Here is a 57,671-nt window from a genome sequence, read left to right on the forward strand (position 1 = left end):
AGAGAGGGATACCATAGGTCCCAGGGTGGTACACTTTTCATTCCCGCTTTTGGGCCATTATTGCATTACCAGTGACACCAGACAGTGCCGTACTCAAAAATGCCATCGGCAACAATGGTCTGGTCCGGATTCTGCGCAATCCTCCAACCGCCGTCGGCGCTGCCGGTCACGGCAACGATATCACCAACCTCCGCTTCAGCAGGCAGGGTGATCACAGCCGCTTCAACCGCGTTGAAGGCGATATATCCGGTGTTGGGAACGGCCTGCTGGGCAGTCCCGTCCACAACTACCCAAGGGATGTTGATCGGGCTGGCGCCCAGCAGCGGCGACTCGGTTTCGCTCTGGGGATCATTATCCTTATCCGTCCCGCAGCCGGACAACAGCAAGACAACCATCACGGCACCAATTCCCACCATACGCAACAGCAGTCGCATCAGCATGGTCTCTCTCCCTTTGTGGTTTTGGTAAACCAGCAGTGCCTGGCTGTGATAACCAGGATTCTTGGGGAATATAATCGACTTAAGAACTGCTAATTCAAATGCAAGAACTGGCCCAATCCCGTATACAAACTTAATGAGCTAACGGCTTGCAGGATATCGTTCATCGAGGTGAGCTGACTTATCGTTAAAAGGATTCGTCCCATATTCTCGGAAAACAGCAAAAGGCGGCCATTTGGCCGCCTTTTTTATCAAGTATGCCCCGGAATTGCCCATGTAGTTCCCGGCAGAAGAAATTGTAGTTGTATTTCTGATCTGGTTATATATTATCTAGAATTGTAAAGATGTTATAACGAATTTGTGTATTTAGCAAAAAGGTCTAGTGAAGATGACGCAACCCACTTTTGTAGATATTCCGCTCAAACTTCCGCTTTTGTCGTTCGACTCTCCGCTCACGGATGTGATCATGGAATTGGAGCATCTGCGGCGACTGACCTTGAGTGGCGACACGCCAGCACCCGTATTTTACCAGTTGAAGCAGATCTTCCACCTGCTGGAAAGCCTCGGATCTGCCAGAATTGAGGGGAATCACACCACTCTGGCGGATTACATCGAAGCCAAAATTGCTGCCGAAGCGCCGCACGGCGAGCAGATCCGTGAAATAGAGAACATCGAGCGGGCCATGTCGTTTCTCGAAGAAGCCGTTGCCAAGGGGAGCCCCATTACCCATCAGTTCATTCGCGAGTTGCACGTCCTTACCGTTCAGGGCTTGGACCGTGAAGGGGACCGGACTCCCGGCGCATACAGGACCGGGTCAGTTGCCATTACCGGCGCGACTCATCTGCCGCCCGACGCTGTACGGGTACCAGACTACATGGAAGAATTGGTGGCGTTCATCAACCGTGACGACCCGCCCAAATACGATCTGCTGAAAGCGGCCCTTGCACACCACCGGTTTGCCTGGATTCACCCTTTCAGCAACGGCAACGGCCGGGTCGTACGCCTGCTCACCTATGCGCTGTTGATCAAATACGGCTTCAACGTGCTTGCAGGCGGACGCGTGCTTAATCCAACGGCCGTGTTCTGCAACGACCGGGAACGGTATTACGCCATGCTGTCGCTGGCCGACGGCGGGACTGACGACGGGATAGCCCAATGGTGCCTGTATGTGCTGGCGGGGATCAGGGACGAACTGGCAAAGGTGGACCAGCTGACCCGCTATGCAGTTCTCAAGGAACGGATTCTCTTCCCGGCTCTTGACTATAGCCGGACGCGCGGCCTGATCACCCGGACAGAAGAGATGGTGCTGCGCCGTGCCGCCGGGCTCGGCATGTTCAAGGCAAGTGATTTTGCGGAACTGTTTCCAGACCTTACCGAACGGCAACGAACCTATCAAATGAAGAAACTCGTCGACGCCCAAATGCTCCAGCCGGTCCGGCCCAACGCCCGGGTCTATACGATCAACTTCGTCAACAACGCCCTGATCCGGGCGGTCATGCGGATACTTGTCAGAGAAGGATTTGTGCCGGAACTGGATTGATGGAAATTGTGAACTGAAACACAAACGGCGGTGTATAGCCGCTTGTTATAATTAGGTATGCTATCCCCGGAACGCCCCCCATGATCGTGGAACCGGAGATCGGCGACTACGTCGTCATCGGCGGCACCGGCGCCTACTCCGAGAGCATGTCGCCGGAAAACTACAACTCCCACCGCAAGCCGGGGGCCGTCATGAAGACCAAAAACGGCGAGCTGGTGCTGATCCGGAAGAAGCAGGTACGGGAGCAGCTGACCCAGAACGAGCTGGACGTGAAGCTATAGTCCACCACCACATACGCTCCGGTAACAGCAAAGGCGGCCATTTGGCCGCCTTTTGAATTAAGTGTGCCATCCCCGAATTTCGTCCCCATCGTGGAAGACTTCCCCCGACTATGCCTAACTACCAAGACGGGGTCACATGAAAAATATTACAAACGTGGCTATTAATTCCTTTATCAGTCTGGCGCACCAAGTGAGACAAGAAGGCCTCTACCTCTATTAAACCTTTTGAAGTCAATCTTATTTTCCCAGATGGAGATTGTGTCCAAGGAAAAGCAGGAATCGAAAAGCCATGTGCAAAGCTGTGTCTTACTTTGAGAATTTGATTTAATCTTTCTTGCACGTGTACCGTTGCCATCCCTTTCGAAGGCCAAACCCAATCATTGATGGGATCGTACCCAGTATGTATCACAAGAAAATTACGAGAATTTTCCCAATTAGGTGTATTGAATTTCTTTAGTGCAACATCTGTAAGGTTTAAGAGTAAATTATGAACATGGTGATACTTTGTTAAGAGCGGATCCGTAGTAACACTGAAAAATTCTTTCACCAAATTATTGATATAAGCATCCCATGCCGCAACACTAGCAGCTAATGAGGCATGATAAAACGTTTGAGCGTTTGACTTAGAAGTAGAAGGTGATTGCCTTAATAACCTTGCCAACCCAATCTGGTAATTATATTTTAAAGCGGCGGACGATGGCATTAGAGACTATCAACAAGCTTGCCCAAAGAGGTTCTGTATTTATCTAATGGTTCCTGATTAATCTGAATTCGCTCTCCTATTAGCTTGTGTGGACCAGCTTTAAGTTTATGCAAAGAAGTCCCAGTCAAAGCTGATACAATACAGGCACTATGATAATCAGGAACTTCAATAAATTTTTTACTAGGAGCTTCCTTGGGTGAAGAAAAGAAGCTTCTGTGTTTTTCATAGATATCTTCCATAGTTTGTTTTATTGCTTTACTAACCGCTTTAAAGGCTTTACTGGCAGAACCCTCATAAAAAGTTACTCTATTGTTAACAAAAGTATGGAACTTAGGTATATCAACACCATCTTCTTTTGCTCTTTTAGAAAAATTTATTCTTGCATAAGTAGCAGTATGCGGGTCTCCTACTCCATAGAGAAGTGCAACTACATTTTCAATAGCACGTCGTGAGCTGTCATCTGCAGTAAATGGCACAACAAGATAATCAGAAGCGGCTATTGCAAGTTGGGTATAAACTGCAAAGCTTGGATTACAATCCAAAATAAAAAGCGTGTCTCTCTCACCACTTACCGTTTTAAGAGAAACTGTCAAATCCTTTACCCATGAAATAACCTGCTTCCAAGCATCCAGAGGTACTGCAAGCTGCGATGTCTGCCGAATTGCTTCGGCTAATATTTCAAGTAGATTATCGCCACAAATAAGTTTTAGATTTGATGGAATATTCTGGTTAAAATCATTTGGTGTTGTTACAAATGGTGTTACATCATCAATCATCTTGAACGGAGAACTCAATCTCGCCTCAAGATATCCAGCTATTGTAGCCCTAGGTTTTTTTTGAATCATAGTATTTAGGGCATTTGGACTTGTGAGGTAACCTCCAAGCAGAGTTTCTGAGCAATTTGCCTGAGGACATAAGTCGACAACATAAACGTCTGTGTCAGGATGTTTATGCGCATACTCAGAAGCAGCAACAAAGCATAGATAACTTTTTCCGACCCCACCTTTGTTGTTCCAAAATGAATAAGAGGCCATACCCCCTCCCGCTGTTTCTGATAAACGTTCTCGTCAATCGCAAAAGGCGGTCCTTTCGACCGCCTTTTGTCCATGGGCTACTTCAGATTCTTCTTTATCCTCTCCACAGCCTCAATCACATTCTCGCGATGGCCGAAGGCCGACAATCTAAAGAACCCTTCGCCGCTGGGGCCGAAGCCCGACCCCGGCGTCCCGACCACGTTGCACTCTTTCAGCAGTTTGTCGAAGAAGTCCCAGGAGCTCATGCCGCCGGGGGTCTTGAGCCAGATGTAGGGGGCGTTGACGCCGCCGTAGCAGGTGACGCCAGCGGTAGCCAGGCCCTCGCGGATGATCCGGGCGTTCTCCATGTAGTAGTCGATGATCTCCTTGTTCTGCTTCCACCCCTCGTCGGAGTAAACGGCGGCGGCAGCCTTCTGCACCGGGTAGGAGGCGCCGTTGAACTTGGTGGTGGTGCGGCGCAGCCAGAGCTTGTTGAAGCTGTACCGCTCGCCCGTCGCGGTGGTCCCCATGACCTCTTCCGGCACGACCACGAGGCCGCAGCGGACGCCGGTGAAGCCGGCGGTCTTGGAGAAGGAGCGGAACTCGATGGCGCACTTCTTGGCCCCTTCGATCTCGTAGATGGAGTGGGGGATTGCGGGATCGGTGATGAAGGCCTCGTAGGCGGCGTCGAAGAAGATGACGGCGTCGTTGGCGTTGGCGTAGTCCACCCACTTCTTCAGCTCGGCCTTTGTGGCAACAGTGCCGGTGGGGTTATTGGGGAAGCAGAGGTAGATGATGTCCACCTTCTCCGTGGGGAGCGACGGGATGAAGCCGTTGGCCTCGTTGCAGGGCATGTAGACGATCCCTTTGTAGTACCCCTTCTCGTCGGCATCGCCGGTGCGGCCGATCATGACGTTGGTGTCGTTGTAGACCGGGTAGACCGGGTCGCCGATGGCAACGACGTTGTCCAGAGCGAAGATATCGAGGATGTTGGCGCAGTCGCACTTGGAGCCGTCGGAGATGAACATCTCCTCGGTTTTGAGGTCAACGCCCAGGGGCTTGTAGGACTTCTCGATGATGGCGTTGATGAGCCAGTCATACCCCTGCTCCGGACCGTAGCCGGCGAAGTTGTCGATGGTGGCCAGATCGTCCACGGCCTCGTGAAACGCCTTGATGATGGCCGGGGCCAGGGGGCGGGTCACGTCGCCGATGCCGAGGCGAATGACCTTGGCATCGGGGTTAGCGGCGGAGAACTCCCGCACGCGGCGGCCGATCTCGGGGAAGAGGTAGCCGGCCTTGAGTTTCCGGTAGTTGTCGTTGATTTTTGCCATCTTCAGTAATTCCTCCAGATTCGTTTTTGTATAAAGGAAATGCCGCATGGAGCGGCAAATCGGGTTCAGGATTTTCGGTTTAACCTGCGGGATGTCGATTTTTAGCCAAGGTCAAGGCGTCAAGGAAGAGCACGGAGACGTAGCCGCGTAACGTTGCACACGCGATGACGCAGACAACGCCGAGATTGGCAAAAAGCGGCATTCCTCCTACCGAAGGCCCAAGACGTCCTGCATGTCGTACAGCCCCGGCGCCTTGCCCACCACCCACTGGGCGGCGCGGACGGAGCCGCGGGAGAACATGTCGCGGGTCATGGCACGGTGGCTGATCTCGATCCGCTCCCCCATGCCAATGAAGTAGACGGTGTGCTCGCCGACGATGTCGCCGCCCCGCACGGTCTGCATGCCGATCTCTTCTTTCGTCCGTTCGCCGCAGATCCCCTCGCGGTGGTAGTTGGCCACCTTGTTGTAGTCGCGGCCCAGGGCCTCGGCCACCACCTCCCCCATGCGGACGGCGGTGCCGGAGGGAGCGTCCTTCTTCTTGTTGTGGTGCAGTTCCACGATCTCCACGTCGAAGTCATCCCCCAAGGTCTTGGCCACATCCTTGAGGATCTTGAAGCAGACGTTGACCCCGACGCTCATGTTGGGGGCCAGCACCGCCGGGATATCCTTCGCAAGCTCGGCGGCCAGGGCCCGCTCCTCGGGGGTGAATCCGGTGGAGCCGATGACGATCGCCTTTTTCTTGAGGGCGCAGACCTCCAGATTCTTCAAGGAGACCTTGGGGGTGGTGAAGTCGATGAGGACGTCGCACCCTTCCACCACGGCGTTGAGATCGTCGGAGATGGCCACGCCCAGGGCGCCGCACCCGGCGATGAGGCCGGCATCCTGTCCCACCAGCTCGTGGCCCGGACGCTCCAGGGCGCCGGAGACGGTGCAGCCCGCCTCCCTGGCGGCAACGATGATCCTCTGGCCCATGCGGCCGGCGGCGCCGCAGACAGCGATTTTAGTCATGGGAAAACCCCTTTTTCACCACGGAGACACAGAGACACGGAGGTTTTCTCCTGCATTTCTCTGTGTCTCCGTGTCTCTGTGGTAGGTTTTGAATTTAAATCAGCTTGTATTCCTTCATGATAGTGGCCAGCTTCTCCTTGTTGGCCGCACCCATGGGGCACAACGGCAGCCGAACCTCGTCGGAGCACTTGCCCATGAGGCCCAGGGCGGTCTTCACCGGGATCGGGTTCGACTCGATAAACATGGCGTTGCCGATCTTGAGTGTGTGGAGGTGGAGCTGGCGGGCCTTTTCAAGGTCACCCGCGTAGAAGGCATCGGTCAGATCGGCCACGGCCTTGGGCATGATGTTGGCCAGCACCGAGATGACCCCCTTGGCGCCGCACGCCATCATGGGGAAGGTGATGAAGTCGTCACCGCAGAGGACGTCGATGTTGTCGCCGCAGAGGGCCAGGATCTCCGAGGCCTGCTGGAGCGAGCCGGTGGCCTCCTTGATAGCGACGATGTTCTTGTTCGGTGCCAGCCGTGCCACGGTCTCGGGGAGCATGTTGACCCCGGTGCGCCCCGGCACGTTGTAGAGAATCTGGGGAATCGCCACGGCGTCGGCAATGGCGGTGTAGTGGCGGACAAGACCCTCCTGGGTCGGCTTGTTGTAGTACGGGGTGACGAGGAGCACGCCGTCGGCCCCGGCCTCCTTGGCTTTCTGGGAGAGTTCGATGGCCTCCTGGGTGGAGTTGGAGCCGGTGCCAGCGATGACCGGAACCCGCTTGTTGACTTGGTTGATGACAGTCTTCACCACGTCCATGTGCTCGTCATAGTCCAGCGTCGACGCTTCGCCGGTGGTGCCGCAGGGGACGATGGCGTCGGTGCCGTTGGCGATCTGAAACTCAACGAGTTCCCGGAGCTTCTCGAAATCCACAGCGCCGTTATTGAACGGGGTGACGATGGCGACAATGCTTCCCTTAAACATGTGAAACCTCCGTTGTAGGGGCGATCCTTGTGATCGCCCGTTTTGCAAAGAATCTGTCAAATAATCCTTAGCTTCCTCTATGTATAAAAAGGTGTTTCATCGTCGCAGCGTAAATAAAAGTGCGTATTTTTACCACGGAAGGCGGAAAAAGTCAAAAACTTAGAGGTTTAAGGGCGCATCAAGAGCCAACGGATATGAACTCCCGTTAGGTTATTCCGGCTCTGCCAGCTTTCCCTGCGCTTCGTTGGAAACAGCCCCCTCCACGAGCTGACCGTCCACCTCTACGACAGCCCGCACCGTGTAGACGTAGGTGGCGCCTCGCTCCAGACGTAGGTCTTCGTACTGCCGGTCGCTGACCGGCGCCGGAGTAAGGAGGACGAGGGTCCCGACATCGTTGCCGCGCCGGCGATAGACGTAGGCGCCAGCGACCTTGCCGGCGGAAACAGGGGGGATTTCCCACTGGAGGAGCACCCCCGTGGCGCTGGCCGTGGCGGCAAGGCGTGGAGCCGGCGGGGCCGCAACCTTGGTAAGGCGTGCCCGGTTGGAGGCGCTGCTTTCGGTGCCGTCCTTCTTGAAGGAGATCACCTTGTACTGGTAGGTCACGCCATTGGTCACGTCCCCGTCGGCCAGGACGTAGCGGTTGTTGAAGAACCGCACGTCCTGCAGATAGTCGAGGTCAACGGTCTTGATGAGGGTGTAGGCGGTGGGGCACTCCTCGCAGTCCTGCCCCGACGGAAGCACCGGACGGCGATAGACCCTGAAGCCGGCCAGATCCTTCACCGGCCGCCCCCCCTCGTCCTTTGAGGGTGCGGGCCAGGAGACATAGAATGAGCCCTCCTTCTGCTCCACCGACAGGGCGCTGACCGGGGCCGGCACGAAGCTTTCGGGGGGGACCAGCGGACCCTTCTTGCCGCAGGCGGTGAGAAGGAGAAACCCGATCAGAACGAGATATCTGACTTTCATCGTCCCGCCTTGACCCGCTCGATCTCCCCCTTCACCCGCTCCAGGGCGGTGCCGCCGGTGGCGGCCCGGGCGTTGACCGATGCCTCCAGGGTGATGCAGTCGAAGATGTCCTCGCCGATTTTGTCCGAGAACCCCTTCCACTCCTCAAGGGTCAGGTCGGGGAGATCCTTGCCGTTGGCGATGCAGTAGGCCACGGTCTTCCCCACCACCTCGTGGGCGTCGCGGAACGGCATCCCCTTCCGGACCAGGTAGTCGGCCACATCGGTGGCGGTTGAGAACCCCTTGGCCGCCGCTGTCCGCATGTTGCCGGTGTTGATCCGCATCTCCCGCACCATGTCGGCAAAGATCTTGAGGCTCCCCTTCACGGTGTCTATGGTATCGAAAAGGGGCTCCTTGTCCTCCTGCATGTCCTTGTTGTAGGCCAGGGGCAAAGCCTTCATGACCGTGAGGAGCGCCATGAGGTTGCCGTAGACCCTGCCGGTTTTGCCCCGGACCAGCTCCGGTACGTCGGGGTTCTTCTTCTGGGGCATGATGGAGGAGCCGGTGCAGAAGGAATCGGTCAGCTCCACGAACTTGAACTCGCTGGTGGACCAGAGGATCAGCTCCTCGGAAAAGCGTGAGAGGTGCATCATGAGGATCGACGAGGCGGCCATGAACTCCAGGGCAAAGTCCCGGTCCGACACCGAGTCGAGGGAGTTGCGGGTCACCTGGGGGAAATCCAGGAGCTCGGCCACATGCTCCCGGTCGATGGGGAAGGTGGTCCCGGCCAGGGCACCGGCCCCCAGGGGAAGGACGTTCATGCGCCGGAGGCAGTCCTCCATCCGCCCCTTGTCCCGGGTGAACATCTCCACGTAGGCCATCATGTGGTGGGAGAAGAGAATCGGCTGGGCGGTCTGGAGATGGGTGTATCCCGGCATGATGACGCCGAGGTTGGTTTCCGCCTGATAGATGAGGGAATCCACGAGCAGGTCCAGGTAGGCGGATATCTCCACGATCTCGTCCCGGAGGTAGAGGCGGATGTCGACGGCCACCTGGTCGTTGCGGGAACGGCCGGTGTGGAGCCGCTTGCCGGCCTCGCCGATCTTCTCCGTGAGGCGCGCCTCGATGTTCATGTGGATGTCTTCCAGGCCCACGGAGAAGTCGAAGTTCCCCTCCTCGATCCGGGCGAGAATCCCCTGGAGACCGTGCACGATCTTCTCCACCTCGGCCATGGGGAGGATCCCCTGCTTGCCGAGCATGCGGGCATGGGCGATGGAGCCCCGGATGTCCTGGTGATAGAGCCGCTTGTCGAAGTCGATGGAGGCGGTGAACTCCTCGACGAAGGTATCGGTCGGCTCGGAAAAGCGGCCTCCCCAGAGTTTTTCGTGTGCCATGCTTGTCTCCTGGTGTGTTTGTTTACGATTCCTGACCGATTTCGAATCCCGCCACCATCTCATCCCCGGTCACCTTCACCCAGCCGCCGTCCCGTGACCAGCGCAAGATAGTGTGTACCTTGAGGGGGACCCGCGTGGTGCGGGGATCAATCTCATGGTGGAGCGGCAGGTTGAAGTAGTAGAGCCGGGTTCCCGTACCGAACCGAAGCCGGCAGACCGGTGCGCCGTCGAAATCGTCGGTTGCGAACTCCGAAAGCTGCACCGAAGCCAGGCGGTGGGTCCGGTTGATGACCACGGACGAGGCGCCGAATCCCTGCTCCTCGGGTGCATCCTCGATCCGCGTCTCGTCGGAACTGTTGCCAAAGACCGTGACCGTCTCCCGCACCCCCGGCGTATCCTCCAGGTACTCGCCGTAGAAGCCCGAGAGGACGTCGCGGTAGGCCCGGTGTTCCGGCTTCGGGTTGCACTGGACCACGAAGATGGTGTCCAGGGCCTGGCGGGTGGTGAAGTAGAGCTGGTTCGCGTGGTCGATGATCTGCCGGATGTTGGAGCTGTAAAGGTCCCGGTAGAGGTAGTCGAGGCAGATCAGGACCATGAAGTTGAAGCAGGAGGGGCGGCTCCGGAAGAGGTAGAAGTGGCGCCCCCGGTAGAGATCGTGGAACTTGTCCAGGAACTCCTCACCGTGGAAGGGGTGGCTCTTGGCCTCCAGGAAAACCCGGAGCTTTCCGTTCGCCTCCTTCACTGCCACGCAGCACCAGTTCACCGGCATTTCCAGCACGTCGCCCGAGTCGATGTCCCGGTCCACCAGCTCAATGGCCTCGGCATTGTCCTCCCGGAACCGCTCCAGCATCTCCCGGTAGGCCTTGAGGCTCACGTGCTCCACCCCGAACATGGTGACGGTGTTGGGGCGGAAGCGCCCGTCGATGAGGGAGAGCATCTCGTCGAAACGGGCAACAGGGACGTGGGTCTCGGGAAAGAGGAGGAAGTGGAGCTTCTTCAGGTTCCCCTCCCCGGCCGCCACCAGGTCGAGGGTCGAACGGACCATCTCCCACTGGCGGTCCGGCTCCACGATGGCGAAACCCTTCTCGGCCCGCCGCAGCCGGTTCGGCACCTGGGCGATCATGCAGTGGAGGTGGTGCCCCAGGGAGTATTCGAGATTCACCTTTTTGTCGATGATCTGGACCATTGGCGGCTTCCGTCGGGGAGCTTGACTTCCTTTGCCTGACGATAAAGGGCGCAGCAAGCACCGCCCCTACGTCACATTTCGCAGCTGCAGAGTTCCGGAAAAAGCTTGCCGAGGATGAAGCGGGTCCCCTGGGGCATCCTGTAGATTCCCAGCTCGCTGCGGGGAACCCAGCGGGCCTCCTCCACCTCGTCGAGGTTGTGGGCGATGTCGCAGTAAAGGGGACGGCAGAGGTAGTAGAGGATGATGAAGTGGTAGTTGTCATCCCCCGGCGTCACATGTTCGAAGACGTCGACAAGGCGATCCACCTCCACCTGGAGCCCCACCTCCTCCATCACCTCCCGCTGAAGCGCCGCGATGATCGGCTCCCCCAGGTCGATCTTCCCCCCCGGCATGACCCATTCGCCCTTGAAGGGGTCCACGTTCCGCTTGGTGAGGAGCACCTGGTTCTCATCGTCCACGATGACCGCCACGACGGAGGTGACGATGTGGTCTTTCTTGAATGTCTTATCGGCCATGGGATATGCAAAGGGACACGGCGGACCGTGTCCCTGCTGATCTTCCTGAAAACGCGATTTTTTCGCAAGGTCAAGGCGCTCAAGGAACTGTGCGGAGGCGTACTGGGCGTACGCCGCACAAGCAGTTTCGCAGGGCAACGCAGAGATTGCGGAAAAGGCGCGTTTTCTACTTTTTGCCCTGCATGAGCGCCCTGATCCGCAGCCGCAGGGAGTTGATCTTGATGAAGCCGGTGGCGTCGGCCTGGTTGAAGACCTGATCCTTCTCGAAGGTGGCGAAGTCAAGGTTGAAGAGGGAGTTGGTCTCGGACTTCCGCCCCACGGTCCGGCAGTGCCCCTTATAGAGCTTCACCCGGGCAACGCCGTTCACGCACTTCTGGGAGTCGTCGATAAGGGTCTGGAGCATCTCCCGCTCGGGGGAGAACCAGTAGCCGGAATAGACCTGGCGGGCGTACTCGGGGATGAGGGAGTCGCGGATCCGCATCACTTCACGGTCCATGGTGATCTGCTCCACGGCCGAGTGGGCTTCGCGGAGGATGGTGCCGCCGGGGGTTTCGTACACGCCCCGGGACTTCATCCCCACGGAGCGGTTCTCCAGGAGATCGACCCGGCCGATGCCGTGCTCGCCACCGATGTAGTTCAGGTGGGCCAGGAGCTGGGCCGGGCTCATCTTCTCGCCGTCAACCGCCACGGCGTTGCCGTTCTTGAATTCGATTTCCACGAACTGGGGCTTGTTGGGGGCCTTCTCCGGCGCCTTGGTCAGGACGTACATGTTCTCGGGGGGCTCGGCCCAGGTGTCCTCCAGAATGCCCCCCTCGAAGGAGATGTGGAGCATGTTGCGGTCCGAGGACCAGGGGCGCTTCTTGGTGACCGGGATCGGAATCCCGTTCTTCTTGGCGTAGTTGACCAGGGCCTGGCGGCTGTTGAGCTTCCACTCGCGCCACGGGACCACAACAGTGATGGCCGGGTCGAAGTGGTAGTAGGCCAGCTCGAAGCGGACCTGGTCGTTCCCCTTGCCAGTGGCGCCGTGGGAGACGGAGTCTGCACCCTCGATCTTCGCGATCTCCATCTGGCGCTTGGCGATGAGGGGGCGGGCGATGGAGGTGCCGAGGAGGTAGTGCCCCTCGTAGATGGCGTTGGCCCGGAACATGGGGAACACAAAGTCCCTGACGAACTCTTCTTTCAGGTCGTCGATGTAGACCTTGTCGGCGCCGGTGGCAAAGGCCTTGTCCCGGATCGGGGCCAGTTCGTCCCCCTGGCCCAGGTCAGCCGAAAAAGCGATGACCTCGCAGCCGTACTCGTTCTTGAGCCACTTGAGGATAATGGAGGTGTCGAGTCCGCCCGAGTAGGCAAGGACGATCTTCTTCACGTCTTTGTGCGCTTTGGCCATGTGGATCTCCTTTGGATGTAAATGGATTTCAATCCTTCTCTTATATTCCCTTGAATCCGTCCCTTATCCGCTTTGCCTTTTTCGGCATGGCGTAATAGAGAAATTCCATCTGCATTTCCAGCCGTTTGAGCTTCTGCACCGCCGGCCATTTCCGGTACTCTTCAATCTCTTCCCGGGTCCGGTAGTAAAAAAGCGGCGGATTATTCATTTTCCCATTCCTTTTCAATCTGCTTTAGATAATAGACATCAGCCAGATCTTTTGGCCTTCCGGCTTTTTCCTTCATCTCTATCAGGGTACTGACGGGAACCAGCGGCACGAATGTTGTTCCGGCCCTTATTTTCACACGGTTGTCGTATACCTTCGAGAAATCGAATGGCATCTCTATAAACACATCCAGCAGGATAAAGGGGTTTTTCGGGTCAAAGAAGCTGAAGACCTGCATCCCTTTGTCACGCATCCATTCCTGGCGTTTTTCCTGGCGGACAAATTCCTCTACAGGTACCGGCACCTTGGGTTTGAAACCCAATTCCTGCATCACCTCGACGAATTTGTCCAAATTATGCTGCTCGAGCTCAACAACAAGATCAATGTCGCCTGTGGACCGCTCTATGCCGTATAGGTTGACGGCCAGTCCTCCGGCAAGGAGGTACCGTACTTTCTTTCTGTTCAGTGCTGCGAAGAGGCTTAAGAAAGAGGTCACTACCTATGCCCCGCCCATCAACCGCGCCATAATGGCTTTCTGTACGTGGAGCCGGTTCTCGGCCTCGTCCCAGACGGCGGAGCGGGGGCCTTCGATGACGCTGTCGGTAATCTCTTCTCCCCGGTGGGCCGGGAGGCAGTGAAGGACCATGCAGTCGGGCTTTGCCAGGGCAACGAGGGCGTCGTCGAGGCAGTAGCCCTGGAACGCCACCTCCCGCTCCTTCTGCTCCTGCTCCTGCCCCATGCTGGCCCAGACGTCGGTGTTGATGACGTCGGCATCGCGCACCGCCTCCTCGGGGTCCTCGGTGATGGTAATGGACGACGTGGCCCGCTGTTGCGCCCAGTCCCAGACCTGCCGGTCGGGCTCGTACCCGGTGGGGCAGGCGAGGGTCAGGTCGAAGCCGAGGATGGCGGCGGCCTCGATCCAGGTATTGGCCATGTTGTTGCCGTCGCCGACCCAGGCATACTTCAGCCCCTCGTATTTCCCCTTGTGCTCCATGACCGTGAAGAGGTCGGCCATGATCTGGCAGGGATGGAAGAGATCGGTGAGGCCGTTGATGACCGGCACCGCAGAGTACCGGGCAAACTCCTCCACGATCTCCTGGCCGTAGGTGCGGATCATGACGCCGTCGCAGTAGCGGGCCATGACGCGGGCCGTATCCTTGATGGGCTCGCCCCGCCCCATCTGGGAGGTCCCCGAAGAGATGAAGAGGGGATGGGCCCCCAGTTGAGCGACCCCCACCTCGAAGGAGACACGGGTCCGGGTAGATGACTTCTCGAAGATGAGCGCTACGTTCTTCCCCTCCAGAAACCGGTGGGGGATACACTGCTTCTGCTTCTCCTTGAGCTCCCGCGTGAGGGTGAAGAGCCCGTCGAGCTCCTCTTTGGTGTACTGGTTGAGGGCGAGAAAGTGCCGGGTCATTGCGTCATCTCCTCCAGGATGCCGTCGAGGACGGCGATCATTGCATTCACTTCCTGCTTGGTCACCACAAGGGGCGGCACGAACCGGAGCACCCGGTCCTGGGCCACGTTGAGGAGGACGCCACGCTCCATCCCCTTGACCACGATGTCGCCCGCCGGAACGGAGAGTTCCATGCCGATCATGAGGCCGATGCCACGGACGTCGGTGATAAAGGAATACTTCTCCTTGAGCCTTTCAAGCTCGCCCACGAGGTACTCCCCCATCTCCTCGGCCCGGTTCAGGAGCCCCTCTTCCAGCACCGCACGGATGGCGGCGATGCCGGCGGCAGTGACCAGGGGGTTCCCCCCGAAGGTGGAGCCGTGGGTGCCGGGGGAGAAGGAGGCGGCGATCTCGTCCTTCGCCAGCATGGCGCCGATGGGGGCGCCGCCGGCCAGGGCCTTGGCAAGGGTCATGATGTCGGGGGCCACGTCGAAGTGCTCGTGGGCGAAGAGCCTGCCGGTCCTCCCGATCCCAACCTGCACCTCGTCGAAGATGAGCAGGAGGCCGTGGCGGTCGCAGATCTCCCGCACCCGCCGGAAGTAGTCGGCAGAGGGAACCACCACGCCTCCCTCTCCCTGGATCGGTTCCAGCATCACCGCGCAGGTCTGGGGGGTTACGGCCGCTTCCAGGGCATCAGCGTCATCGAACGGCACATAGGTGAAGCCGTGGAGGAGCGGATCGAAGAACTTCTGAACCTTCTCCTGGCCGGTGGCTGAGATGGTTGCCATGGTCCGGCCATGGAAGGAGGAAAGAGCAGTGATGATCCCGTAACGCTCGGCGCTGCCGCTCTTCTCCCGGGCGTACTTGCGGGCCAACTTGATGGCCGCCTCGTTGGCCTCGGCCCCGCTGTTGCAGAAAAAAGCCTTGTCGGCAAAGGAGTGGGTGCAGAGAAGCTCTGCCAGCTCGATCTGGTTCGGGATATTGTAGTAGTTGGAGCAGTGGATCATCTGGGCGGCCTGTTTCTGGAGCGCCGCCACCACCTTGGGATGGCAGTGCCCCAGGTTGTTCACGGCCACGCCGGCGAGAAAGTCCAGATACTCCTTCCCGTCCGCGTCCCAGAGCCGGCACCCTTCCCCCCGCACCGGCACCAGGGGGTACCGGCCGTAGGTCTTCATGATGTACTTGTCGCCCTTTGCTATCCAATCAGCAGATTTCATTCGCATTTCCTCCAAATTTTCGTCCCGTGGCACTGTTTTCCAACCCATGCCTATCGTCGGATCTCGGTCCCGACGCCGACGTCGGTGAAAATTTCGAGGAGAACCGCGTGGAGAACCCGGCCATCGATAATGGAGGCCTTCTTGACCCCCTCGTCGATGGCATCGACGCAGCAGGTGACCTTGGGAATCATCCCGCCGGTGATGACGCCGTCGTCGATGAGCCGCGGAACGTCATCCAGTACAATGCCGGGGATCAGCTCTCCCGCCTTGTCCTTGACCCCCTCCACGTCGGTGAGGAGGATCAGTTTCTCGGCCCTGAGTGCCCCGGCCACCCGGCCCGCCACGAGATCCGCGTTCACGTTGTAGCTTTCGCCGTCCTCCCCTACACCCACCGGGGCGATGACCGGGATGAACTTGCCGTGCTCCAGGGTCTGAATCAGTTCCTGGTTCACCCTGACCACGTCCCCCACGAAGCCGATGTCCACCTTCTCCAGGGAACCGTCGTCCTGCTTCACCTCCTGGAGGAGCTTCCGACAGAGGAGGAGACTGCCGTCCTTACCGGAGAGCCCCACGGCCCGGCCACCATGCTGGTTCAGGTACCCCACCACTTCCTTGTTGACCTGGCCGGTGAGAACCATCTCCACCACCTGCATGGTGGCGGCGTCGGTGACCCGCATCCCCCGCACGAATTCGGAGACGATACCGTAGCGTTTGAGGGTCTCGTTGATCTGGGGGCCACCGCCGTGAACCACGACGGTGTTGATGCCGAGGGATTTGAGGAGGATGACGTCGAGGGCGAAGGACTTCTTCAGGGCCTCGTCGGACATGGCGTGGCCGCCGTACTTGATAACGATGGTCTTGCCGGAGAAGCGCCGGATATAGGGGAGCGCCTCCATGAGGGTGTTGGCCTTTTCGATGAGATGCTGCACGCGGTTGAACCTCCCGTTCGTCGGAAAGTGGTGCCGGAAGGGGCTCAAGAAAGGTGCAACTATAGCAGATAGGGGGAAATAATCAATACGAAAGGCGGGTTTGCCCGCCTCCAGAGCGTGGGAAGACTCAGGGCGTGACGGATGAATGGAGGGGAAGAAGAACCGTAACGCGGGTTCCCTTTTCGGGCTCGCTTTCCACGGTGATGGTGCCGCCGTGAAGCTTGACAAACTCCCGGGCATAGAAAAGGCCGAGGCCGAAACCGCGAATCTGGCCGGCCCCCTCAAGGTCCACCTGATAGAACTTCTCGAAGATCTTCGGCAGTTCTTCCTTCGGGATCCCGATGCCTTCATCCTCCACGGTCAGGCGGCATGCAGAGTTGTCCTCACGCAGAGAGAAGGAGACTGTCCCCGTTTCGCGGGAAAACTTAAAGGCGTTGTCGATCACCTGGCCGATGGCAAAGGCGATCTTCTCCCGATCGAGGGGCAGGGGGGAGAGCTGCTCCAGATCAAAGGACGCAACGACGCCCGGCTTGGCAGTCGCCTCCTTGGAAGTGGCAACCAGGGGACGAATGATTTCAGGGAGGCTGCACGGCTCCAGGTGAAGCTCTTCCCCGGCGGCCATGAAGCGGCTGAAGACCAGGAGTTCGGCGACAAGGTTCTCAAGGTATCGGGACTGGCCGCAGATGAGTTTCAGGTTCTCGCGCGATTCAGGGTCGTCCGGATCGTAGACCCCGCTCGCCAGGTTCTGGAGAAAGAGGGAAATGGCGGTAATGGGGGTGCGAAACTTGTGTGATATGAGGGAGAGGAAGTTGCTCTTGAGCCGGTCCATGTTCCTGAGGTTGGCGAGTTCCTCCTTGAGGGCCTTCTTGTCCAGGGCCTTGTCCACCGCCGTCTTGAGCTGGAGGATGTTCAGGGGTTTGGTGATGAAGTCGTCGGCATCGGCCTTGAGGGCGTTGAGGATGATATCCTTCTCGGCATAGCCGGTCATGACGATGACCACGATGGTGGGTTCCAGTTCTTTCAGGCGGCGCAGGAGTTCGAGGCCGTTGATCTTCGGCATCATCACATCGGTGAGGATGACGTCGATCCCCCCCTTTTCAAAGAGCCGCAACGCCTCCTCGCCGTCGGCCGCCTGGAGCACCCGGTATCCCTTGAGGGCACGGACGCAGAGGTCGCGGATCACTGCCTCGTCGTCCACGACAAGGATCGTTTTGACATCCCGCTCAGCCTGGAATTTCGCCATTACGTCCATGGTGCTCCGCCCTCTCCTTCTCCTGTCGACCGCAGATCAGCCAATGAGACCGTACACCATGCCGAGGGCCTCGGCCAGCTTGTCGGGCTGGCTCCCCCCCGCCTGGGCCAGCTCCGGTTTGCCGCCGCCGCTACCGCCGATGACCGGCGCCAGCTGCCGAATGATGTCGCCGGCCTTGATGCGGTCCGACAGATCCTTCGTGACCGCCACGAGGAGATTGGCCCTGCCGTCCTTCCCGCACCCCAGGGCCACCACCCCGGAGCCGAGACGGTCCTTGAGGGTGTCGGCCAGCTCCCGAAGCTTTTTCGGATCGTCCACCTCCACAGTCGTGGCGAGGACCTTGACGCCGTTCACCTCCCGCGCATCCGCCAGGAGATCCCCAGAGCGGGCCGCGTTGAGCTGACCCTGGAGCGCCTCGATCTCCCGCTGCATCTCCCTCTGGCGGGCAAGGAGCTTCTGGAGCCGGTCGACGTTGTCTCCCCCCTCGGCTTTCATAAGGGAGGCGATCTGCCGCTTCTCCTCCTCCATTTCCTGGGTGTAGCGGAGCGCTCCCATGCCGGTCAGGGCCTCGATGCGCCGCACCCCGGCGGCGATCCCCGCCTCGGAGAGGATCTTGAAGGAGCCGATGTCGCCGGCGGCCCGGACGTGAGTGCCGCCGCAGAGCTCGGCGCTCACCTCTCCCACCTTGACCACCCGCACCCGGTCGCCGTACTTCTCGCCGAAGAGGGCCGTGGCGCCGCTCTCCATGGCCTCCTCGACGGCCATTTCCCGGGCGCGGACCCGATCGTTATCCATGACGAAGGCATTGACGATCTCCTCCACCCGCCGGATCTCCTCAGGGGTCATGGCGGCGAAGTGGGTGAAGTCGAAGCGGAGGCGGTCCGGGGCCACGAGCGATCCGGCCTGTTTCACGTGCTCGCCCAGCACCTGGCGAAGCGCCGTCTGGAGGAGGTGAGTGGCGGTGTGGTTCCGGGCCGTGGCGTCACGATCCACGGATGCCACCTTCAGGTCGCACGCCTCGCCGGTCTTCAGGGTCCCCTCGACAACGGTCCCCCGGTGGACGATGAGGTCGGGATAGGGGCGGATCGTGCCGGTCACCCGCACATGGGCCGAGCCGGTGGAAATGGTGCCGGTGTCACCGGCCTGGCCGCCGGACTCGCCGTAGAAGGGGGTCTTGTCGGTGATGATCTCCACCTCGTCCCCAGCCTTTGCCTCGGCAACCTCGGCCCCCTCCCGGAGGAGGCTGCTGATCGTTCCGTAGCTGCACTTCTCGTCGTAGCCGACAAAGGCGCTCCTGATTTCCCGGTTATGGAGGGTCTTGTGGATGGCGGCGATCCCCTCCTCTCCGGAACCCTTCCAGTGCTCCCGGGCCTGCTCCCGCTGACGCTCCATGCACGCCTCGAAGCCGGGCTCGTCAATGGAGAACCCTTCGGCCCGGACGATGTCGGCCGTGAGGTCCGTGGGGAAGCCGAAGGTGTCGTAGAGGCGGAAGAGGGTCTCGCCGGGAATCACCGTCTTCCCCTCACCCTTCAGTTGGTCCACGGCGTCGTTCAGGATGGCGAGGCCCCGGTCGAGAGTCTCGGCAAAGCGCTCCTCCTCGGCCCGGATCACCTTCTTGATATACTCCTCCCGCTCCAGGAGCTCCGGATAGGAGCCTCCCATCATCTCGTTCACTGCGTCCACGGTTCGGTAGAGGACCGGCTCGGCGAAGCCGAGCATCTTGGCGTGGCGGGCGGCTCTGCGCATGATCCGGCGCAGCACGTAGCCCCGCCCCTCGTTGGAGGGGAGGACGCCGTCGCAGATGAGGAAGGTGGTGGCCCGGGCGTGGTCGGCGATGACCCGCATGGAGACGTCGTCCTTCTCGCTGTCCCGGTAGCGTTTCCCCGAGAGGCGCTCCACGTGCCTGATGACCCCCTGGAGGAGGTCGGTGTCATAGTTGGATTTCACCCCCTGCATGACGGTGCAGATCCGCTCAAGCCCCATGCCGGTGTCGACGGAGGGCTTGGGGAGGGGGGTCATGGTGCCGTCGGCGGAGCGGTTGAACTGCATGAAGACGTTGTTCCAGATCTCCATGTAGCGGTCGCAGTCGCACCCCACGGCACAGTCGGGGCTGCCGCACCCCACCTCGGGGCCGTTGTCCCAGAAGATCTCGGAGCAGGGGCCGCAGGGGCCGGTATCCCCCATGGACCAGAAATTGTCCTTCTCGCCGAAACGGAAGATCCGCTCCCGGGGAACCCCCTCCTGGTGGTGCCAGATGTCGGCGGCCTCGTCGTCGTCGGTGTAGACCGTCACGTAGAGGCGGTCCTTGTCGAGCCCCAGGTCTTTGGTGAGGAACTCCCACGCATAGGCAATGGCCTCCTTCTTGAAGTAGTCCCCGAAGGAGAAGTTGCCGAGCATCTCGAAGAAGGTATGGTGCCGGGCCGTGCGCCCCACGTTCTCCAGGTCGTTGTGCTTGCCGCCGGCCCGCACGCACTTCTGGGAGCTGGTGGCCCGGTAGTACCCCCGGTCCTCCATGCCGAGAAAGCAGTCCTTGAACTGGTTCATGCCGGCATTGGCGAAGAGGAGGGTCGGGTCGTTGTGGGGGATGAGGAGGGAGCTGGGGACGACGGTATGTCCGCGGTCCTCGAAGAACTTCAGGAATCTGGCGCGTAGTTCGTTTCCGGTCATCGGGATCCTCTGTATTCAGGTTGAATTGGAATTAGATAAGCGTCATTCGTCGGCGGAAACCCGTAGGGCCTCCAGGATGGCTGAAAGGGGATAGCCGCGCCGCTGGAACCATCCGACCACCCGCCGCTTCTCCCGGAAATCGGCCACCGCCGGGTCGAAGGATGGGAACTTGCCGGCCAGCATCTCCCGGATGGCGCTGCGCGGGTCGTGCCCCTCGGTGGCCCGGGTAAGGGCCTCAGCAGCCAGGTCCCGGGGGATTCCCCTCCGAAGGAGCTCCCGGCTGAGCCGCGGCCCCACCATCCTGCCATCGGCCAGGGCCGATTCCGCGATCCGCTCGGCCAGGCGCCGGTCGTTGAGATACCCCAACTCCCGCAGGCGGTTCACGACGGACTCGATCTCGTCCTCGCCGATCCCCCGGCGCCGCAGTTTCAGGGCCAGTTCCGCCTCGCTCTGGTCGCGGCGGGAGAGGATGTCGAGGGCGCGGTTGAACCCGCTCCGCTCCTCCCCCATCTAAAACTTCTCGATCCCCTCGGCGGGCGTTTCTCCGGCGGCGGCAGGGGGGGCCTCGTCGTGGACGAAGTCGTCCCACGTGCTGTCGGAAGTCGACGAGATGCCCGACACCTTGAGGGCGAAATCGTCCGGGTTGGTGGACTGCCGGAGCGCCTCCTCGTAGGTGATGAGCTTGCCGGTGTAAAGCTGCATGAGGGACTGGTCGAAGGTCTGCATCCCGTAGGTGGTGAACCCCTGGGCGATGGCCTCGGGGAGGAGCTTCGTCTTGTCCTTGTCGTCGATGTATTCCTTGATCCGGGCGGTGCCGATCATGATCTCCACGGCCGGGACCCGCCCCTTGCCGTCGGCCCGGGGGACGAGCCGCTGGGAGATGACCCCCTTGATGACCCCCGAGAGCTGGAGCCGGATCTGGCGCTGATGGAAGGGGGGGAAGACGGAGATGATCCGGTTGATGGTTTCGGCGGCATCCAGGGTGTGGAGGGTCGACATGACCAGGTGCCCGGTCTCGGCCGCGTGCATGGCGGTCTCGATGGTCTCCAGGTCCCGCATCTCCCCCACGAGGACCACGTCGGGGTCCTGGCGCAGGGCCCCCTTCAGGGCGGTGGAGAAAGAGAGGGTGTCAAACCCCACCTCCCGCTGGGAGAGGATGCTCTTCTTGTCGCGATGGAGGAACTCCACCGGATCCTCGACGGTGATGATGTTGCAGGTCCGGTGCTCGTTGATGTAGTCGATCATGGCGGCCAGGGTCGTGGACTTGCCGCTCCCCGTGGTGCCGGTGACGAGGAGGAGGCCCCGCTCTTCCAGGGCGAGCTTCTTGATGACCGGCGGGAGGTTCAGGTTCTCCATGGAGGGGATGCCGAAGGGAATGGAACGGAAGACCATGGCCACGGTCCCCCGCTGGGAGTAGACGCTCACCCGGAAGCGGCCGAGGCCCGGCACGCCGTAGGCCACGTCGCACTCGTAGTGCTCCTCGAAGAGCTTTTTCTGCCGCTCGTTCATGATGGCCAAGGCCATGCCGCGCACCTGGTCGGGAGCCAGGCGCGGCGCGTTGGGGATCGGCCGCAGCCGCCCGTCGATCCGGACCACCGGCGGAAGCCCCGTCTTGATGTGAATGTCGGAGGCCTTGGCCTTGACCGCTATGGAGAGGATGTCATTGAGTTCCATGGCCTATGCCGCCTCTTCCTTCCCCCCTTTGCGGGGAATGCCAGCCGTCTCGTAGATCTTGTCCTCGATCTCGGCCACCATCTCGGGATGCTCCTTGAGGAAGTTCCGGGAGTTCTCGCGCCCCTGGCCGATCCGGTCGGATCCGTAGGAGAACCAGGCGCCGCTCTTGTCGATGATCTTGCGGTCCACGGCCAGGTCGAGGAGATCCCCCAGGCGGGATATCCCCTCGCCGTAGTAGATGTCGAACTCCACTTCCTTGAAGGGGGGGGCCACCTTGTTCTTCACCACCTTCACCTTGGTGCGGGAACCGACCACCGCATCCCCCTGCTTGAGGGTGGCGATCTTGCGGATGTCGAGGCGGACCGAGGCGTAGAACTTGAGGGCGTTGCCGCCGGTGGTGGTCTCGGGGCTGCCGAACATGACACCGATCTTCATCCGGATCTGGTTGATGAAAATGACGCAGCAGTTGGACTTGGAGATGATGCCGGTGAGCTTGCGCAGGGCCTGGGACATGAGGCGGGCCTGGAGCCCCACGTGGGAGTCTCCCATCTCCCCCTCGATCTCGGCCTTGGGAACCAGGGCCGCCACCGAGTCGATGACGAGGACATCCACGGCGCCGCTGCGCACGAGCATCTCGGCGATCTCCAGGGCCTGCTCCCCCGTGTCGGGCTGGGAGACCAGGAGATCGTCGGTCCGAACACCCAGCTTGCGGGCATAGCCGATGTCGAGGGCGTGCTCGGCATCGACGAAGGCCGCGATGCCGCCCAGCTTCTGGGCCTCGGCGGCGATGTGGAGGGCGAGGGTCGTCTTGCCCGACGACTCGGGGCCGTAGATCTCGATGACCCGCCCCCGGGGGACGCCACCGACCCCCAGGGCGATATCCAGGGAGAGGGCGCCGGTGGGGATGGCGTCGATGTCCGGCAGGGCCTCGTCGGCACCCAGCCGCATGATGGCGCCCTTGCCGAACTGCTTCTCTATCTGGCTCAGTGCCAGCTCAATCGCCTTCTCGCGTTCCTGGGTCACGGAATTCCTCCTCTGGGGTCGTCGGCAGGGCGGAAAATCGCCCCTGACCGGTATAGTTGAACAGAGATAGCACAGGTGTTTCGTCTTTTTCAACGGGTATCTTCGGGACCTGCGCCACCGCCGCGGCGGTTATCCGCCCCCCTCATCGGGAAGGTCGTCATGGGAAAGGGAAATGCCGGCTCCGGAGAGGGGAAGTTGGGGCTGGCAGTCACTCTCCTCCAGGGGGAGAAGCACGAAGAAGGCGCTGCCGAGACGACCATCGGAACTTTCCCCCGGACTCTCGACCCAGACCATGCCGCCGTGGGCTTCCACCATCCCCTTGACGATGGCGAGCCCCAGCCCGGTCCCCTTACCTTGGAACTTGCTCTTGCCGCTGGAGTGATGACGGATATCACCCACCTCGTAGAACTTGTCGAAGATCTTCACCTGCTCATCATGACTCACGCCGATGCCGCTGTCCCGGACCTCCACCTCCAGGTAGCAGTGGGCACCCGACTGAGCAAGGAACCGGGAATTGAACCGGTTGAGGATGTCTCCCCTCGGCGAGAGCCTATCCCTGTCCACAATCCGGGCGTCAACCATGATGGTACCGCCGTCGGGGGTGAATTTGATGGAATTTTCCAGCAGCTCGGTGAAGATATCCCTGAAGCACTCCCGGTCGCCGTTGCAGTGGGGAAGCCTCTCCAGGTTGGCGAAGGAAATCGTGAGGTCCCGTTCGGCCCGCAGGGGTTCCAGCGCCTCAAGAACCTCTTCGAAAACTTGGGAAATGTGGAGGGTCGAGCGGGTGACCGGAGTGCTGTTGGCCTCCAGCTTCGCCACCTTGAGGATATCGCTGACGATCTCGGAAAGGCGCTCTCCCCCCTGATTGATCATGTCAAGGACCCGGCGGGCATCGTTTCCGATCTGGAAGGAGGGGGACGAGAGGAGAAACTCGGTGCCGCTGATGATGCTCGTCAGGGGGGTGCGGAACTCGTGGGAAATCATGCCGAGGAAGTTGGATTTCATCCGGTCGATCCGCTCCAGTTCCTGGTTGGCCCGTTCCACGAGCATCAGGTTGGTGCGGAGCCGGTGCTGGGAGAAGGAGAGTTCGTGGCTGCTCCGCTCCAGGAGTCGGAGGGACCCCATGAGCTCATCGCTCTTCCACTTGAGCTCATCGAAGAGGCGGGCGTTGTCGATCACGATCCCCACCTGGCCGGCAATGGAAAGCAAGAGGGCCACCTCGTCATCCCCGAAGCGACGCTCCTTCCTGTACAGGAGGTACATGACGCCGGCAACGCGGTTGCGGGCCGAGAGGGGAACCCCGACGAATCCCTTCCACCCCTGGACGGCCGGCGACGAGCCGAAACGGCACTCCGTTTCCAGGTTCGCCAGGATGCGGCTGGTGCCGGAGTCGGCGATCCGCTCCAAAGGGCCTTCCTCATCCCGCCGGGCAAGGAGGAACCGGAGTTGCTCGGGAACGTTGATGGAGGCCGTGGGCCTCAGCTTCCCGTCCTGATTGCGAAGATGTATCCCGCCGCCATCGGCGCCGAAGGCCTCGATGGTCTCGCGAAGCGTCACGTCGAGCACCGTCTCCAGCTCTGTCTCCTGGTTGGCCCGGGTAATGATGCCGACGAGGGTGGAGAGTTCCCGGTTGCGCTGGCGGACCTCCCGTTCGGCCCGGTGCCTGAAGGTGATGTCGCGAACCACGGCGTGAACCACCTTCTCGTCCCCCAGGTCGATGAGACGGGCATCGACCTGGCCCAGAAAGCACTCCCCACCCTTGCGACGGAAAGTGATCCCGTCGGAGCGTCCCCTCCCCCGCCGAGCCACCCGGTGAACGAGGGAGATGAATTTCTCCTGGTCCTCCTCAAGGACCAGGTCCTTCCCCCGCAACGGCGTCATCTCCTCCTTGTCGTAGCCGAAGAGTTCGGTTCCGCGGCGATTCACCTCCACCAGCATCCCCGTATCGGCATTGAAGACGAAAATGGCCGTACCCGCCCCCTCCATGAGACTGCGGTAACGGCGCGCGGTCTTGTCCAGTTCCCGCTGGACCTGCATCAGTTCCTTGACATGGGCCAGGGCCTCCTCGCTCTTCATGCGGCGATAGCTTACGGCCATGAATATGAAGCAGAGCATGAGAAAGACGAGAACATGGGGGAGAACGCCGAAGATGGAGGCGTTATGTATGCGGTAGGCGACGAACGTGCCGACAAGCCCCAGGAAGAGAAGAACGGCGCCCCCCCAGCCGACAACGAGGCATATCCGATGGTTTGGTGAAGACATGACTACCTATCCATCCCGCCAAGGACTACTGTGATAAAAGCCGCCTTCTCAGCCAATCCATGGCCGTAACCGCGGTGATCGTCCTGATCCTGTCGCGGTCTCCCCTGAAATGGTACCCCTTGGCCGAGCAGCCTGCCCGGTTCGCCAAGGCGATGAACACCGTCCCCACGGGCTTGTCCGGGCTCCCCCCCTCCGGCCCGGCGATGCCGGTAACGGCCAGGGCCAGGTCGCTCCCGGCCAGCTGCCGCGCCCCCCGGGCCATGGCCTTGGCCACCTCGGCGCTCACGGCCCCGGTCTCTGCCAGAAGCCCCTGGGGAACGCCCAGCAGCCGCGCCTTGGCGTCGTTGGCATAGGTGACCGCGCCAAGGAGGAAATAGGCGGAGCTGCCGGGAATCGCCGTGATCCGCCCGGCGATGAGGCCGCCGGTGCACGACTCGGCCAAGGCCAGGGTCATCCCCGTTTCCCGGAAGAGGCGAGCCACAGTCGTGTCGATGGTCTCCCCGTCCCCGGCGACCACGTGCCCCCCGAGCCGCTCCCGCACCAGGGCCGCCCCATCCTCCAGAAGCGCCGTCAGCGCCTCCTCGTCCTCCCCCGTGACCCGGAGCTTCACCTGGACCATAGGGAACTCCACGCAGTAGGCGACCGTAAGCCCCGGCCGCGAGCGGTCCACGTCCGCAAGGCGGGCGCCGATCTCCGCCTCGGAGAGGCCGAAGACCGTGAGGGTCCAGGTCCGGGTGCGTCGGGAATCCCCCCGACGGCCCAGGACCAGGGGAACCACTGTCTCCTCCAGCATCACGGCCATCTCGGTGGGGACCCCGGGGAGGAAAATGAGGAGGCAGCCGTCAAGGAGGAGATGAAAACCGCAGGCAGTGCCGGTGGGGTTCGGGATGAGCTCCGCCTTGGCCGGCAGAAGGCACTGGCGCCCGTTGGCCGGGTGCATCTCCCGCCCCAGCCGGACAAAAAACTCCCTGAGGTGCCCCATGGCCTCCTCGTTCAGGACGAGGCGCCTTCCCGTGGCCCGGGCCACGGCCCGGGCGGTCACGTCGTCGTCGGTGGGGCCGAGGCCGCCGGTGGCGATGACCACGTCGTGCCCACGGGCAAGCTCCTCCAAGGCCGCGGCGATTTCCCCCTCGTCGTCCCCCACGGTCAGCTTCCGGGCCGTGGCGATCCCCTCGTCAGCCAGCCGCGCGGCGATCCGGGCCGAGTTGGTATCGACAACCTCACCAAAGAGGAGCTCGTCGCCGATGGAAAGAAGCGCCGTTTTCACAGAAACCTCAGGACCACGTGGAGTGCGGCGCAGGCGTAGATGCCGGCCACCACGTCATCGAGGACCACGCCATAGCCGTTTTTCACCTGCCGGTCGAAGTAGCGGGCCGGCGGCACCTTGACGATGTCGAAGAACCGGAAGAGGAGAAAGCCGATCACGATGCTCCGCCAGTGGGCCGGAGCCCCCGCCATGGTAATGAGGAAGCCGATCACCTCGTCGATGACGATCTTTCCCGAGTCCTTCTCGCCGAACTCCTGCTCCGCCGCCCCCGAGACCCACGAGGCGAGGAAGAAAAAGGGGACGAGGGTCAGGAGATAGAGCCAGAGAGGAAGCAGCGCCAGGGCCAGGTAGAGGGGGATGGCCCCCAGGGTCCCCACCGTCCCCGAGGCTACGGGGAAAAACCCGGTGCCGAACCAGCTTGCCGCGCAGACGACGAATCCCCTCATGGCTCCCCCGTCTCCCGCTCCACGATCCGGTAGACCTCCAGGAGCGGCATTTCCCGCTCAACGGCGATCCGGCGGCAGGCATCGTACTCCGGGGTCACCCGCACCACCCGCTCGCCGTCGCGGATCACCTTCACCGTCACCGGGCCGAGGGAGGTAGAACGCTCCTCCTTGGCACGGGAGAACTTCAGCCGGCTGGCGGGATAGAACCGGACCCCGATGGCCGATGTCTCCCGCAGCACCAGGGAGGCGAGCTCATCGCGCTGCCCGGGGCGGGCAATGACGGTGAGCTTCACCGCCGGCCGGTTCTTCTTCATCTGCAGCGGCGAGAAGGCCGCGTCGAGGGCGCCGGCCTCCATGAGCCGCTCCAGGACGTGGCCGAGGATCTCCGGGTTCATGTCATCGATATGGGTCTCGATGATGCAGACCTCGTCCCGCAGGAGCCCCCCCTCCGCCTCGCCCACGAAGAGCCGCAGGACATTGGGGATATCGTCGAAATCCTTGGTGCCGGCACCGCAGCCGACACCGGTGACAGTCATGGCCGGGGCCCGGCCAAAGCCGGTGGCCAGGGCTGCCAGGATGGCGGCGCCGGTGGGGGTCACCCGCTCTCCGGCCCCCGCCTCGCCGTGGATCGGGAGCCCCCGCAGGAGCTCCGCCGTGGCCGGGGCCGGCACCGGGAGCCGGCCGTGGGCCGTTTCCACGAAGCCGCTTCCCAGGGGGAGAGGAGCGGCATGGACGGCGTCGATGCCGAGCCACTCCAGGGCCGCGGCCGCGCCGACAATATCGACGATGGAATCCACGGCCCCCACCTCGTGGAAGTGGACCCGCCCGATCTCGACGCCGTGGACCTTTGCCTCGGCCTCGGCCAGCCGGAAGAAGATCCGCTGGGCCTTCTCCTTCACCCCTTCGGCAAGGGTGCTCTCCTCGATCATGGCGGCAATGTCGGCGTAGTGGCGGTGGGGCTGGTGCTCTTCCACGCGCACCACGAACCGGGCGGCAGCGATCCCCTTGCGGCTCGTCCGCTCCACGGCCAGGGAGTAGCTCGAATGGGGAAGCGGCAGGCACTCTACGGCGTCGCGCACCACCTCGAAGGGAACCCCCAGGTCCAGGAGGGCCGCCACGGTCATGTCGCCGGCTATCCCGGCAAAGCAGTCGCAATAGAGTATCTTCAAGAAAACCTCAGTCCCTGTTGATCTTGCTGGCCGCCACGGCGGCGCCGAAGCCGTTGTCGATGTTCACCACCGTGACGCCGGCGGCGCAGGAGTTGAGCATCCCGAGGAGGGCGGCGATGCCGCCGAAGGATGCCCCGTACCCCACCGAGGTGGGAACGGCGATGACCGGCCGGTCCACGAGCCCCCCCACCACCGAAGGAAGTGCCCCCTCCATTCCGGCCACCACGATGAGGACGCTGGCGGCCGCGAGCGCCTCCCGTCGGGCCAGGAGGCGGTGGATTCCCGCCACCCCCACGTCGTAGAGGTGCTCGGCGTCGTTCCCCATCATCCGGAGGGTGACCAGGGCCTCGGCCGCCACCGGCAGGTCGGAGGTGCCGGCCGAGACGACGAGGACCGTCCCCCGACCCCGCCGTTCCGCCGGCTTCTGCTCCAGGGTGAGGCAGCGGGCGGCGGCGTGCCAGACCGCGACGGGAAAGGCCTCCTTCACCGCCAGGGCCTTGGCCTCGTCGAGACGGGTCACAAGGATGTTGTTCCCCCTGGCTGCCAGGGAGGCCATGATCCGCTCGATCTGGCCGGCGCTCTTGCCGGCGCCGAAGACCACCTCCGGGAACCCCTGGCGCAGGCTCCGGTGATGGTCCACCATGGCATCGCCAATGTCCTCGAAGGGGAGGTGGCGCAGGCGCTCAAGGGCCTCGTCCTCGCCGATGGCGCCGCTCTTGAATTCGTTCAGGAGAATTTTGAGTTCGTTCGGGTCCATAGCATCCAGCCGGGTATCAATACATTCTAACAAAAATATCATCCATTGCAGGGGTCGAAAATGCGTACTTCCGGGAAAGGGGCCAGTGGGCTTGGCGGGATGAAGACAAAAAGGGGGAAGCCCAGATGTCTCCCCCCTTTCTTAACGGCTTAGCTATGCTCCCGCGTGGCATGGAACTGGAGGTCCTTCCAGTTGTCCATGGTGTTGTCGAGGCGCCACTGGGAGCTGGCGAGATAGGCCAGGTTCCCCTCACCGTCGATGTAGCAGCTCATGACCTCTTTCTTCTGGAACTCGTCCAGCTTCTTCTTCTCGCCGGTCACCCACCGGGCCGTGGCGTAGGCGGCCGGCTCGTAGGTGGCCTTCACGTTGTACTCGTGCTCGAGCCGGTGCATGACCACGTCGAACTGGAGAATACCCACGGCGCCGACGATCCAGTCGGCACCCATGAGCGGCCGGAAGACCTGGGTGGTCCCCTCCTCGGCCAACTGGGTCAGCCCCTTTTCCAGGGCCTTGGATTTCAGGGGATCCAAGAGCCGCACCTTGCGGAAATGCTCCGGGGCGAAGTTGGGGATGCCGGTGAACTTCAGGTCCTCGCTCATGGTGAAGGTGTCGCCGATCTTGATGGTGCCGTGGTTGTGGATGCCGATGATGTCGCCGGGGAACGCCTCGTCCACATGGGTCCGGTCCTGGGCCATGAAGATGGTGGCGTTGTTGATGGCCACCTCGCGGCCGAGGCGCACGTGGCGCACCTTCATCCCCCGGGTGAACTTGCCGGAGCAGATCCGGAAGAAGGCGATCCGGTCCCGGTGGGCCGGGTCCATGTTCGCCTGGATCTTGAAGGCAAAGGCGGCAAAGGGCTCCTCGTAGGGGGAGACGGTGCGGGTGACCGCCTCCCGGGGGAGCGGCGCCGGGGCGTTCTCCACGAAGGTGTCGAGGAGCTGCTGGACCCCGAAGGTGTTGATGGCGCTCCCGAAGAAGACCGGGGTCTGGAGGCCCGCCAGGTACGCCTCCTCCTCGAAGGGGTGGGCCGCCCCCTCCAGAAGCTCGATGTCGGCGCGAAGCTCCGCGGCCTGGGAGCCGAGGATCTCGTCGAGGCGGGGATCGTCGAGGCCGGAGAGCGACACGATGCTGCCGGTCCCCCGCTCCGCCTCGGCGTCGAAGATGATGAGCTCCTTGGTGTAGAGATGGTAGGTCCCCCGGAACCGCTTCCCCATGCCGATGGGCCAGGTCATGGGGGCGCACTGGATCTTCAGGACCTTCTCGATCTCGTCGATGAGCTCGAAGGGATCGCGCCCCTCCCGGTCCAGCTTGTTGACAAAGGTCATGATAGGGGTGTGGCGCAGCCGGCAGACGTCGAGGAGCTTGATGGTCTGGCTCTCGACCCCCTTCACCGCGTCGATGACCATGAGGGCCGAGTCCACGGCGGTCAGCACCCGGTAGGTGTCCTCGGAGAAGTCGTTATGGCCCGGGGTGTCCAGGAGGTTCACCTCGTAGTCCCGGTAGGAGAACTTCATGACCGACGAGGTGACCGAGATCCCCCGCTGCTTCTCCATCTCCATCCAGTCGGAGGTGGCATGGCGGGCCGCCTTGCGGGCGCGCACCTCGCCGGCCTGCTGGATGGCGCCGCCGAACAGCAGCAGCTTCTCGGTGATGGTGGTCTTGCCGGCGTCCGGGTGGCTGATGATGGCGAAGGTGCGCCGGCGGTCGACTTCCTGCTCGTTGTGCTTTGTCACGTCTGCTCCGTCAAATACTTAAATAATGCTGCCGATAGACACAAGAAAAGGCGAAGAAGAAACTCTTCGCCTGCAGTGACTATACCCGAAAACGACCGGAAAGATCAAGCAGTTAGCTACCGCCTGAAAAAGTAGCGATCCACGGACCACGCCCCCCCGCCACTGAAGACGAGCGCCAGGGCCATGCCGAGAAGGGCCAGATTGTACTCGATGCCGTCCCCCCGGGGGCCGTTGAGGAAAAAGCCGTTCGCCCAACTGACCTTGTACATGGCCACCGCCATGGTGGCGGCGATGCCGAACCCCGACAGCCGGGTGAGGAAACCGCAGAGGACCCCGATGCCGCCGCCGAACTCGGCGATAATGGCCAGGAGCGTCAATATCGGCGGAATGCCGAGCTTCTGCTCGAACGTGGTGAAAGTGGCGGTGAGGCCGTGACCGCCGAAGAGTCCCAGAAGCTTCTGGGAACCGTGGGCGATGAAAATGGCCCCGAGGGGTATCCGGATCATGAGGAGCGCCAGGGAATCGGCCGTGGCGCCCATGGTGGACCTGGCCATGGAAACCTCCTGCTGCTGAACGTGCCGGCACCAATGGAATCCGCTGCCGGCCGCTGCTATTCTTGCCACAGAATGCCGCCTGTCCGCAACGGTAAAACGTGCTCCGGCAATCGCGCTTCTGAGGCTACCGCCAAAAATGTTTGAGCCATGCCCCCCACTTGGAGTACTATCAATTGGTTGATGTTCCAGCAGATATCCCTATCAAACCACAAGGAGACATGACACCATGTTTTTTCCCACATTCCGCGCCCGCAGAATCAGAGGCAAAGAGGTCTTCCGCCGGATGGTCAGCGAGACCACCCTTTCCGCAACCGACCTGATCTACCCGATGTTTTCCGCCTTCGGCACGGGGATCAGGAAGGAGATCTCCTCCATGCCCGGCATCTATCAGCAGTCCATCGAGCACATCGTGGCCGAGGCCCAGGAGGTCCATGAGCTGGGAGTGCCGGCAGTGATCCTCTTCGGCATCCCCGAGACCAAGGACGCCGTGGGGAGCGATGCCTACGCCGAGCACGGCATCATCCAGGAGACGATCCGTGCCCTGAAGAAGCAGGTGCCGGGGCTTGCGGTCATCACCGACGTCTGCATGTGCGAGTACACCGACCACGGCCACTGCGGCATCATCAAGGACGGCGACGTGGACAACGACGAGACCCTGGAGCTCCTGGCGAAAGAGGCCCTCTCCCACGCCGAGGCCGGGGCCGACATGGTGGCGCCGTCGGACATGATGGACGGCCGCGTCATGGCGATCCGCGAGACCCTCGACAACCACGGCTACAAGCACATTCCCCTCATGAGCTACGCCGTGAAGTACGCCTCGGGCTACTACGGACCGTTCCGGGAGGCCGCCGAGTCGACGCCGCAGTTCGGCGACCGCCGCTCCTACCAGATGGACCCGGGGAACCGCCGGGAGGCCATCCGCGAGGCCCGCATGGATGTAGAGGAAGGGGCCGACATCATCATGGTGAAGCCGGGGCTCCCCTACCTTGACATCGTCCGGGACCTGCGGGAGGAGTTCGATCTTCCCGTGGCGGTCTACAACGTCTCCGGCGAGTACAGCATGATCAAGGCCGCGGGCCGGGCCGGCTGGATCGACGAGGAGCGGGTCATGATGGAGACCCTCCTTTCCTTCAAGCGGGCCGGCGCCGACCTGATCCTCACCTACCACGCCAAGGAGGCGGCGCGGGTCCTCAAGAGAGGATAGTTCGTTTCCGTGATACACTAGAAAGGCCTGCTCGTTTGAGTAGGCCTTTTTTCGTATTCAGCTTCTCAAACCTTTGAATAACACGGAGAAACGGAGCGCACGGAGAAAACCAAGACCCTGAAATATTTTGCCCGAAAAACCGGAAAGCAACATTCATCAGGTTGTCCATGAAGGACCGCCGTTTTACTCCGTGTTCTCCGTCTCTCCGTGTTATTTATCGCTCTTTAAGGCCGATAGGTATCGCCATGACACGCCTCCCCTTCCGCTACCTGGAACCCACCTTCTGCGCGGGGCTCCTGGACGACCCGGTCCTCCTGGTAAACGTCCGTCCCCTGGGGCGTGCCATCCTCGTGGACTGCGGCCAGCTCCACCACCTGGCCAAGCGGGTCCTGAAATCCCTCGACGCGATCTTCGTGACCCACGCCCACATGGACCACTTCATGGGGTTCGATACCCTGGTCCGCCACATCCACGTCTCCCCCCGGACGGTTGAACTCTTCGGCCCGGCAGGGATCGCCCGGAAGGTGACGGCAAAGCTGGCCGGCTACGACTGGAACCTGACCGAATCCTACTGGTGCACCTTCCGGGTCCACGAGATCCATCCCGATAGGATCATCCACTTCACCTTTCCCGGCGCCCAGGGGTTTCCTTGCCAGCCGGAGGGAGAAACGCCACGTCCCGGAACGGAGATCTACCGCAACGGATTCCTCACGGTGGACGCCGCCATCTGCGACCACAACGCAATCCCCACCCTCGCCTTCCGGATTACCGAACGCCCCTCTTTTTGGATCGACGGGGAGAAAATGGCAACGGCAGGGGTCATGCCGGGGGAGTGGCTGCGGGAGCTGAAAAGCCGCTTCTACCGGGGGGAACTGGATGGCAGGACGATCACGGCGCCGGTGTCGTCGGCAGCCGGCGGCACCAGTGAACGGACCATCGAAGGGCGGCAGCTCTTCGAGGCGATTCGGCGGGACCAGGAACCGGCCAGCATCGGCTACATCACCGATATCGGGGCGAGCGAAGCAAACCTGGCCACGGCGCGGCGGCTTCTGGCGAACGCCACGCTCCTTGCCTGCGAGTGCTCGTTTCTCGCCGCCGACCAAGGCAAGGCCCGCACCTCCCACCACCTCTGCACAACTGACGTCTCGGCCATCGCCCGGGAGCTTCGACCCGGCTGGCTCCTCCCCATGCACCTCTCCAAGAGCTACAACACGAAGGGGCACCTCATCTACGATGAGCTGGCCCTTGCGCCGGAAATTCGCCTCATCCGCCTCCCCGAGCACCTCACCCCCCGCCCCCTGCTGCCGGCGGAGTTTCCGAAGCTGGGAGGATGACCCAGGGGGAGAACTGGCACGGGAACTTAAAACAATTCCATATTGCAGCAGAAACTATTATCGGGTATTATTGCCACAGATAGCCACTAAACAATCGGGAGAAGACAATGGCCCTGGCAAACCGTGCCGCACAAATCGCCGGCAGGGAAGCAGTCCTTTCCAAGGCTGCCGTTTCCGCTGCGGGAATCCTTGGCCTGCCCCAGGTGAGGCTGGCACAGATTCTCGGGGTGAGCACCTCCACCGTGTCGAGGCTCCACGCCGGCACCTATCTCCTTTCCCCTGAAAAAAAGGAATGGGAGTTCGCCGTGCTCCTCGTCAGGCTGTTCCGCTCCCTCGACGCCATCGTGGGCGGTGATGCCGAAGACGCCCGGCGCTGGCTAAACAGCACGAACCACGCCCTTGCCGGGCAGAAACCCGCCAATCTGATCACATCCACGGAGGGACTGGTCCGTGTCGTTTCCTACCTGGACGCCAGACGCGGTATCGTCTGAGGCCCGGCTCCGCACCGAACGGATCTGGCGAATAGTCGAATCCCAGCACATCGCCTCCACCATGAAGCTCGTGGACACCCTGGCGGAACAGGAGTTGCTCGAAGATATCCTCGAACAGAGCAAGCCGCCGCTCCTCCCCGCTGCACGCGAATTCGACTATCTCCTCACGGCCCCCTTTCGCTACATCCCCTTTCACCCCGGCTCCCGGTTCCGGTCCCCCACGGACCCGGGGGTTTTCTACGGAGCCGAATCGGTGCGGACCGCTGCGGCAGAAGTGGGCTACTGGCGGTGGAAATTCCTCCAGGAAACCGAAGGCCTTGAACGCCTCGGACCCGTTTCCCACACAGCATTCAGCGTTGCCATCCACGGCCGATGCGTCGATCTTCGGCTCCCCCCCTTCGACCGTTGGGAGGCGGAATGGATGCATCCATCGGACTACGGCGCCACCCAGGCCTTTGGCAGAACTGCGCGCGAGGCCGGTATCGAGACGATAATCTACCGCTCCGTCAGGGCGCCGGAGCCCAGTTGGTGTGCGGCTGTCCTGACGCCCACAGCCTTTTCGACGAAAGAGCCGGACAGCGCCATGCAGACATGGCACCTCGTCGTGACTGGAACCGAGGCCATCTGGCGCCGCGAGCACAGCGAAACCTTCTCGTTCCCCACGGCACGGTGGGAGGCGCCGTAGAGCTGCCGTCCATCAATGCCCCAACAAGAAAGACGCTGATTTCTTGCTTTCTTGCAGTTGAGCTGTTTTAATGTGCACAGGCTAAATGTTTTATTTGGGTAGATCACCGGTTCACGCGCGCGCGTGAACCGGTCAATCACGAGTTGGAACAAAACGAAGGAAAGCAAGGGATGGACGATTTAACTGAACTGCCAGGCAATCGCGCGATTGTAATTCAAAACATCACCTGTCCCTATTGCGGAATTTCACTCCAATCTGATAACGACACGAAGGAGCATGTGATTGGCAGACGTTTTGTTCCTAAAGGTTCTTTAAACGGGCATTGGAATCTTATCGTAAGAGCCTGTACAAAATGCAATCATGCAAAATCGATACTTGAAGACGACATATCTGCCATAACCCTGGCCGCTAGATATTGGTTTGAACCTTTGGATTCAGATGAATCATTGCTAGAGGGAATAAGACACAAGGCTAAAAAAAGTATAAGTAAAATAACAAGAAAAAAGGTGATCGACAGCCAAGAAAAGACTGATCTGAAAGTTGATCTTACCTCAAGCGCTTCACTGACGTTTGATTTGGTAGCACCCCCACAAGTAGAAAGCGAAAGGTTGCATGAACTCGCACGAATGCAACTGATGGCCATATTTTATTTTCTGACATTTAATAAAACGAAGAAGACAGGCGGTTTTTGGCGTGGAGGCTTCTATGTGCTACCAGAAGCCCATCATGCTGATTGGGGTAATGAGCTGCATAAATCATTTATGAACATTGTAGCAGCTTGGAAACCAAGATGGCTGGGCGACACAGCTGATGGTTTCTTTAGGTCCATAATACGGAAGCATCCCTCAGAAGAGTGTTGGTCGTGGGCGCTTGAGTGGAACAAAAATTACCGCCTCATCGGATTCATCGGTGCACAGGCACCAGTGGAGGAAGTAGTCAGCACCCTCACCCACCCCAAAATTATGCACATCGATACGGGTGTCAACTCTTGGGTCCGATTCCGAGCAGAAACACAGATTGCAGACGAAGAAGACTGTCTATTTGCATGGGACGGCGCAGAGTAAGGCTACGTGGGGCAAAGAGTCCAACCAGAGGCCGGTCAGCCTTATGGCGTTGGATGTGTGTGAATCGGGAGTATGACAGGATTGACGCAGCAACAATCTGAGCGGAGAACCACCATGGAAATCAAACCGATTAAAAACGAAACCGATTATCAGGCAGCACTCGAAGAAATTGAGTCTCTGTTCGACGCGGCTCCGGATACCCCTGAAGGGGACCGGCTGGAGGTGTTGACAACCCTTGTCGAAGCCTATGAAGAGAGGCACTACAGCATCCCCATGCCAGATCCGATTGAGGCTATTGCGTACCACATGGAAAGCCGAGGGCTTACTCGCCGTGATCTCGAACCGTTTATAGGCAGCCGCGCCCGCGTATCAGAGATACTTAACCGTAAGCGCCCTCTCACCATGGAAATGATCCGCAATCTCCATAAAGGTCTCGGCATACCGGCAGAAGTTCTCATTCAGCCTTACCATACGTTCAGAAACGCCGCATAAACGGGTGGCCGGTGGATACTTCACCGGCCACTCGTTATTCCCCGCCTCACTCCCCCGCCAGCCACCCCTCGATCCGCGCAAGCTCCTCACCCCACCCGGCCCCGAGCCGGGCCTTCAGGAATTCCCCGTAGAGGCTGTCGAAGAGCTGCAGGCCCTGCTCGACGACGTACATCCGCTCGTAGAAGGCGGCCTCCCGCTCGCTCCCCTCGTCCACGTGATCACCCTTCTCGATGGCCACTTTGGGGGCCTTGAGGGAGGCGAAGTGGAAGAGCTCCCCCTTGAGGGTGAGCTTCCAGGTGTTCTCCTCCTTTTCCAGGTAGAGGGTCGATTCGGTGATCCGCTTGCCGTGGGCAAGGGCGGTGCGGGCCTCCCGGAAGTGGTCCTGGGGGCCGGCCACGGTGATCTTCTGGGTTCCTTCCTCGCCGACACTCATGAGGACAAGGCGATCATTCAGGTAGGCCACGAAGGGATCGTCGGCCAGGGCCGGGCCCGGCTGGTTCACCCGGTACTCGGAGGCCTCGGTCATGGTCCGGTGGAGGAGCCAGAGGAGGAAATCCCACCCGAGCCACTGGTTGCTCCGGATGAGGTCGATGGCCGCGTCGCTGGTAGCGAGGTTGGCCTTCTCCAGGGCCGGCTTCAGCTCCTCTCCGCCAACGGCCCCGGCCCGGGCGTAGGGATGGATCGCCACCAGGCGCGCCCCCTCGAAGGTCTTCTTGAACTGGGCTTCGAAGAGCTCGATGATCGGGGCCGAGAGGGAGGTGAAGGTGACGATGCCGGTGCGGGTGTCCCAGACCGCGTCCCAGGTGGAGGGAACGGGCAGGGTCTTGACCAGGAGGCCGAGGCGCACCGCCTCCTTCAGTTCCTCCCGCTTCTGCTTCGGCACCCGGTTGAGGCCGGGATTGGCGGAGAGGTACTCGTGCTCGGCCACCTGGAGGTAGGCTTTCACCAGGGCGGCGGGGAGCTTGCGCTGGTCGCGGCGCAGGGTGAACGCCACGTAGTGGTCTCGCCAGAAGGCGGCGGGGGCATCGAAGCTCATCTGCCGGTGGTCGTCCAGGTGGACCCACCCCACGGACTGCTCGGCGGCATTCTGGTCGATGGGCTGGAAGGCCTGCTTGGCAAGGTTCTCTGCGATAAAGGGATAGAGGTCGCCGGAGGGAAGCTCCCCCGCGACCCGGAACTGGCAAACGGCGGTGGTACTGGAAAGGATGCCCATTGAGATAATCTCCTTGCTCGGAAAATGAAAGGGAGACGTTCATACACCCATCGAGGCTCTGAGGGCAAGCACTTTGTGGGGGGAGTGCTAACGAGCGGTGGAAACATGAAAACCAGGACAAAAAACGCTAAAGTTTTCGGGACAATGGCCGACAAACGTTATACGGAGCGTATTTTTTCGTTGCATGCCCTGTGGCCGAAAAGGAGCACACTATGCCATTGAGCTTCACCATCGGAGGAACGACCCTGGCCGAGGCCGACTTGGCCACCCATATGGTTGGGGCGGTCAAGAACATCTTCGCCACCATGGTTTTCATCGACGACATTGAGGACAGCTACCCCCTGGACAAGCCGGTCTCCCACTTCACCTGCAGCATCTCGGGGATGATTGGGCTTGGCGGCGACTGCTCGGGGATGGTGGGAATCCACATTCCCGAGGAGCTTGCCCGGGAGGTCACGGCATCCATGCTCGGCATGGAGGTGGATGAGATCGAAGGCGACGGCGACGTGCACGACGCCATGGGAGAGCTCACCAACATGCTGGCCGGCGAGGTCAAGATGATCTTCTCCGCGCGGGGAATGAGCGTCTGCCTCTCGACGCCGTCGGTCATCTCCGGCAAGGAGTACTCGGTGGAGGTGGTCTCCAGCGGCGCGGCGGTGGTGGTCCCCTTCAACCGGGGCGAGCACCGGTTCCTGGCAACGCTGCAGCTGGAAGGAAGCTGACGCGGCACAGACATAGAATCTATTTCGATCTCCCTATGTATACCCCGGAGGTGACGTTGACATGAAACCCTCTTCTGCTGGCGCCCTTGTCCTCCCGTTCCTGATGTTCTTCTCCGCCGCCCAGGCGGCCCCCCCCGATGCCGGCCAGCTCTTGCGCGAACAGCAGCCCCAGCGACAGCTCCCCCGGCAGCTTCCGACCCCCGAGGCCGAAAAGGAGCGCCCACCCTTGGCTGACAGCGGCGTCCGGGTGGCGGTCAAAGGCTTCACGTTCAGCGACATAGGGGGCCTGGCAACAGAGAGCGAACTGCAGTCCCTTGTGGCCGACGCTGTCGGCAAGAGCCTCAGCTTCGGCGAACTGCAGGGCCTCGCCGCAAAAGTCACCGCATACCTCAAGGGGAAAGGGTGGTTCCTGGCCAAGGCCTACCTTCCCAAGCAGGACGTCACCGGCGGGATCATTGAAATCGCCGTCATCCAGGGGAAGAGCGACGGCCTCGTCATCAAGCGCGACAAGAGCGCCCGCATCAAGGACGAGAGCATTCGCGGCATCGCCCAGAAGTCCGTCCGCCACGGGCAACCCATCAACGAACCGTGCCTCGAGCGCTCCGCTCTCCTCATCAACGACCTCCCCGGCGTCGCAGCCAAAGCATCCCTGGCCCCGGGAAGCGCCCCCGGCACAACGTCGGTCCAGCTCGATGTCAGTGAAGGGCCGCTCCTCTCCGGCGCAATCTGGGGCGACAACCAGGGCAACCGCTACACCGGCGCCTGGCGCGGCAACGGCTTGCTCACCATCAACGACCCCCTGCGGTACGGCGACCAGCTTTCCCTCCTGATGACCGGCGCCGAAGGGCTCACCCAGGGGCGGGCCGGCTACATCTTCCCGCTGGCCTCCAACGGCCTCAAGGGAAACCTCACCTACACCGGCATGCACTATGAGATTGTCGAAGGCGAAACAGCAGGGCTCAGGCAGGAAGGGGACAGCCACACCATTGACGCCGGCCTCAGCTACCCCATCCTCCGCAGCCGCACGGCAAATGTCACCGCCTCCATCGGCTACGAATTCAAGAAGCTGATGGATAGCATCAGTGATGTCGACAGCCGTGACAAAACGCTTCACAGCGGCACCATCAGCTTCCTCGGCAACAAATACGACACCTTTCTTGGCGGCGGCTATACCACCTGGAACGCCGGCGTGACCACCGGCACCATGGACGAGAAGATTGCCGACATCGCCATCACCAAGACCGAGGGGCGCTACACCCGATTCAACGTCGGCCTGGCAAGGCTGCAGCGGCTGGCCGAGCGGACCACCCTCAACCTCTCATACAGCGCCCAGCTCAGCCTCGACAACCTCGACTCCAGCGAAAAATTCTACCTGGGCGGCCCTTACGGCGTTCGTGCCTATCCGGTGGGTGAAGCCGGCGGCGACGAAGGGCACCTCTTCAACCTGGACCTGCGCTACGATCTCCCGCTCCCCGCCAGCGTCGGCCTGCTCCAGCTGAACGGCTTCTACGATGCCGGCTGGGTCAGACTCCATAAGGAGACGTGGCCCAACTCCATCACCACCATCTCCAACAGGAACGACTACTGGCTGCAAGGGGCCGGCCTCGGTCTCACCTATGCCTACAGCGGCCGGATGAGCCTCAAGGCCACCTGGGCCCACACCATCGGCGATAACGACGGGAGAAGCACCGACGGCAGGGACGCCGACGGCCGCAGCGACGACAACCGATTCTGGCTGCAGGCGATGCTGTTTTTTTAGCGGAAACGAAGCCCTTGTGATGAGTGTATAAAGGAGTTCCCCATGAACAAGATCTACCGTCTGATCTGGTCCAGAGCCAAAGAGCAATGGGTTGTCGTTGCCGAGAAGGTCGCCGCCAAGGGGGGCATTCCGTCGGCAACGGTCGGCGTGCTTACCGCGGTTGCCCTGCTGGCTTCAGCGGGGGGAGCCTTTGCCCTTGATCCGGGGGCTCTCCCGGCCGGCGGAAAGATAACGGCGGGGAGCGGCACCATCGCCACCAGCGGCAACCAGATGACCATCAACCAGGCGAGCCAGCAGATGATCGCCAACTGGGACAGCTTCAACATCGGCCAGAACGCCGGGGTCAGATTCAACCAGCCGAACAGCGGCGCCACGGCATTGAACCGCATTCAGGACCAGAACCCGACCCAGATCCTGGGAAGCCTCAGCGCCAACGGCAAGGTCTTTCTCCTCAACCCGGCCGGCATCGTATTCGGCCAAGGGGCCAAAGTGGATGTGGGCGGACTCGTTGCATCCTCCCTCAACATGCTCGACAGCGACTTCCTTGCCGGCAGGTACGCCTTGAGCGGCGCCGGCAGTGCCGGGTCGGTCATCAACCAGGGGAGCATCAGCGCCAACGGCGGCATCGTCGCCCTGATCGCCCCCACGGTAAGCAACGAAGGGACCATCACCGCAAACAAAGGCAGCGCGGCCCTGATCGCCGCCAACCAGGTCAGTGTGGATTTCACGGGTGACGGCCTGATCACCTACACCGTTAACCAGGGGGCCGTCGATGCCCTGGCCGAGAACAAGGGGCTCATCAAGGCCGATGGCGGCCTGGTGGTCATGACCGCCAAGGCGGCGGACGCCCTGACCGGCGCCGTGGTCAACAACAGCGGCGTGATCGAGGCCCAGACCCTGCAGAACAAGGGGGGGAGGATCCTCCTCCTCTCCGACATGCAAAGCGGCACCACCACCGTCGGCGGCACCCTCGACGCCGGCGCCCCCAATGGCGGTGACGGAGGGTTTGTGGAGACCTCCGGCGGCCGGGTGAAGATCGGCAGCGGCACGGTAGTTACCACCAAGGCTCCATCAGGCAAGTCAGGCACGTGGCTGATCGATCCCGATGGTTTCACCATCGCGGCGAGCGGCGGCGACATCGACGGCACGACCCTTGGCAACAACATCGATTCCAATGGCGACACGGTCATCAGCAGTACCGACGGCAGCGGCAGTGACGGCAACATCACCGTCAACGACAATGTGACGTGGCATGCCAACAATCTATCACTGATCGCTACCAACGACATCAACATCAACGCCATTATGACGGCCGGCGCCCTTGATGACACCGGCAATCCCGGAACCTTCGCCAGCCTGGATCTTGAACCGGGCAGCGGCAAGGTGAACGTCGGTTTCAACCCGGACGGCACCTTCAAGGGGAGGGTGGATTTCTTCCTGGCCGATGGCGTGACGCCACGCTCCGGCTCGGGCTTCCTGACCATTAACGGCAATGACTACACCGTAATCACCGACCTGGGTGCAGAAGGTGATGATCTGACCGGCGCCAGTACGTTGCAGGGCATGGCTTATGGCGGCAATTCTTCCGGTTTTTTTGCCCTCGGCAGCAACATTGATGCAGCGGCCACCTCCGGCTGGAACTCCGGGGAAGGCTTCGTGCCGATAGGCTCCGGTGGATATGCGTTCACCGGCACCTTCGACGGCCTCGGCCACACCATCGACAACCTCACCATCAATCGCCCTTCCTCGGACAACCAGGGGCTGTTCGGCCAGACCGGCAATGGTTCTGTGGTGCGGAACGTCGGCCTGAGCAACATCAACGTAACCGGCTCCAACAACGTAGGCGGTCTGGTGGGATACGGCTACGGCACCACCATTTACAATTCGTATGTCGAGACCGGCAGCGTCAACGGCGGCAACTATTCAATCGGTGTCGGCGGGCTGCTGGGCTACGACTATGGCGGCAGCAGCATCACCAACTCCCATGCTTCCGTCGATGTCACCGCCGGCGACTACGCAAAGGGTGTCGGCGGCCTGGTGGGGTATGGATTGGGCTACGGTTACGGCATAACCATCACGAACTCCCATGCCACCGGCGATGTCACTGCCGGCCTCAATTCTTCCGGCGTGGGAGGGCTAATGGGGTATGGCTACGGCTCCAGCGCTGGCAGTACCATTCTGGACTCCTACGCCACCGGCAACGTTACGGGTGGAAACAGCGTCGGCGGCCTGGTTGGGTATGGCTATGACGACTCCATAACCAATTCATACGCTACCGGAGAGGTAACGGGGACAGACGACAATGTGGGCGGGCTCGTGGGATATACCAGCGGCAGCAATCCCATCATTGACAACAGCTACGCCACCGGCCCGGTGACGGGAAACAACTCCGTCGGTGGCCTGGTCGGCTCCATTAACAGCGGCAGCATCACCATTTCCAACAGCCATGCAGATGGCCCGGTCACAGGCAACAGCTACGTCGGCGGCTTGGTCGGCTCCATCAACAGCGCCACAGTCACTATCACGGATTCACATGCCACAGGTGACGTATGGGCTGATGCCAGCCTTTACAACCAGAATATCGGCGGGCTGGTGGGGTATCTCCATGGAAACTACGGCTTAGGCGGCATGATTGACAGTTCCTATGCCACCGGGGCGGTGCATGCGGGTGACTACAGTTCCGGCGTCGGCGGACTGGTTGGCTACGGTTATGGAGTCTCCATCACCGGCTCCCATGCCGACGGCCCAGTGACGGCAGGCTTGGGGAGCCAAAATGTCGGTGGTCTGGTTGGGGCCACCGATTACGGCAACAATATCGACAACTCCTACGCAACCGGCACCGTGACGGCTGGCGCTGGCAGCGACAGTATCGGCGGATTGGTGGGAAACAATGCCAACAGCGCCATTACCAATTCCTATGCCATTGGCACAGTAACGGCGGATGCCAATGCCAGCCAGAATGTGGGCGGCCTGGTGGGCAACAATAACAGTAACTCCAGCATTGAGAACAGCTATGCTTCCGGGCCGGTAACCGGCAACAGCTATGTGGGAGGCCTGGTCGGCTATGACAATGGCAACGGGATTACCAATTCCTTCGCAACGGGTCCGGTTACCGGCAGCAGTTATACTGGAGGGCTTCTAGGCGGCAGTTCCGGCTCATCCGTCAATTCTTCGTTCTGGGACAAGACGGTCAATGCCGACCCTGCCTTGGACAACGGCTTCGGCACCGGCAAGACGACGACAGAGCTGAAAACCCTGGCCACGTTCACTGACGCAGGCTGGGACATTGACGATGCCGGCAGCACCGGCAAAGTCTGGCGCATGTACGACGGCAACGCCTACCCGCTCCTGCGCCACTTCCTTACGCCGCTCACCATCACCGCCAACCCCGTAACCAAGACCTACGACGGGACAGCATATACGGGGGATCTCGACGCCACTTACTCGGACCCGTCTGCCCCTGCGTCGGGGCATCTCCAAGGGATCACGTCACCGTACTCCAGCTTTGTCAACGCCGGTACCCACTCTCCATTGCCCTACTCCGACCAACTGGGCTACGACATCACGGTCAGCGGCGACACCAGCCTGACGATCACCCCAGCAGCACTCTCCATCACTGCCAGCGACGTGACGAAGACCTACGGCCAGACGCCGACGCTCTCGGCATTCACCTCCAGCGGCCTCCAGAACGGCGAGACCATTGGCAGCGTCACCCTGGCAAGCACGGGCGCCGTTGCCACGACCGGTGTCAGCGGCTCACCCTATGCCATTACGGCCAGTGGCGCCACTGGCGGCACCTTCAACGCCGGCAACTACACCATCACCTACAACAACGGGGCCTTGACCGTCACCCCAGCAACACTCTCCATCACTGCCAGCGACGTGACGAAGACCTACGGCCAGACGCCGACCCTCTCGGCATTTACCTCCAGCGGCCTGAAGAACGGCGAGACCATCGGCAGCGTCACCCTGGCAAGCACGGGCGCCGCTGCCACGGCCGATGTCGACGGCTCACCCTATGCCATTACGGCCAGTGGCGCCACCGGCGGCACCTTCAACGCCGGCAACTACACCATCACCTACAACAACGGGGCCTTGACCGTCACCCCAGCAGCACTCTCCATCACCGCCAGCGACGTGACGAAAACCTACGGCCAGGCTTCGACGCTCTCGGCATTTACCTCCAGCGGCCTGAAGAACGGCGAGACCATCGGCAGCGTCACCCTGGCAAGCACAGGCGCCGTTGCCACGGCCGGTGTCAGCGGCAGCCCCTATGCCATTACGGCCAGTGGCGCCACCGGCGGCACCTTCAACGCCGGCAACTACACTATCACCTACAACAACGGGGCCTTGACCGTCACCCCAGCAGCACTCTCCATCACGGCCAGCGACGTGACGAAAACCTACGGCCAGGCTTCGACTCTCTCGGCATTTACCTCCAGCGGCCTGAAGAACGGCGAGACCATCGGCAGCGTCACCCTGGCAAGCACAGGCGCCGCTGCCACGGCCGGTGTCAGCGGCTCACCCTATGCCATTACGGCCAGTGGCGCCACCGGCGGCACCTTCAACGCCGGTAACTACACCATCACTTACAACAACGGGGCCTTGACCATCACCCCGGCCCCGCTCTCCATCACCGCCGACGACGCCAGCAAGACCTACGGCCAGACCGTAACCTTTACCGGGACCGGATTCACCAGCAGCGGCCTGCGGAATGGCGAAACCATCGGCAGCGTCACCCTGGACAGCGCGGGGGGAGCGGCCTCCGCAAGCGCAGCGGGAAGCCCTTACGCAATAACGGCATCCAATGCCACCGGCGGCACCTTCAACGCGGATAACTACACCATCACCTATCACGACGGAGCGCTTACCGTGTCCCCCGCGTCCACTGCATCCACCGAGTCCACGGTTGTTGATGCGCCAATTCAGCCGCCTGCGCCGACCCCGCCGGCAGTTTCGAACCAGGGCGCGCCTCCGTCAATCCCGCAGCCCCCCGCGCCGATTGCTGACCAGACGGGCAGTGGCACATCTGCCGGCTCTTCCGGTGGCGTCGGCGGCCCCAGTGTAACCCTCGTCAGCGAGCCCACATCGCAGGGCTCCGGCATGATAACCGTAACCGTACCGGACAGCATGGCGCAGCCGGGTTCGACTTTCAGTTTCCAGTTGCCGGAACAGGCCAGGGCGGCGGCTGCAACTTCCGCTTCGGTTGACGTTTCCCTGGCCGACGGCGGGCCATTGCCGGAGTGGCTGCGGTACAGCCCGGAATCCCATACGTTTACGGCCGGCAATGTTCCGGCGGGATCTCTGCCGATCAAAATCATCGTAACCGTTGGCGATCAGAGCTGGACCGTGGAAATTACGAAGGAGCAGGGGGAGTAATCATAAAGAATCATTGAAGTTCCCGGCTCCATGCTTCAGAATAGGGCGGCCAAGGCCGCCCTATAAATTTTCGCCCGGAGAAAACTATGACCACGCGCTTTGTCGGCGTCGCGGGCTTGCCCCGTGCCGGTTCCACCCTGTTGTGCCAGCTGCTGGCAGAGCATCCCGCCATACACTGTGAAGGGCACAGCTCGCCCCTCTGCAATGCCCTCCTGATGATGCGCCGTTTCATCAGCGACGACCAGTTCATGCTGTCGCAACTCGACGTGCAGTTCGAGGCCACCTATGCCCACCTGAAATCGGCCATGCAGGGGTTTCTCCACGGCTGGCACGGTGAGTGCGGCAAGCAGGTGGTCGTGGACAAGAACCGCGCCTGGCTCCACTGCATCGAGATGCTGCTCCATCTGGACCCCGAGGCGAGGCTGCTGGTGCCGATCCGCGAACTGGGGCAGATTTACGGCTCCATCGAGTCCCAGCACCAGAGGACCATTCTGCTGGACTTCATCGACCACCTGGCCGATTTTGACCGCTTCGGCCGGGCCGACAAGCTCTTTGCCCAGGACAAGTCCATCGGCGCGCCGCTGTCGTCGATCCGGGCCATCGAGGAGTTGCCGCAGACGGTGAAAAACCGCCTCTATTTCGTGAAATTCGAGGATATGATTGCCGACCCGGTCGGTACCATGACGCACATCTACACCTGGCTGGGGCTCCCCCCCCATGCAATCGATCCCGGGCGCATCACCGTCCGTCCCCACGAGAGCGACAGCCACTACCGCTTCAAATACCTCCACCGGCAGCAGGGGAGCATAGCCGCTCCCGGTCGCCACGAGATCCCCCCCCGCATCCAGGCGCAGATCGAGCGGGCCTGCGCCTGGTACTACGAGTGGTTCTACCCGAAGAACGGCCCTGCCTCCCAGCCGCGGACGAAGCCCTGATGCAGCCCGGCCTGACCATATCGGTGCTCGACCAGCTGGAGGCCGAGGCGATCCACATCCTTCGCGAGGTGGCATCTGAATTCGAGCGTCCGGTGATGATGTACTCCATCGGCAAGGATTCGTCGGTGATGCTGCACCTTTGCCAGAAGGCCTTCTGGCCCGGCCGGATACCCTTTCCCCTGCTCCATGTGGATACCCGCTACAAGTTCCCGGACATGGTGGCGTTCAGGGATGCCCGGGCGGCCGAGTTGGGCTTCGAGCTGCAGGTGCACCACAGCCGCGCTGACGATGATGCCAGCGTCAACCCGTGGGACCTGGGGACCGTGCGCTGCTGCGCCGACCTCAAGACCAGGGGGCTTCTGGATGCGCTGCGGGAGGGGGGGTACGATGCGGTCATCGGCGGGGCCCGCCGCGAAGAGGAGCGCTCCCGGGCCAAGGAGAGGATCTTTTCCTTCCGTGACCCCCACGGCCAGTGGGAACCGCGGCGCCAGCGCCCCGAGTTCTGGAACCTCTACAACAGTCGCGTCAAGAGCGGCGAAAGCATGCGGGTGTTTCCCCTCTCCAACTGGACCGAACTGGATGTCTGGCGCTATATCGAGCAGGAGTCGATCCCGGTGGTGTCGCTCTACTTCGCGGCGGAGCGGATAGTGGTGGAGCGCAACGGCCAGCTGATACCGGTCGGCAAGGGGACACCGCTGCTGCCGGGAGAGGCGCCTGTCCCGCGGCTCTGCCGCTTCAGGACGCTGGGGTGCTATCCCTGTACCGGCGCAATCGCCTCAACTGCGACCACGGTGGCGGATATCATCGCCGAACTGGAGCAGACCCGCCTTTCGGAGCGCACAACCCGCCTCATCGACCATGACCAGGACGGTTCCATGGAGCGCAAGAAGCGGGAGGGGTATTTCTGATGATCGACCTTCTCCGCATCATGACCGCCGGCAGCGTCGACGACGGGAAGTCCACCCTGATCGGGCGCATGCTTTACGATGCCGGGGCCCTCTACGACGACCATATCGCTTCCCTCTCCAAAGGTGCTCCCAGCGGCGAGCACCCCGATTTCGCCCTTCTGACCGACGGCCTGCGGGCCGAGCGGGAGCAGGGTATCACCATCGATGTCGCCTACCGCTATTTTGCCACCCCGCGCCGCCGTTTCATCATTGCCGATGCCCCGGGCCACGAGCAGTATACCCGCAACATGGCTACAGCAGCCTCCACTGCCGATCTGGCGATACTGCTGATCGACGCCCGCCAGGGTGTTTCGACCCAGTCCCGGCGCCACGCCTTCATCTGTGCGCTGCTGGGGGTGCCGCGCCTCCTGGTGGCCGTCAACAAGATGGACCTGGTCGGTTTCAGGGAGGAACGTTTCCGTGAGATCGAGGATGAGTACCGGGCCTTTGCCGTCCGGCTCGGCCTGAAGAACCTCTGCTTCATTCCGGTCTGCGCCGTCGACGGCGACAACTTGGTTCACAAGAGCGAGCGGATGCCCTGGTATGGCGGTCCCTGCCTCCTGCCGTACCTGGAGGACGTGTACGTGGCCGGTGACCGCAACCTGGTCGACTTCCGGCTGCCGGTGCAGCGCGTAGTGCGCCCCGACGAACGTTTCAGGGGGTACAGCGGCACCCTCGCTTCCGGTGTGGTGCGGGTCGGCGACGAAGTGATCGCGCTCCCCTCCGGTTTCCGTTCTTCCATCAGAAGCATCCACATGGGGAGCACCCCCTTGCCCCAGGCCGTGGCTGGCCAGGCCGTAACCGTCTGCTTGGACGATGAGCTGGATATCGCCCGGGGCGACCTGCTCGTGCATCCCGGCAATGTCCCGCGGGAATTCAAGGAACTGGATCTGATGACGGTCTGGACCGGGGACGAGCACCTGGTCGCAGGAATGGTGCTGCTGATCAAGCTGGGGTGCCAATGGGTCAAGGCCCGCTGCGAGTTGATACGCTACCGTATTGACCCCGATACGCTGCGCCGGGAGCAGGTTGAGTCCCTCGGGATGAACGATATCGCCCGCATCCGGCTTGTGCTCTACCGTCCGGTTTTTGCCGATCCCTATGCGCGCAACCGCCACCTGGGGGGGGTGCTCCTTGTTTCGGCCTCCGGCAACGACACCGTCGGCGCCGCAACCATTGTGGAGCGGACCGATTACGATGCCGAACTGAAGACGGACCGGGCCGTGCCGGAGAGGCGGGAAGTCGTCTGGCACCATGGCCAGGTGACGCCGGCGGAAAGGACCGAACTGCTCCGTCAGAAGCCGCTGACGATCTGGTTCACCGGCCTCTCCGGGGCCGGCAAGTCAACTCTCGCCTTCGCCCTGGAGAGAAGACTGGTTGACCTGGGAATGGCCTGCTATGTGCTGGACGGCGATAACGTGCGTCACGGCCTGAACCGCGACCTCGGTTTTTCCCCAAGGGACCGGGCCGAGAATATCCGCCGTATCGCCGAGGTTTCACGGCTGATGAACGATGCCGGCTTGATCCTGATTACCGCCTTCATCTCTCCCTTTCAGGAGGACCGGGAGATGGCCCGCGGCATCATCGGCACAGAGCGTTTTCTGGAGGTGTACCTCGAAACCTCTCTTGAGGTGTGCGAGGCGAGGGACCCCAAGGGGATGTACCGTAAGGCCCGCAGTGGCGAACTGCCAAGCTTTACCGGGATATCATCCCCCTATGAACAGCCCGAGCGTCCCGATCTGAAACTGGACACGGCATCCCTTGCCATTGACGACTGCGTGACCATGCTGCTGACGTCGATCCGGGAGCGCTGCGTGGGGTGGGAGGCGTGATGTTCGACCCTGCCGCCATGACCGCCGGTCTGCTGGTAGGCCTGATGGTCGGCCTGACCGGCATTGGCGGCGGTGCCCTGATGACCCCCATTCTGGTCCTGCTGTTCGGCTTCGCTCCCACGACGGCCGTGGGCACGGACCTGTTCTTTGCCGCGATCACCAAGATGGCGGGGGTGTCAGTGCATGGCCGCCGCGGGACCATCGACTGGCAGGTCTGCCGGCGGCTGGCGGCCGGAAGCCTCCCGGCGGCAATGCTGACGAATGCCGCGCTGCAGTACGTCGGACGCGAAACCTTCAAGGTAAACATTGTGATAATGGAGGCCCTGGGAGTGATGCTGCTCATCACGGCCATTGGGCTGATCTTCAAGAAACGTCTGCACGAAATCGGCAGGAACTTCAGGATTGGCGACGCGGAGCTGTTCAAACGGCTTCAGGCCCCACTGACAGTGCTTGCCGGCCTGTTCCTCGGGGTGGTTGTCACGTTGACGTCCGTCGGAGCAGGAGCCCTGGGGACGGTCATCATGCTCTACCTCTATCCGCTGCGCCTGACGCCGGCCAAGGTTGTCGGCACGGACCTGGCCCACGCCATCCCCCTTGCCCTTGTGGCCGGTTCCGGCCATCTGCTGGCGGGCAACATCAACGTTGCACTCCTTATAACATTGCTGTCAGGCTCCCTACCTGGAGTTGTGGTTGGATCCTGGTTCTCGGCCCGGGCCTCGGATGCTGTTCTAAGGCCAGCCCTGGCGCTATTGCTGCTCCTGACAGGCATCAAGATCCTATCAGGCTGTTGAAAATCCCCCCGCCCGGCATACGGTAACGGATTCAGTCTCCTTTCCTTTTTCTCCCCATGCGGTAGACTTGTGGGGTCATCAATTCCAAAAGGAGGAACATCCATGCAGGAACGCCCAGGCATCATCACCTTCAAGGGAAACCCCATGACCCTGCTCGGTCCGGCCCTGGCGGTTGGGGACAAGGCCCCGGCCTTCACCGCCGTGGACACCGGCCTCGCACCGGTATCGCTTGCCGACTTCACCGGGAAGATCAAGATCATCAGCGCCGTCCCATCCCTCGACACCCCGGTCTGCGACACGGAGACCCGCCGCTTCAACCAGGAGGCGGCAACTCTGCCGGACAACGTCGTGCTGCTCACCGTGAGCATGGACCTCCCCTTTGCCCAGAAGCGCTGGTGCGGCGCAGCCGGCATCGACCGGGTAAAGACCCTCTCCGACTATCGGGACCGCTCCTTCGGCCTCGCCTACGGCGTGGTGATCAAGGAGCTGATGCTCCTCTCCCGCTCCCTCTTCGTCATCGACGCCACGGACACCATCCGGTACCTCCAGCACGTGCCCGAGGTGACCAGCGAGCCCGACTACGCGGCTGTCCTGGCCGCGGCCAAGGGATTGCTGTAGCGTCACCGGCGGAACACGGAACACAAAAAGGCCTGCTCTCAACGAAGCAGGCCTTTTTGTATGGTACCGCTCTGCAATTGTCGTTAACGGCCGCTACCCGTGCCTCTCGAAGGGTTTCCAGTAGCCGAGCCGCAGGTCCATGTCGTGGCTCTCCCCGGCTATCTTGTCGAGAATCCAGTCAATCACCGAGAAGACAATGAGGGGAAAGCCGAACAAGACCGCCGAAAAGATCCAGATGATAACCTTGATACCCATCTTGACCAATTCCTTCATCGCCGTTCCTCCTTCCGCATTCCGGGTTTCCTGTGCAGCGCAGCATTAGCCACGCCTAAAAAAACAATACTGCAAGTAACCGGAATGTCAAGGAGATCAACCGCGAATCACCGCTTCTTCACCCGGAAGCCCGCCTTTTCCAGCTTCGCCAAATCGAGGCCGCCGGAGCCCTGCTCCTCCCGTGGCGGACGCTCGCTCTTGGGGCGCGGTGCTCCCCCCTCCATGGCCTCGCGGATGGAGAGGGAGATGCGCTTTCGAGCCACGTCCACGGCCAGGACCTTCACCTTCACCACCTCCCCGACCCGGACCGCCTCATTGGGGTCCTTCACGAACCTGGCCGCCAGATGGCTCACATGAACGAGGCCGTCCTGATGGACGCCGATGTCCACAAAGGCGCCGAAGGCGGTGACGTTGGTCACTACCCCCTGGAGCACCATCCCCTCCTTGAGGTCGGAGAGCTCCCGGATATCGTCCCGGAAGGCGGCGGTCCTGAATTCCTCCCGGGGGTCGCGCCCCGGCTTTTTCAGCTCCGCCACGATGTCCCGCAGAGTCGGGAGCCCCACGGCCCCGGTCACGTAGCGTTTGAGGTCGATCCGCTCCACCAGCGCCTGGTCGGCGGCAAGCTGGGGCAGGGAAACGCCGAGGTCGGCGGCCATGGCCTCAACCACCGGGTAGCGCTCCGGGTGGACGGCGGTGTTGTCGAGGGGGTGCTCACCGTTGCGGATGCGGAGGAAGCCCACCGCCTGCTCGAAGGCCTTCTCGCCGAAGCGGGGGACCTTCAGGAGCCCCCGCCGCGAGGCAAAGGGTCCCTCGGCGTCCCGCCGGGCAACGATGGCCTTGGCCAGGGACTGCCCCACGCCCGAGACGTAGGAGAGGAGCGCCCAGGAGGCGGTGTTGAGGTCAACGCCGACAAAGTTCACGCATGACTCCACCACATCGTCCAGGGCCTTTTTCAGGGCCTTCTGGTCCACGTCGTGCTGGTACTGCCCCACGCCGATGCTCTTGGGGTCGATCTTCACCAGTTCCGCCAGGGGATCCTGGAGACGGCGGGCGATGGAGATGGCCCCCCTCACCGTGAGGTCCAGATCCGGGAACTCCTCCCGGGCGATCTCCGATGCGGAGTAGACGCTGGCCCCGGCCTCGCTCACCATGACCACCGGCACCCGCTTCCCCGCCTCGGCCAGGGTCTCCTTGGCGAACTGCTCGATCTCGCGGCCGGCGGTGCCGTTCCCCACGGCGATCATCTCGATGTTGTGGGTTTCAACGAGCCGCAGGAAATCTTTCTTCGCCCCGGCGACGCGCCCTTCCCCGGTGTGGGGATAGATGGTCACGTGCTCCAGAAAGCGGCCGGTGGCGTCCACCGCTGCCAGCTTCGAGCCAGTCCGCAGCCCCGGGTCGATGCCGAGGACCCGCTTCCCCCCGGCCGGCGGTGCCAGGAGGAGATTCCGCAGGTTCTGGGCAAAGACCCGGATGGCCGCCTCGTCGGCAAGCTTCTTGGCCTCCAGCCGCAGCTCCACCTCGATGGAAGGGGCCACGAGCCGCTTGTAGGCATCCTCGGCAACCCGCTCCAGGATCGGCCGAAAAATGCTTTCCCGGACAACGAGCCGGGCCTTGAGGCCGGCGTGAATCTCCGCCACCGGCGCCTCGACGGCCAGGAGGAGCACCTCCTCCTTCTCCCCCCGGCGCATGGCGAGCATCCGGTGGGAGGGGACGCTCTTCAGGGGCTCCCGGTGGTCGTAGTACATCTCGAACTTGGTGACCGCCTCCTTCTTGTCGCTGGCCACGCGGGAGGCGAAGATGCCGTCGTCCCAGGTGAGGCGGCGGACAAAGGCCCGGGCGTCGGCGTCGTCGGCCAGCCGCTCCGCCAGGATGTGCCCCGCCCCCTCCAGGGCCGCCGCCGCGTCGGGAACCTCCCGGGCCGGGTCCACGAAGGGGAGCGCCGCCTCCTCCGGCGTGCCGGATGTAAGCTCCTGGGCCGCCATGATGTCGGCCAGGGGCTCCAGTCCCCGCTCCCTGGCGATGGTGGCCTTGGTGCGGCGCTTGGGCTTGTAGGGGAGGTAGAGGTCCTCCACCTCGGTCTTCTGGCGGGAGCCCTCGATGCGGGCCTTCAGCTCAGGGGTCAGCTTTCCCTGCTCCTCGATGGATTTGAGCACCGTGACCTTCCGCTCCTCCAGCTCGGTGAAGTACGCAAGGCGCTCCTCCACGGTGCGGATCTGCACCTCGTCCAGTTCCCCGGTCCGCTCCTTCCGGTAGCGGGCAATGAACGGCACCGTGGCCCCCTCCTTCAGGAGCTCCACGGTGTTTTCCACCTGAAACGGCTTCAGGCCGGTCTCTTCGATGATGAATGTGGTGATTTTCACAAGTGCGTCGCTTCTCTGGCTCATGGTTGGTCCTCTGTGCGGCGGGATGAAAAGGGGAGGATACTACCACAGGGGAACGGCGATGAAAAGGGAGGGAACGCCGGAGGCCTCAGCGGTGGTCGATGCGGCAGGAACCGCCAGCGCAGGGTGGAATGCGCCGGGGAAGATACCTGCGAAAACGGGCGAAGCCCCGGTAGCCGAGGCGGGCCAGGAGGTTCACCCCCGGGAGCATGACGAGGGTGCCGAGAAAACCGTAGAGGGTCGAGGCCGGAAAGGCCTGCCAGATGGCCCAGAAGGCCTCCACGGCCCGGTAGACCCGGCCGGTCCGGTCGATGGCGTGCATCTGGGCCATGAACTCGTCGAGGGTGATTCCGTAGGGGACGGGGTCGAAGGAAGGGTCGCCGATGTCGACGAAGAGGAGGCGTCCACCATGGTTCTTGCGCTTGTAGGCCTCCATCTCCGCCGCGCAGACGGAGCACGAGCCGTCATAGAAGACACTGAGGGGGAATTCAGGGGGGGCTGGCATCGGCAGACCTCGCAGTTGGATCTTTCCGAAACCTATACCACGGAACCGGCAAACGGCAACCAGTCTCAGGGGTAGAGCCGGAAGAGCTGCTCCACCACGCAGGCGGGCTTCGGCTCCCCCTCGATCTCCACAGTGATCTCGTAGGTGATCTGCACCGCTGCACCCAGGGGCTCCAGGGCCGTGAGCCTGGTCCGCGCCCGGATGCGGGAGCCGGTCTTGACCGGAGCCGGGAACCGCACCCGGTTGAGGCCGTAGTTGACCCGCAGGCGCATGCCGGGGTAGTTCCGCTCGAACTGCCCCGGGGCGTTCGCCTCGGTGAGGAAGGGGAGGAGCGACAGGGTGAGGAAACCGTGGGCAATGGTGGTGCCATAGGGGGACTCGCGCCGGGCCCGCGCCGGGTCGGTGTGGATCCACTGGACGTCCCCCGTTGCCGCGGCAAAGGCGTCGATCCGCCCCTGCTCCATGACGAGCCAGGGTCCCACGTGGATCTCGGTACCGAGCTTGGGAGAGAGGAAAGCGATAAGTTCGTCTGCTGCGGACACGGGTGAACCTCCTTTAAAGAACTGTTCACCACAGAGACACAGAGGCACAGAGATTTTTTCTCGAATAAAAACTGAAGTTACCCAAAAACCGGACCATTCAACCTGGCATCCGTCGAACAAACAATAAAACCATTCGTTTTTTAATGGTTTTCTCTGTGTCTCTGTGTCTCTGTGGTGGAAGTGGTTTTTGAATTCAGAAGTCAACCCCCAACCCGTGAAGCTGCTGCAGGGCCGTGCCGGCCCAGTCCCGGTTGGCGGCGGGGCTGGCGGGGCTCGGATGGATGATCCGCCCCACCTCTATTCCAAGGTCGGCCAGGGCCTCGCGACAGCGTGCCTCGGCGAACCCCCCGACGCCGATGACCACCTGTGGCCGGAGCAGTTCCACGGTCCGGCGCAGGGCCAGGTCGCAGGCGGCGAAGAGCGGCTCCTGCTCCCCCCGGCGCAGCTTGTCAGGGGTGATGTTACCGCCGTCGGCGGTGAGGAAGAGGAGCGGACAGTAGTTGGCCACGAAGAAGCGGGTAAAAAACCGCTCCGGTGTCCCGAACCGCTCCCGGATGAGCCCCCAGAGCCGACGGCCGCTCACCTCGCTCCGCCGGCAGGCAAAGCCGTCGACCCGCTTTTTGGGGTGCTCGCCCGCCGGTCGCGTGACCGTGCCGGTGATCCCGAGCCACTCCGTTACCACCGCGATTTCCCCGAAGGGGACGCCGGTCTGGGCCATTCCCCAGGGGCCGGGATTCATGCCGACGAAAAGGGCCTCCTTGGGAGGAGAGCCGAAGCGGGAGAGATAGGCGGCATGGGGCTCCCGGGCGTAGATGAGGGGGTTGTAGACGTGGGCCACCGGCGGGGAGAAGGAGAGCCCCGCCAGGTCGGCGGCAAGGGTGTCGGCTATGGCCACGAGATCGGTCATTGGCCCGCCTCCAGAACCCGTCTGATCCGCTCCTCGGTCACCGGATGGGTGGAGAAGTAGTCGCCTATGGATTTATCCTCTTTCTTCCCCTTCTCCCCCTGCTTCTTCCGATGCTCCGTTTCGAGGCGGCCGAGCATGGCGGCGTAGCTTTTGAGGGGAATCCCCCGGCGCTTCAGGTACGCCACCGCGGCATCGTCGGCCTCCGTCTCGAAGCTGCGGGAGTAGGAGGCGTCGATGAGGACCGTGGGGAGCGTGGCGGCCAGGGAGGTAATGGAGGTGATGTCGCCGGTGATGGCGGCGACGACGAGGCCGGTGGCCGAGTTCTGGAGCACGTGGCGCAACGCGTGGCGGTGCCGCACGTGCCCCATCTCGTGGGCCAGAACCCCTATCAGCTCGTCGTCACTCTTGGCTATCTCCACGAGCCGGTCCGTGACGACGATGATCCCCGACGGGAGCGCCAGGGCATTGGCCCCCAGCTGGTCGCTCTTGCGGAACTCCAGCCGGTAGCCGGTGGCAAAGGGAAGCTCCCGGGTCATGCGGGAGAATTGGGTCGAGAGTTCGCGGCGCCGGACATCGGAAAGCCGGGAGGGGGTGAAGACGAGCTTGTCGAGCATCGCCAGGCTCTCCTTGCCCAGGGAGACCTCGGTGGCAGGGGGAACGGCCCGGGCGACCTTGTCAGCCAAAACGGGAATCCCGAAGGCGATGAAGCCCCAGACCACGGCCACCGTCACCACGAGGGCCACCAGGGCCAGGGGGAGGCTCCGCTCCCAGCGGTGGATGGCTGCCATGGCGCTCCCCTTCCCCTGGCGCCGGAGGAGTTCGTCCATGAAGCGCACATCGCTTACCTCGCAGAGGGCACCGGACGGGAAGGTAACTGAGCGCCGCGCCGTGGAGAGGGGCGCAGAGACGACGAGACCGGCAATCTCGCCGACAAAATCCACCCCCTCTCCCGCCACGTGGAGACGATTCCCCTCAAGGGTGAGCCGCACGGTTCGCCGCGCCGAGGTTCGGCCGTCGTAGTAGGTGCCGGGCGCCGTCATCACAGGGCCACGTCGATCCCGAAGATGTCACCTATCTCTTCCCCGGCGGCACCCACATCTGCCTGGAACCCCGCCCGGAACGCCTCCATGTCCGCAATCCCCTCGACGGAAAGGGTATCGAACCGGTACCGGGCCAGCCGCACCGATGCCCAAGGCGCCATGAGGCCGAGACTCGCAATGATGGCCGCGGCGTTGGAGAGGTAAAGCCACGCCATGTCCCGCACCCGCATCCGGCTCACGAAGCGGCTCCCGGAGATGTTGGTGCTGTTCCAGGTGAGATTGGCCAGGGCAGTCTGGACATAGACCACGATGAAGAGGTAGAGAACCGGCAGGGCGAAGAACATGAGGGCGCCGACCATCATCTGGGTCCGGCGCAGGTCGGCACCGGCCAGGAGCGCCCCCCCTTCGGCCAGGGTGGAGGCCACGTAGAAGGCCGCCGGCATCACCACCACCAGCAGGAGCACCAGCCACCCCGCCGCTTTCAGGAAGAGGAAGTAGTAATCCTTTCCCGTGGCGGTGAAGGTGAAAGGTGTCCGGCCATAGGAGCTCTTCTCAACGAGAAACTTCTTCTGGCGATAGATGAGGTAGGGGAAGATGAGCCCCAGCGTGAACGGCACCAGGAAGGCGAGGCCGGCGAATATCACGTAGGCCTCCTGGTAGTCGTCCCGGAAGGCGAAGCGGAGGTTCCGGTACCTGGAGTTGCGGCAGTTGAACAGCCGCGAGCGGACCACGAGCCACGGCACCGTCAGGAAGAATACAAAGCCAAGTATCTTGGCGACGCCCGGCGTGTAGCGGGTTCCCGCCGTATAGACGAGAAACGCCAAGGCCCCGATGAGCCATCCCCGGAAGAGGGCCTTGGGATCGGCCAGGTAGTCGAAGGGACTTCCGTCCAGAAGGGTGTTGCCGTAAAAGTAGCGGCGCTTGCGGACCTTGGCCCAGGCAGAATAGGCCCCGAGCGTCACGATCTTCAGGAGCGTGTTCACGATCCAGATGCCGAAATACTCCTTTGCCGTGCCAGTGAAGGTAAAGCGAAGGGTCCGGGGCGCCGCCGGCCGGCGGGGTTCGGGCAGAGCGGGAGGCCGCGGGGGGACAGCCCCCGGGGGAGAGGCCGCTGCAGGAATGCTCTCGGACGCCTTCGGCCCAGTCCCCCTAGAATAGGTGAACCTCTCGCCGCATCGCGGGCAGCGCACCCGAGCCCCGTCGGGAATGGTCCCGGCGGGCATCTCCTTCGTCAAGCTGCAATGGGGGCAGCTCACCGTCTCCATGGGAGCCTCCTTCATTCCACCACGAGCGATTCACCGC

53 protein-coding genes (1 of these 53 running past the window's edge) are annotated in these 57,671 nt (G+C 62.0%); 16 read left to right on the plus strand and 37 right to left on the minus strand.

Annotation, left to right across the window (positions count from 1 at the left end):
• Positions 1 to 65: 65 nt before the first annotated feature.
• The gene (locus tag KI811_RS08260; protein WP_214186002.1) at positions 66 to 440 is read right to left on the minus strand and encodes a hypothetical protein; all 375 of its coding nucleotides are present in this window, start codon (positions 438 to 440) and stop codon (positions 66 to 68) included.
• Positions 441 to 903: 463 nt separating this feature from the next.
• On the opposite strand from KI811_RS08260, the gene KI811_RS08265 reads away from it, so the two are divergent.
• Complete coding sequence (locus KI811_RS08265) at positions 904 to 1,977, plus strand: Fic family protein (protein ID WP_214186003.1); 1,074 nt, start codon at positions 904 to 906, stop codon at positions 1,975 to 1,977.
• Between the two features lie 80 nt (positions 1,978 to 2,057).
• A complete protein-coding gene (locus KI811_RS08270) occupies positions 2,058 to 2,258 on the plus strand; it encodes a hypothetical protein (RefSeq protein ID WP_246551581.1) in 201 nt (66 codons plus the stop codon).
• Positions 2,259 to 2,376: 118 nt separating this feature from the next.
• Here the strand turns inward: KI811_RS08270 and KI811_RS08275 are convergent, their stop codons facing one another.
• From KI811_RS08275 to KI811_RS08405, 27 genes are all read right to left on the minus strand, one after another.
• On the minus strand, positions 2,377 to 2,961 hold the full coding sequence (locus tag KI811_RS08275; protein ID WP_214186004.1) for a HEPN domain-containing protein: 585 nt from the start codon (positions 2,959 to 2,961) through the stop codon (positions 2,377 to 2,379).
• Positions 2,961 to 3,995 (minus strand): ParA family protein, encoded by a 1,035-nt coding sequence (locus KI811_RS08280; RefSeq protein WP_214186005.1) that lies wholly within the window; start codon positions 3,993 to 3,995, stop codon positions 2,961 to 2,963. Before KI811_RS08280 ends, KI811_RS08275 begins: the two co-directional genes overlap by 1 nt.
• A 77-nt stretch (positions 3,996 to 4,072) precedes the next feature.
• The gene (locus KI811_RS08285) at positions 4,073 to 5,305 is read right to left on the minus strand and encodes an LL-diaminopimelate aminotransferase (RefSeq protein WP_214186006.1); all 1,233 of its coding nucleotides are present in this window, start codon (positions 5,303 to 5,305) and stop codon (positions 4,073 to 4,075) included.
• Positions 5,306 to 5,512: 207 nt separating this feature from the next.
• Positions 5,513 to 6,313 carry a 4-hydroxy-tetrahydrodipicolinate reductase gene (dapB, locus tag KI811_RS08290; protein WP_214186007.1) on the minus strand — a complete coding sequence of 267 codons (801 nt, stop codon included), beginning with the start codon at positions 6,311 to 6,313 and terminating at the stop codon, positions 5,513 to 5,515.
• Between the two features lie 94 nt (positions 6,314 to 6,407).
• Positions 6,408 to 7,280 carry a 4-hydroxy-tetrahydrodipicolinate synthase gene (gene dapA, locus KI811_RS08295; protein WP_214186008.1) on the minus strand — a complete coding sequence of 291 codons (873 nt, stop codon included), beginning with the start codon at positions 7,278 to 7,280 and terminating at the stop codon, positions 6,408 to 6,410.
• A 210-nt stretch (positions 7,281 to 7,490) separates the two neighbouring features.
• Complete coding sequence (gene lptM, locus KI811_RS08300) at positions 7,491 to 8,243, minus strand: LPS translocon maturation chaperone LptM (RefSeq protein WP_214186009.1); 753 nt, start codon at positions 8,241 to 8,243, stop codon at positions 7,491 to 7,493.
• Positions 8,240 to 9,616, minus strand: a complete 1,377-nt coding sequence (gene argH, locus KI811_RS08305; RefSeq protein WP_214186010.1) for an argininosuccinate lyase — start codon at positions 9,614 to 9,616, stop codon at positions 8,240 to 8,242. The genes lptM and argH overlap by 4 nt, the downstream gene beginning before the upstream one ends.
• A gap of 22 nt (positions 9,617 to 9,638) precedes the next feature.
• Positions 9,639 to 10,802 (minus strand): hypothetical protein, encoded by a 1,164-nt coding sequence (locus tag KI811_RS08310; RefSeq protein ID WP_214186011.1) that lies wholly within the window; start codon positions 10,800 to 10,802, stop codon positions 9,639 to 9,641.
• A 71-nt stretch (positions 10,803 to 10,873) separates the two neighbouring features.
• Positions 10,874 to 11,317 (minus strand): NUDIX domain-containing protein, encoded by a 444-nt coding sequence (locus KI811_RS08315; protein ID WP_214186012.1) that lies wholly within the window; start codon positions 11,315 to 11,317, stop codon positions 10,874 to 10,876.
• Positions 11,318 to 11,483: 166 nt separating this feature from the next.
• A complete protein-coding gene (locus tag KI811_RS08320) occupies positions 11,484 to 12,704 on the minus strand; it encodes an argininosuccinate synthase (RefSeq protein ID WP_214186013.1) in 1,221 nt (406 codons plus the stop codon).
• A gap of 40 nt (positions 12,705 to 12,744) precedes the next feature.
• Positions 12,745 to 12,912 (minus strand): hypothetical protein, encoded by a 168-nt coding sequence (locus KI811_RS08325; RefSeq protein ID WP_214186014.1) that lies wholly within the window; start codon positions 12,910 to 12,912, stop codon positions 12,745 to 12,747.
• Positions 12,905 to 13,405 (minus strand): nucleotidyl transferase AbiEii/AbiGii toxin family protein, encoded by a 501-nt coding sequence (locus tag KI811_RS08330; protein WP_214186015.1) that lies wholly within the window; start codon positions 13,403 to 13,405, stop codon positions 12,905 to 12,907. The genes KI811_RS08325 and KI811_RS08330 overlap by 8 nt, the downstream gene beginning before the upstream one ends.
• Positions 13,406 to 13,408: 3 nt before the next feature.
• Positions 13,409 to 14,326 carry an ornithine carbamoyltransferase gene (gene argF, locus KI811_RS08335; protein ID WP_214186016.1) on the minus strand — a complete coding sequence of 306 codons (918 nt, stop codon included), beginning with the start codon at positions 14,324 to 14,326 and terminating at the stop codon, positions 13,409 to 13,411.
• Positions 14,323 to 15,522, minus strand: a complete 1,200-nt coding sequence (locus KI811_RS08340) for an acetylornithine transaminase (RefSeq protein ID WP_214186017.1) — start codon at positions 15,520 to 15,522, stop codon at positions 14,323 to 14,325. Before KI811_RS08340 ends, argF begins: the two co-directional genes overlap by 4 nt.
• Before the next feature lie 50 nt (positions 15,523 to 15,572).
• Positions 15,573 to 16,451: an acetylglutamate kinase gene (gene argB, locus KI811_RS08345; protein WP_214186018.1), complete on the minus strand. Its 879-nt coding sequence runs from the start codon at positions 16,449 to 16,451 to the stop codon at positions 15,573 to 15,575.
• Between the two features lie 127 nt (positions 16,452 to 16,578).
• Positions 16,579 to 17,703, minus strand: a complete 1,125-nt coding sequence (locus KI811_RS08350) for a hybrid sensor histidine kinase/response regulator (RefSeq protein WP_214186019.1) — start codon at positions 17,701 to 17,703, stop codon at positions 16,579 to 16,581.
• 36 nt (positions 17,704 to 17,739) lie between these two features.
• Entirely contained in the window at positions 17,740 to 20,370 is a 2,631-nt protein-coding gene (alaS, locus tag KI811_RS08355; RefSeq protein WP_214186020.1) for an alanine--tRNA ligase, read from the minus strand.
• Between the two features lie 42 nt (positions 20,371 to 20,412).
• Positions 20,413 to 20,880 (minus strand): regulatory protein RecX, encoded by a 468-nt coding sequence (locus tag KI811_RS08360; RefSeq protein ID WP_214186021.1) that lies wholly within the window; start codon positions 20,878 to 20,880, stop codon positions 20,413 to 20,415.
• Positions 20,881 to 22,044, minus strand: coding sequence for a type IV pilus twitching motility protein PilT (locus tag KI811_RS08365; RefSeq protein ID WP_214186022.1), 1,164 nt, complete (start codon positions 22,042 to 22,044; stop codon positions 20,881 to 20,883).
• Between the two features lie 3 nt (positions 22,045 to 22,047).
• Positions 22,048 to 23,067, minus strand: a complete 1,020-nt coding sequence (gene recA / locus KI811_RS08370) for a recombinase RecA (protein ID WP_214186023.1) — start codon at positions 23,065 to 23,067, stop codon at positions 22,048 to 22,050.
• A 129-nt stretch (positions 23,068 to 23,196) separates the two neighbouring features.
• Entirely contained in the window at positions 23,197 to 25,329 is a 2,133-nt protein-coding gene (locus KI811_RS08375) for a sensor histidine kinase (RefSeq protein WP_214186024.1), read from the minus strand.
• A gap of 25 nt (positions 25,330 to 25,354) precedes the next feature.
• Positions 25,355 to 26,596, minus strand: a complete 1,242-nt coding sequence (locus KI811_RS08380; protein WP_214186025.1) for a competence/damage-inducible protein A — start codon at positions 26,594 to 26,596, stop codon at positions 25,355 to 25,357.
• Positions 26,593 to 27,042, minus strand: a complete 450-nt coding sequence (locus KI811_RS08385) for a phosphatidylglycerophosphatase A family protein (RefSeq protein ID WP_214186026.1) — start codon at positions 27,040 to 27,042, stop codon at positions 26,593 to 26,595. The genes KI811_RS08380 and KI811_RS08385 overlap by 4 nt, the downstream gene beginning before the upstream one ends.
• A complete protein-coding gene (larC, locus tag KI811_RS08390; protein WP_214186027.1) occupies positions 27,039 to 28,211 on the minus strand; it encodes a nickel pincer cofactor biosynthesis protein LarC in 1,173 nt (390 codons plus the stop codon). The genes KI811_RS08385 and larC overlap by 4 nt, the downstream gene beginning before the upstream one ends.
• Before the next feature lie 7 nt (positions 28,212 to 28,218).
• Positions 28,219 to 28,968 carry a nickel pincer cofactor biosynthesis protein LarB gene (gene larB / locus KI811_RS08395; protein ID WP_214186028.1) on the minus strand — a complete coding sequence of 250 codons (750 nt, stop codon included), beginning with the start codon at positions 28,966 to 28,968 and terminating at the stop codon, positions 28,219 to 28,221.
• Between the two features lie 149 nt (positions 28,969 to 29,117).
• Positions 29,118 to 30,701 (minus strand): peptide chain release factor 3, encoded by a 1,584-nt coding sequence (locus KI811_RS08400; protein WP_214186029.1) that lies wholly within the window; start codon positions 30,699 to 30,701, stop codon positions 29,118 to 29,120.
• Between the two features lie 116 nt (positions 30,702 to 30,817).
• Positions 30,818 to 31,255: a DoxX family protein gene (locus tag KI811_RS08405; protein WP_214186030.1), complete on the minus strand. Its 438-nt coding sequence runs from the start codon at positions 31,253 to 31,255 to the stop codon at positions 30,818 to 30,820.
• 226 nt (positions 31,256 to 31,481) lie between these two features.
• On the opposite strand from KI811_RS08405, the gene hemB reads away from it, so the two are divergent.
• The 6 genes from hemB (at position 31,482) to KI811_RS08435 (ending at position 36,525) form a co-directional block, all read left to right on the plus strand.
• Positions 31,482 to 32,459: a porphobilinogen synthase gene (gene hemB / locus KI811_RS08410; protein ID WP_214186031.1), complete on the plus strand. Its 978-nt coding sequence runs from the start codon at positions 31,482 to 31,484 to the stop codon at positions 32,457 to 32,459.
• A 245-nt stretch (positions 32,460 to 32,704) separates the two neighbouring features.
• Positions 32,705 to 33,793, plus strand: coding sequence for a ribonuclease Z (locus KI811_RS08415; protein ID WP_214186032.1), 1,089 nt, complete (start codon positions 32,705 to 32,707; stop codon positions 33,791 to 33,793).
• Positions 33,794 to 33,900: 107 nt separating this feature from the next.
• Complete coding sequence (locus KI811_RS08420) at positions 33,901 to 34,284, plus strand: MbcA/ParS/Xre antitoxin family protein (protein WP_214186033.1); 384 nt, start codon at positions 33,901 to 33,903, stop codon at positions 34,282 to 34,284.
• The gene (locus KI811_RS08425) at positions 34,244 to 34,969 is read left to right on the plus strand and encodes an RES family NAD+ phosphorylase (RefSeq protein WP_281875097.1); all 726 of its coding nucleotides are present in this window, start codon (positions 34,244 to 34,246) and stop codon (positions 34,967 to 34,969) included. Before KI811_RS08420 ends, KI811_RS08425 begins: the two co-directional genes overlap by 41 nt.
• 170 nt (positions 34,970 to 35,139) lie before the next feature.
• The gene (locus KI811_RS08430; protein WP_214186034.1) at positions 35,140 to 36,033 is read left to right on the plus strand and encodes an HNH endonuclease; all 894 of its coding nucleotides are present in this window, start codon (positions 35,140 to 35,142) and stop codon (positions 36,031 to 36,033) included.
• 114 nt (positions 36,034 to 36,147) lie between these two features.
• A complete protein-coding gene (locus tag KI811_RS08435) occupies positions 36,148 to 36,525 on the plus strand; it encodes a helix-turn-helix domain-containing protein (protein ID WP_214186035.1) in 378 nt (125 codons plus the stop codon).
• 46 nt (positions 36,526 to 36,571) lie between these two features.
• Here the strand turns inward: KI811_RS08435 and rdgC are convergent, their stop codons facing one another.
• The gene (gene rdgC / locus KI811_RS08440) at positions 36,572 to 37,738 is read right to left on the minus strand and encodes a recombination-associated protein RdgC (RefSeq protein ID WP_214186036.1); all 1,167 of its coding nucleotides are present in this window, start codon (positions 37,736 to 37,738) and stop codon (positions 36,572 to 36,574) included.
• 212 nt (positions 37,739 to 37,950) lie between these two features.
• Between rdgC and KI811_RS08445 the strand changes: the two genes are divergently transcribed.
• The 8 genes from KI811_RS08445 to tpx all read left to right on the plus strand — a co-directional run bounded on the left by KI811_RS08445 (position 37,951) and on the right by tpx (position 50,721).
• The gene (locus KI811_RS08445) at positions 37,951 to 38,460 is read left to right on the plus strand and encodes a chemotaxis protein CheX (protein ID WP_214186037.1); all 510 of its coding nucleotides are present in this window, start codon (positions 37,951 to 37,953) and stop codon (positions 38,458 to 38,460) included.
• Positions 38,461 to 38,521: 61 nt separating this feature from the next.
• The gene (locus KI811_RS08450; RefSeq protein ID WP_214186038.1) at positions 38,522 to 40,219 is read left to right on the plus strand and encodes a ShlB/FhaC/HecB family hemolysin secretion/activation protein; all 1,698 of its coding nucleotides are present in this window, start codon (positions 38,522 to 38,524) and stop codon (positions 40,217 to 40,219) included.
• Positions 40,220 to 40,261: 42 nt separating this feature from the next.
• Complete coding sequence (locus tag KI811_RS08455) at positions 40,262 to 45,598, plus strand: MBG domain-containing protein (RefSeq protein ID WP_214186039.1); 5,337 nt, start codon at positions 40,262 to 40,264, stop codon at positions 45,596 to 45,598.
• Between the two features lie 86 nt (positions 45,599 to 45,684).
• Entirely contained in the window at positions 45,685 to 46,533 is an 849-nt protein-coding gene (locus KI811_RS08460) for a sulfotransferase family protein (RefSeq protein ID WP_214186040.1), read from the plus strand.
• Positions 46,533 to 47,441 carry a sulfate adenylyltransferase subunit CysD gene (gene cysD / locus KI811_RS08465; protein WP_309298918.1) on the plus strand — a complete coding sequence of 303 codons (909 nt, stop codon included), beginning with the start codon at positions 46,533 to 46,535 and terminating at the stop codon, positions 47,439 to 47,441. Before KI811_RS08460 ends, cysD begins: the two co-directional genes overlap by 1 nt.
• Positions 47,441 to 49,312, plus strand: coding sequence for an adenylyl-sulfate kinase (gene cysC / locus KI811_RS08470; RefSeq protein ID WP_214186041.1), 1,872 nt, complete (start codon positions 47,441 to 47,443; stop codon positions 49,310 to 49,312). The genes cysD and cysC overlap by 1 nt, the downstream gene beginning before the upstream one ends.
• Positions 49,312 to 50,103, plus strand: a complete 792-nt coding sequence (locus KI811_RS08475) for a sulfite exporter TauE/SafE family protein (RefSeq protein ID WP_214186042.1) — start codon at positions 49,312 to 49,314, stop codon at positions 50,101 to 50,103. The genes cysC and KI811_RS08475 overlap by 1 nt, the downstream gene beginning before the upstream one ends.
• Before the next feature lie 102 nt (positions 50,104 to 50,205).
• On the plus strand, positions 50,206 to 50,721 hold the full coding sequence (gene tpx / locus KI811_RS08480) for a thiol peroxidase (protein WP_214186043.1): 516 nt from the start codon (positions 50,206 to 50,208) through the stop codon (positions 50,719 to 50,721).
• A 93-nt stretch (positions 50,722 to 50,814) separates the two neighbouring features.
• On the opposite strand, the gene KI811_RS08485 is transcribed toward tpx, so the two are convergent.
• The 8 genes from KI811_RS08485 to yaaA all read right to left on the minus strand — a co-directional run.
• Positions 50,815 to 50,994, minus strand: a complete 180-nt coding sequence (locus KI811_RS08485) for a hypothetical protein (protein ID WP_214186044.1) — start codon at positions 50,992 to 50,994, stop codon at positions 50,815 to 50,817.
• 107 nt (positions 50,995 to 51,101) lie between these two features.
• Complete coding sequence (locus tag KI811_RS08490; RefSeq protein ID WP_214186045.1) at positions 51,102 to 53,378, minus strand: Tex family protein; 2,277 nt, start codon at positions 53,376 to 53,378, stop codon at positions 51,102 to 51,104.
• A gap of 85 nt (positions 53,379 to 53,463) precedes the next feature.
• Positions 53,464 to 53,880, minus strand: a complete 417-nt coding sequence (locus KI811_RS08495) for a thiol-disulfide oxidoreductase DCC family protein (protein WP_214186046.1) — start codon at positions 53,878 to 53,880, stop codon at positions 53,464 to 53,466.
• Positions 53,881 to 53,945: 65 nt separating this feature from the next.
• Entirely contained in the window at positions 53,946 to 54,422 is a 477-nt protein-coding gene (locus tag KI811_RS08500) for a MaoC family dehydratase (protein ID WP_214186047.1), read from the minus strand.
• Between the two features lie 193 nt (positions 54,423 to 54,615).
• Positions 54,616 to 55,329 carry a uracil-DNA glycosylase family protein gene (locus KI811_RS08505; protein WP_214186048.1) on the minus strand — a complete coding sequence of 238 codons (714 nt, stop codon included), beginning with the start codon at positions 55,327 to 55,329 and terminating at the stop codon, positions 54,616 to 54,618.
• Positions 55,326 to 56,369: a M48 family metallopeptidase gene (locus KI811_RS08510; RefSeq protein ID WP_214186049.1), complete on the minus strand. Its 1,044-nt coding sequence runs from the start codon at positions 56,367 to 56,369 to the stop codon at positions 55,326 to 55,328. The genes KI811_RS08505 and KI811_RS08510 overlap by 4 nt, the downstream gene beginning before the upstream one ends.
• Positions 56,369 to 57,634 (minus strand): DUF898 family protein, encoded by a 1,266-nt coding sequence (locus KI811_RS08515; RefSeq protein WP_214186050.1) that lies wholly within the window; start codon positions 57,632 to 57,634, stop codon positions 56,369 to 56,371. The genes KI811_RS08510 and KI811_RS08515 overlap by 1 nt, the downstream gene beginning before the upstream one ends.
• Before the next feature lie 11 nt (positions 57,635 to 57,645).
• A protein-coding gene (gene yaaA, locus KI811_RS08520) for a S4 domain-containing protein YaaA (protein WP_214186051.1) crosses the window boundary here: on the minus strand, positions 57,646 to 57,671 show its 3' portion. The gene runs 172 nt beyond the window's last position; only the last 26 of its 198 coding nucleotides appear in the window; the start codon falls outside the window, past its right edge — the gene reads right to left on this strand; it ends in the stop codon at positions 57,646 to 57,648.

The sequence above is a fragment of the Geobacter hydrogenophilus genome (assembly GCF_018501225.1).
GTDB classification, from domain to species: Bacteria; Desulfobacterota; Desulfuromonadia; order Geobacterales; family Geobacteraceae; genus Geobacter; species Geobacter hydrogenophilus.

Bases quoted from the DNA above. Each gene is read 5' to 3' on its own strand.
- KI811_RS08260 (WP_214186002.1), bottom strand. From the start codon at position 440: ATGCTGATGCGACTGCTGTTGCGTATGGTGGGAATTGGTGCCGTGATG.
- KI811_RS08265 (WP_214186003.1), top strand. From the start codon at position 904: ATGGAATTGGAGCATCTGCGGCGACTGACCTTGAGTGGCGACACGCCA.
- KI811_RS08270 (WP_246551581.1), top strand. From the start codon at position 2,058: ATGATCGTGGAACCGGAGATCGGCGACTACGTCGTCATCGGCGGCACC.
- KI811_RS08275 (WP_214186004.1), bottom strand. From the start codon at position 2,961: ATGCCATCGTCCGCCGCTTTAAAATATAATTACCAGATTGGGTTGGCA.
- KI811_RS08280 (WP_214186005.1), bottom strand. From the start codon at position 3,995: ATGGCCTCTTATTCATTTTGGAACAACAAAGGTGGGGTCGGAAAAAGT.
- KI811_RS08285 (WP_214186006.1), bottom strand. From the start codon at position 5,305: ATGGCAAAAATCAACGACAACTACCGGAAACTCAAGGCCGGCTACCTC.
- dapB (WP_214186007.1), bottom strand. From the start codon at position 6,313: ATGACTAAAATCGCTGTCTGCGGCGCCGCCGGCCGCATGGGCCAGAGG.
- dapA (WP_214186008.1), bottom strand. From the start codon at position 7,280: ATGTTTAAGGGAAGCATTGTCGCCATCGTCACCCCGTTCAATAACGGC.
- lptM (WP_214186009.1), bottom strand. From the start codon at position 8,243: ATGAAAGTCAGATATCTCGTTCTGATCGGGTTTCTCCTTCTCACCGCC.
- argH (WP_214186010.1), bottom strand. From the start codon at position 9,616: ATGGCACACGAAAAACTCTGGGGAGGCCGCTTTTCCGAGCCGACCGAT.
- KI811_RS08310 (WP_214186011.1), bottom strand. From the start codon at position 10,802: ATGGTCCAGATCATCGACAAAAAGGTGAATCTCGAATACTCCCTGGGG.
- KI811_RS08315 (WP_214186012.1), bottom strand. From the start codon at position 11,317: ATGGCCGATAAGACATTCAAGAAAGACCACATCGTCACCTCCGTCGTG.
- KI811_RS08320 (WP_214186013.1), bottom strand. From the start codon at position 12,704: ATGGCCAAAGCGCACAAAGACGTGAAGAAGATCGTCCTTGCCTACTCG.
- KI811_RS08325 (WP_214186014.1), bottom strand. From the start codon at position 12,912: ATGAATAATCCGCCGCTTTTTTACTACCGGACCCGGGAAGAGATTGAA.
- argF (WP_214186016.1), bottom strand. From the start codon at position 14,326: ATGACCCGGCACTTTCTCGCCCTCAACCAGTACACCAAAGAGGAGCTC.
- KI811_RS08340 (WP_214186017.1), bottom strand. From the start codon at position 15,522: ATGAAATCTGCTGATTGGATAGCAAAGGGCGACAAGTACATCATGAAG.
- KI811_RS08350 (WP_214186019.1), bottom strand. From the start codon at position 17,703: ATGGACGTAATGGCGAAATTCCAGGCTGAGCGGGATGTCAAAACGATC.
- alaS (WP_214186020.1), bottom strand. From the start codon at position 20,370: ATGACCGGAAACGAACTACGCGCCAGATTCCTGAAGTTCTTCGAGGAC.
- KI811_RS08360 (WP_214186021.1), bottom strand. From the start codon at position 20,880: ATGGGGGAGGAGCGGAGCGGGTTCAACCGCGCCCTCGACATCCTCTCC.
- KI811_RS08365 (WP_214186022.1), bottom strand. From the start codon at position 22,044: ATGGAACTCAATGACATCCTCTCCATAGCGGTCAAGGCCAAGGCCTCC.
- KI811_RS08375 (WP_214186024.1), bottom strand. From the start codon at position 25,329: ATGTCTTCACCAAACCATCGGATATGCCTCGTTGTCGGCTGGGGGGGC.
- KI811_RS08385 (WP_214186026.1), bottom strand. From the start codon at position 27,042: ATGAGGGGATTCGTCGTCTGCGCGGCAAGCTGGTTCGGCACCGGGTTT.
- larB (WP_214186028.1), bottom strand. From the start codon at position 28,968: ATGGACCCGAACGAACTCAAAATTCTCCTGAACGAATTCAAGAGCGGC.
- KI811_RS08405 (WP_214186030.1), bottom strand. From the start codon at position 31,255: ATGGCCAGGTCCACCATGGGCGCCACGGCCGATTCCCTGGCGCTCCTC.
- hemB (WP_214186031.1), top strand. From the start codon at position 31,482: ATGTTTTTTCCCACATTCCGCGCCCGCAGAATCAGAGGCAAAGAGGTC.
- KI811_RS08415 (WP_214186032.1), top strand. From the start codon at position 32,705: ATGACACGCCTCCCCTTCCGCTACCTGGAACCCACCTTCTGCGCGGGG.
- KI811_RS08420 (WP_214186033.1), top strand. From the start codon at position 33,901: ATGGCCCTGGCAAACCGTGCCGCACAAATCGCCGGCAGGGAAGCAGTC.
- KI811_RS08430 (WP_214186034.1), top strand. From the start codon at position 35,140: ATGGACGATTTAACTGAACTGCCAGGCAATCGCGCGATTGTAATTCAA.
- KI811_RS08435 (WP_214186035.1), top strand. From the start codon at position 36,148: ATGGAAATCAAACCGATTAAAAACGAAACCGATTATCAGGCAGCACTC.
- rdgC (WP_214186036.1), bottom strand. From the start codon at position 37,738: ATGGGCATCCTTTCCAGTACCACCGCCGTTTGCCAGTTCCGGGTCGCG.
- KI811_RS08445 (WP_214186037.1), top strand. From the start codon at position 37,951: ATGCCATTGAGCTTCACCATCGGAGGAACGACCCTGGCCGAGGCCGAC.
- KI811_RS08450 (WP_214186038.1), top strand. From the start codon at position 38,522: ATGAAACCCTCTTCTGCTGGCGCCCTTGTCCTCCCGTTCCTGATGTTC.
- KI811_RS08455 (WP_214186039.1), top strand. From the start codon at position 40,262: ATGAACAAGATCTACCGTCTGATCTGGTCCAGAGCCAAAGAGCAATGG.
- KI811_RS08460 (WP_214186040.1), top strand. From the start codon at position 45,685: ATGACCACGCGCTTTGTCGGCGTCGCGGGCTTGCCCCGTGCCGGTTCC.
- cysD (WP_309298918.1), top strand. From the start codon at position 46,533: ATGCAGCCCGGCCTGACCATATCGGTGCTCGACCAGCTGGAGGCCGAG.
- cysC (WP_214186041.1), top strand. From the start codon at position 47,441: ATGATCGACCTTCTCCGCATCATGACCGCCGGCAGCGTCGACGACGGG.
- KI811_RS08475 (WP_214186042.1), top strand. From the start codon at position 49,312: ATGTTCGACCCTGCCGCCATGACCGCCGGTCTGCTGGTAGGCCTGATG.
- tpx (WP_214186043.1), top strand. From the start codon at position 50,206: ATGCAGGAACGCCCAGGCATCATCACCTTCAAGGGAAACCCCATGACC.
- KI811_RS08485 (WP_214186044.1), bottom strand. From the start codon at position 50,994: ATGAAGGAATTGGTCAAGATGGGTATCAAGGTTATCATCTGGATCTTT.
- KI811_RS08490 (WP_214186045.1), bottom strand. From the start codon at position 53,378: ATGAGCCAGAGAAGCGACGCACTTGTGAAAATCACCACATTCATCATC.
- KI811_RS08495 (WP_214186046.1), bottom strand. From the start codon at position 53,880: ATGCCAGCCCCCCCTGAATTCCCCCTCAGTGTCTTCTATGACGGCTCG.
- KI811_RS08505 (WP_214186048.1), bottom strand. From the start codon at position 55,329: ATGACCGATCTCGTGGCCATAGCCGACACCCTTGCCGCCGACCTGGCG.
- KI811_RS08510 (WP_214186049.1), bottom strand. From the start codon at position 56,369: ATGACGGCGCCCGGCACCTACTACGACGGCCGAACCTCGGCGCGGCGA.
- KI811_RS08515 (WP_214186050.1), bottom strand. From the start codon at position 57,634: ATGGAGACGGTGAGCTGCCCCCATTGCAGCTTGACGAAGGAGATGCCC.